This window comes from Cupriavidus sp. U2, from assembly GCF_009663685.2.
GTDB lineage: Bacteria > Pseudomonadota > Gammaproteobacteria > Burkholderiales > Burkholderiaceae > Cupriavidus > Cupriavidus necator_C.
The window spans coordinates 55,405-110,939 of sequence record NZ_RCOG02000031.1; the positions used below are offsets into that span (position 1 = coordinate 55,405).

The 55,535-nt window shown below is 65.0% G+C and carries 57 protein-coding genes, 1 tRNA gene and 1 pseudogene (2 of these 59 only partly in view); 38 read left to right on the plus strand and 21 right to left on the minus strand.

Annotated features, from left to right (window positions below):
* The 6 genes from D9X30_RS23860 to ftsB form a co-directional block, all read left to right on the plus strand.
* On the plus strand, positions 1–462 hold the 3' portion of the coding sequence (locus D9X30_RS23860; protein WP_153948921.1) for an alpha/beta fold hydrolase. 360 nt of this gene lie to the left of the window's left edge; the window shows 462 of its 822 coding nt (coding positions 361–822); its start codon lies beyond the left edge, outside the window; the stop codon is at positions 460–462.
* Between the two features lie 137 nt (positions 463–599).
* Positions 600–2,252 carry a CTP synthase gene (gene pyrG, locus D9X30_RS23865; protein WP_092596280.1) on the plus strand — a complete coding sequence of 551 codons (1,653 nt, stop codon included), beginning with the start codon at positions 600–602 and terminating at the stop codon, positions 2,250–2,252.
* 25 nt (positions 2,253–2,277) lie between these two features.
* Entirely contained in the window at positions 2,278–3,147 is an 870-nt protein-coding gene (gene kdsA / locus D9X30_RS23870; protein ID WP_153948920.1) for a 3-deoxy-8-phosphooctulonate synthase, read from the plus strand.
* Between the two features lie 133 nt (positions 3,148–3,280).
* Complete coding sequence (locus D9X30_RS23875; RefSeq protein WP_153948919.1) at positions 3,281–3,571, plus strand: DUF1330 domain-containing protein; 291 nt, start codon at positions 3,281–3,283, stop codon at positions 3,569–3,571.
* A 63-nt stretch (positions 3,572–3,634) separates the two neighbouring features.
* On the plus strand, positions 3,635–4,924 hold the full coding sequence (gene eno, locus D9X30_RS23880; protein ID WP_153948918.1) for a phosphopyruvate hydratase: 1,290 nt from the start codon (positions 3,635–3,637) through the stop codon (positions 4,922–4,924).
* Positions 4,925–5,164: 240 nt separating this feature from the next.
* Positions 5,165–5,506 (plus strand): cell division protein FtsB, encoded by a 342-nt coding sequence (gene ftsB, locus D9X30_RS23885; RefSeq protein ID WP_153948917.1) that lies wholly within the window; start codon positions 5,165–5,167, stop codon positions 5,504–5,506.
* Between the two features lie 88 nt (positions 5,507–5,594).
* Here the strand turns inward: ftsB and D9X30_RS23890 are convergent, their stop codons facing one another.
* The 3 genes from D9X30_RS23890 to D9X30_RS23900 all read right to left on the minus strand — a co-directional run bounded on the left by D9X30_RS23890 (position 5,595) and on the right by D9X30_RS23900 (position 7,743).
* A complete protein-coding gene (locus D9X30_RS23890) occupies positions 5,595–5,999 on the minus strand; it encodes a hypothetical protein (protein WP_153948916.1) in 405 nt (134 codons plus the stop codon).
* A 167-nt stretch (positions 6,000–6,166) separates the two neighbouring features.
* Positions 6,167–7,171, minus strand: coding sequence for an Hsp33 family molecular chaperone HslO (gene hslO / locus D9X30_RS23895; RefSeq protein WP_249641073.1), 1,005 nt, complete (start codon positions 7,169–7,171; stop codon positions 6,167–6,169).
* Between the two features lie 47 nt (positions 7,172–7,218).
* Entirely contained in the window at positions 7,219–7,743 is a 525-nt protein-coding gene (locus tag D9X30_RS23900) for a gamma carbonic anhydrase family protein (protein ID WP_066738778.1), read from the minus strand.
* A gap of 132 nt (positions 7,744–7,875) precedes the next feature.
* Between D9X30_RS23900 and D9X30_RS23905 the strand changes: the two genes are divergently transcribed.
* On the plus strand, positions 7,876–8,760 hold the full coding sequence (locus D9X30_RS23905) for a ferritin-like domain-containing protein (RefSeq protein ID WP_153948915.1): 885 nt from the start codon (positions 7,876–7,878) through the stop codon (positions 8,758–8,760).
* Here the strand turns inward: D9X30_RS23905 and D9X30_RS23910 are convergent.
* Complete coding sequence (locus D9X30_RS23910) at positions 8,757–10,496, minus strand: acetate--CoA ligase (protein WP_153948914.1); 1,740 nt, start codon at positions 10,494–10,496, stop codon at positions 8,757–8,759. The genes D9X30_RS23905 and D9X30_RS23910 overlap by 4 nt on opposite strands.
* Positions 10,497–10,641: 145 nt before the next feature.
* Between D9X30_RS23910 and D9X30_RS23915 the strand changes: the two genes are divergently transcribed.
* A complete protein-coding gene (locus D9X30_RS23915; RefSeq protein ID WP_153948913.1) occupies positions 10,642–11,535 on the plus strand; it encodes an alpha/beta fold hydrolase in 894 nt (297 codons plus the stop codon).
* 178 nt (positions 11,536–11,713) lie between these two features.
* Here D9X30_RS23915 and D9X30_RS23920 read toward each other — a convergent pair whose 3' ends face one another.
* A complete protein-coding gene (locus D9X30_RS23920) occupies positions 11,714–12,781 on the minus strand; it encodes an NAD(P)/FAD-dependent oxidoreductase (protein WP_153948912.1) in 1,068 nt (355 codons plus the stop codon).
* Between the two features lie 120 nt (positions 12,782–12,901).
* Between D9X30_RS23920 and D9X30_RS23925 the strand changes: the two genes are divergently transcribed.
* The 7 genes from D9X30_RS23925 to D9X30_RS23955 all read left to right on the plus strand — a co-directional run bounded on the left by D9X30_RS23925 (position 12,902) and on the right by D9X30_RS23955 (position 19,031).
* Positions 12,902–13,747 carry a 3',5'-nucleoside bisphosphate phosphatase gene (locus D9X30_RS23925; protein ID WP_502799680.1) on the plus strand — a complete coding sequence of 282 codons (846 nt, stop codon included), beginning with the start codon at positions 12,902–12,904 and terminating at the stop codon, positions 13,745–13,747.
* Positions 13,748–13,779: 32 nt separating this feature from the next.
* Complete coding sequence (locus D9X30_RS23930) at positions 13,780–14,415, plus strand: L-threonylcarbamoyladenylate synthase (RefSeq protein ID WP_153948910.1); 636 nt, start codon at positions 13,780–13,782, stop codon at positions 14,413–14,415.
* Between the two features lie 103 nt (positions 14,416–14,518).
* Positions 14,519–15,184, plus strand: coding sequence for a site-2 protease family protein (locus tag D9X30_RS23935; RefSeq protein WP_092596242.1), 666 nt, complete (start codon positions 14,519–14,521; stop codon positions 15,182–15,184).
* A 58-nt stretch (positions 15,185–15,242) separates the two neighbouring features.
* Complete coding sequence (locus D9X30_RS23940) at positions 15,243–15,812, plus strand: class I SAM-dependent methyltransferase (protein ID WP_153948909.1); 570 nt, start codon at positions 15,243–15,245, stop codon at positions 15,810–15,812.
* 169 nt (positions 15,813–15,981) lie between these two features.
* Complete coding sequence (dapA, locus tag D9X30_RS23945) at positions 15,982–16,866, plus strand: 4-hydroxy-tetrahydrodipicolinate synthase (protein WP_092596240.1); 885 nt, start codon at positions 15,982–15,984, stop codon at positions 16,864–16,866.
* A 58-nt stretch (positions 16,867–16,924) separates the two neighbouring features.
* A complete protein-coding gene (bamC, locus tag D9X30_RS23950; protein WP_153948908.1) occupies positions 16,925–18,175 on the plus strand; it encodes an NlpB/DapX family lipoprotein in 1,251 nt (416 codons plus the stop codon).
* A gap of 67 nt (positions 18,176–18,242) precedes the next feature.
* Positions 18,243–19,031: an MBL fold metallo-hydrolase gene (locus D9X30_RS23955; protein WP_153948907.1), complete on the plus strand. Its 789-nt coding sequence runs from the start codon at positions 18,243–18,245 to the stop codon at positions 19,029–19,031.
* A gap of 98 nt (positions 19,032–19,129) precedes the next feature.
* Here D9X30_RS23955 and D9X30_RS23960 read toward each other — a convergent pair whose 3' ends face one another.
* Positions 19,130–19,369: a hypothetical protein gene (locus D9X30_RS23960; RefSeq protein ID WP_082926518.1), complete on the minus strand. Its 240-nt coding sequence runs from the start codon at positions 19,367–19,369 to the stop codon at positions 19,130–19,132.
* Between the two features lie 199 nt (positions 19,370–19,568).
* Positions 19,569–20,777 (minus strand): ribosomal protein uL16 3-hydroxylase, encoded by a 1,209-nt coding sequence (locus D9X30_RS23965; protein WP_194946557.1) that lies wholly within the window; start codon positions 20,775–20,777, stop codon positions 19,569–19,571.
* A gap of 11 nt (positions 20,778–20,788) precedes the next feature.
* On the opposite strand from D9X30_RS23965, the gene D9X30_RS23970 reads away from it, so the two are divergent.
* Complete coding sequence (locus D9X30_RS23970) at positions 20,789–21,328, plus strand: FKBP-type peptidyl-prolyl cis-trans isomerase (RefSeq protein ID WP_153948906.1); 540 nt, start codon at positions 20,789–20,791, stop codon at positions 21,326–21,328.
* Positions 21,329–21,475: 147 nt separating this feature from the next.
* Here D9X30_RS23970 and D9X30_RS23975 read toward each other — a convergent pair whose 3' ends face one another.
* From D9X30_RS23975 to D9X30_RS23990, 4 genes are all read right to left on the minus strand, one after another.
* A complete protein-coding gene (locus tag D9X30_RS23975; RefSeq protein WP_194946556.1) occupies positions 21,476–22,528 on the minus strand; it encodes a hypothetical protein in 1,053 nt (350 codons plus the stop codon).
* Entirely contained in the window at positions 22,525–25,146 is a 2,622-nt protein-coding gene (gene mutS / locus D9X30_RS23980; protein ID WP_228771000.1) for a DNA mismatch repair protein MutS, read from the minus strand. Before mutS ends, D9X30_RS23975 begins: the two co-directional genes overlap by 4 nt.
* Positions 25,147–25,537: 391 nt before the next feature.
* A complete protein-coding gene (locus D9X30_RS23985; protein ID WP_153948905.1) occupies positions 25,538–25,942 on the minus strand; it encodes a type II toxin-antitoxin system HicB family antitoxin in 405 nt (134 codons plus the stop codon).
* A gap of 29 nt (positions 25,943–25,971) precedes the next feature.
* On the minus strand, positions 25,972–26,154 hold the full coding sequence (locus tag D9X30_RS23990; protein ID WP_153948904.1) for a type II toxin-antitoxin system HicA family toxin: 183 nt from the start codon (positions 26,152–26,154) through the stop codon (positions 25,972–25,974).
* 422 nt (positions 26,155–26,576) lie between these two features.
* On the opposite strand from D9X30_RS23990, the pseudogene D9X30_RS29740 reads away from it, so the two are divergent.
* Positions 26,577–26,954: pseudogene (locus D9X30_RS29740) on the plus strand (pilin); the annotation flags it as partial.
* A gap of 63 nt (positions 26,955–27,017) precedes the next feature.
* Here D9X30_RS29740 and D9X30_RS24005 read toward each other — a convergent pair.
* On the minus strand, positions 27,018–27,851 hold the full coding sequence (locus tag D9X30_RS24005) for an inositol monophosphatase family protein (RefSeq protein ID WP_153948903.1): 834 nt from the start codon (positions 27,849–27,851) through the stop codon (positions 27,018–27,020).
* A gap of 231 nt (positions 27,852–28,082) precedes the next feature.
* Between D9X30_RS24005 and D9X30_RS24010 the strand changes: the two genes are divergently transcribed.
* Positions 28,083–28,979: an RNA methyltransferase gene (locus D9X30_RS24010; protein WP_153948902.1), complete on the plus strand. Its 897-nt coding sequence runs from the start codon at positions 28,083–28,085 to the stop codon at positions 28,977–28,979.
* 301 nt (positions 28,980–29,280) lie between these two features.
* Complete coding sequence (gene cysE / locus D9X30_RS24015; protein ID WP_153948901.1) at positions 29,281–30,024, plus strand: serine O-acetyltransferase; 744 nt, start codon at positions 29,281–29,283, stop codon at positions 30,022–30,024.
* A 63-nt stretch (positions 30,025–30,087) separates the two neighbouring features.
* Here cysE and D9X30_RS24020 read toward each other — a convergent pair whose 3' ends face one another.
* The 4 genes from D9X30_RS24020 to D9X30_RS24035 form a co-directional block, all read right to left on the minus strand.
* Positions 30,088–30,879: a UDP-2,3-diacylglucosamine diphosphatase gene (locus D9X30_RS24020; RefSeq protein ID WP_153948900.1), complete on the minus strand. Its 792-nt coding sequence runs from the start codon at positions 30,877–30,879 to the stop codon at positions 30,088–30,090.
* Positions 30,880–30,944: 65 nt separating this feature from the next.
* Positions 30,945–31,445, minus strand: a complete 501-nt coding sequence (locus tag D9X30_RS24025; RefSeq protein ID WP_153948899.1) for a peptidylprolyl isomerase — start codon at positions 31,443–31,445, stop codon at positions 30,945–30,947.
* A gap of 50 nt (positions 31,446–31,495) precedes the next feature.
* The gene (locus D9X30_RS24030) at positions 31,496–32,101 is read right to left on the minus strand and encodes a peptidylprolyl isomerase (RefSeq protein ID WP_153948898.1); all 606 of its coding nucleotides are present in this window, start codon (positions 32,099–32,101) and stop codon (positions 31,496–31,498) included.
* A 79-nt stretch (positions 32,102–32,180) separates the two neighbouring features.
* Positions 32,181–32,882, minus strand: a complete 702-nt coding sequence (locus D9X30_RS24035) for a tetratricopeptide repeat protein (protein WP_153948897.1) — start codon at positions 32,880–32,882, stop codon at positions 32,181–32,183.
* A gap of 166 nt (positions 32,883–33,048) precedes the next feature.
* Here D9X30_RS24035 and cysS point away from each other — a divergent pair, with 166 nt between their 5' ends.
* From cysS to D9X30_RS24105, 14 genes are all read left to right on the plus strand, one after another.
* Positions 33,049–34,440, plus strand: coding sequence for a cysteine--tRNA ligase (gene cysS / locus D9X30_RS24040; protein WP_153948896.1), 1,392 nt, complete (start codon positions 33,049–33,051; stop codon positions 34,438–34,440).
* Complete coding sequence (locus D9X30_RS24045) at positions 34,437–35,246, plus strand: DNA-3-methyladenine glycosylase family protein (protein WP_153948895.1); 810 nt, start codon at positions 34,437–34,439, stop codon at positions 35,244–35,246. The genes cysS and D9X30_RS24045 overlap by 4 nt, the downstream gene beginning before the upstream one ends.
* Before the next feature lie 135 nt (positions 35,247–35,381).
* Positions 35,382–36,353: an acetyl-CoA carboxylase carboxyltransferase subunit alpha gene (locus tag D9X30_RS24050; protein WP_153948894.1), complete on the plus strand. Its 972-nt coding sequence runs from the start codon at positions 35,382–35,384 to the stop codon at positions 36,351–36,353.
* On the plus strand, positions 36,319–37,803 hold the full coding sequence (gene tilS / locus D9X30_RS24055; protein WP_153948893.1) for a tRNA lysidine(34) synthetase TilS: 1,485 nt from the start codon (positions 36,319–36,321) through the stop codon (positions 37,801–37,803). Before D9X30_RS24050 ends, tilS begins: the two co-directional genes overlap by 35 nt.
* Positions 37,804–37,980: 177 nt before the next feature.
* Positions 37,981–39,231, plus strand: a complete 1,251-nt coding sequence (locus tag D9X30_RS24060; RefSeq protein WP_092596136.1) for an aspartate kinase — start codon at positions 37,981–37,983, stop codon at positions 39,229–39,231.
* Positions 39,232–39,368: 137 nt separating this feature from the next.
* Positions 39,369–39,462: transfer RNA gene (locus D9X30_RS24065), tRNA-Ser, on the plus strand.
* 123 nt (positions 39,463–39,585) lie between these two features.
* On the plus strand, positions 39,586–41,040 hold the full coding sequence (locus D9X30_RS24070; RefSeq protein ID WP_153948892.1) for a site-specific integrase: 1,455 nt from the start codon (positions 39,586–39,588) through the stop codon (positions 41,038–41,040).
* Between the two features lie 853 nt (positions 41,041–41,893).
* Positions 41,894–42,472, plus strand: a complete 579-nt coding sequence (locus D9X30_RS24075; protein WP_153948891.1) for a recombinase family protein — start codon at positions 41,894–41,896, stop codon at positions 42,470–42,472.
* A 407-nt stretch (positions 42,473–42,879) separates the two neighbouring features.
* Positions 42,880–43,482 (plus strand): hypothetical protein, encoded by a 603-nt coding sequence (locus tag D9X30_RS24080; RefSeq protein ID WP_153948890.1) that lies wholly within the window; start codon positions 42,880–42,882, stop codon positions 43,480–43,482.
* A gap of 608 nt (positions 43,483–44,090) precedes the next feature.
* Positions 44,091–44,309 carry a hypothetical protein gene (locus tag D9X30_RS24085; RefSeq protein ID WP_153948889.1) on the plus strand — a complete coding sequence of 73 codons (219 nt, stop codon included), beginning with the start codon at positions 44,091–44,093 and terminating at the stop codon, positions 44,307–44,309.
* 242 nt (positions 44,310–44,551) lie between these two features.
* Entirely contained in the window at positions 44,552–44,830 is a 279-nt protein-coding gene (locus D9X30_RS24090) for a hypothetical protein (protein ID WP_153948888.1), read from the plus strand.
* Between the two features lie 232 nt (positions 44,831–45,062).
* Positions 45,063–45,347, plus strand: a complete 285-nt coding sequence (locus D9X30_RS24095) for a hypothetical protein (protein WP_153948887.1) — start codon at positions 45,063–45,065, stop codon at positions 45,345–45,347.
* 395 nt (positions 45,348–45,742) lie between these two features.
* On the plus strand, positions 45,743–46,039 hold the full coding sequence (locus tag D9X30_RS24100) for a hypothetical protein (protein WP_153948886.1): 297 nt from the start codon (positions 45,743–45,745) through the stop codon (positions 46,037–46,039).
* A complete protein-coding gene (locus D9X30_RS24105; RefSeq protein ID WP_153948885.1) occupies positions 46,039–46,332 on the plus strand; it encodes a DUF6804 family protein in 294 nt (97 codons plus the stop codon). Before D9X30_RS24100 ends, D9X30_RS24105 begins: the two co-directional genes overlap by 1 nt.
* Positions 46,333–46,778: 446 nt before the next feature.
* Here D9X30_RS24105 and D9X30_RS24110 read toward each other — a convergent pair whose 3' ends face one another.
* The 5 genes from D9X30_RS24110 to D9X30_RS24130 all read right to left on the minus strand — a co-directional run bounded on the left by D9X30_RS24110 (position 46,779) and on the right by D9X30_RS24130 (position 51,319).
* Entirely contained in the window at positions 46,779–47,441 is a 663-nt protein-coding gene (locus tag D9X30_RS24110) for a TetR/AcrR family transcriptional regulator (protein ID WP_153948884.1), read from the minus strand.
* A gap of 123 nt (positions 47,442–47,564) precedes the next feature.
* Entirely contained in the window at positions 47,565–49,211 is a 1,647-nt protein-coding gene (actP, locus tag D9X30_RS24115; RefSeq protein ID WP_153948883.1) for a cation/acetate symporter ActP, read from the minus strand.
* Entirely contained in the window at positions 49,208–49,591 is a 384-nt protein-coding gene (locus D9X30_RS24120; protein ID WP_153948882.1) for a DUF485 domain-containing protein, read from the minus strand. The genes actP and D9X30_RS24120 overlap by 4 nt, the downstream gene beginning before the upstream one ends.
* A gap of 31 nt (positions 49,592–49,622) precedes the next feature.
* Positions 49,623–50,843, minus strand: a complete 1,221-nt coding sequence (locus tag D9X30_RS24125) for an FAD binding domain-containing protein (RefSeq protein ID WP_153948881.1) — start codon at positions 50,841–50,843, stop codon at positions 49,623–49,625.
* Positions 50,840–51,319, minus strand: a complete 480-nt coding sequence (locus D9X30_RS24130; RefSeq protein ID WP_153948880.1) for a VOC family protein — start codon at positions 51,317–51,319, stop codon at positions 50,840–50,842. The genes D9X30_RS24125 and D9X30_RS24130 overlap by 4 nt, the downstream gene beginning before the upstream one ends.
* Before the next feature lie 593 nt (positions 51,320–51,912).
* On the opposite strand from D9X30_RS24130, the gene D9X30_RS24135 reads away from it, so the two are divergent.
* From D9X30_RS24135 to D9X30_RS24155, 5 genes are all read left to right on the plus strand, one after another.
* On the plus strand, positions 51,913–52,356 hold the full coding sequence (locus D9X30_RS24135; protein ID WP_153948879.1) for a LysR substrate-binding domain-containing protein: 444 nt from the start codon (positions 51,913–51,915) through the stop codon (positions 52,354–52,356).
* Between the two features lie 342 nt (positions 52,357–52,698).
* Positions 52,699–53,637: an intradiol ring-cleavage dioxygenase gene (locus tag D9X30_RS24140; RefSeq protein ID WP_153948878.1), complete on the plus strand. Its 939-nt coding sequence runs from the start codon at positions 52,699–52,701 to the stop codon at positions 53,635–53,637.
* Between the two features lie 55 nt (positions 53,638–53,692).
* The gene (locus tag D9X30_RS24145) at positions 53,693–54,442 is read left to right on the plus strand and encodes an SDR family NAD(P)-dependent oxidoreductase (RefSeq protein WP_153948877.1); all 750 of its coding nucleotides are present in this window, start codon (positions 53,693–53,695) and stop codon (positions 54,440–54,442) included.
* Positions 54,443–54,479: 37 nt separating this feature from the next.
* A complete protein-coding gene (locus D9X30_RS24150; RefSeq protein WP_153948876.1) occupies positions 54,480–55,364 on the plus strand; it encodes a beta-keto acid cleavage family enzyme in 885 nt (294 codons plus the stop codon).
* 46 nt (positions 55,365–55,410) lie between these two features.
* Positions 55,411–55,535, plus strand: the 5' end (the start) of a protein-coding gene (locus D9X30_RS24155; RefSeq protein ID WP_153948875.1) for a quinone oxidoreductase family protein. It continues 853 nt past the right edge of the window; the window shows 125 of its 978 coding nt (coding positions 1–125); its start codon is at positions 55,411–55,413; its stop codon lies off the right edge, out of view.

Here is a 55,535-nt window from a genome sequence, read left to right on the forward strand (position 1 = left end):
CTGGGTCTGGACGAAAAACCTGGCCCGGCGGCCGTGACCAAGAACCGCCGCACGCACTGGCCCGATACCGAATCGGTCCGGACCCACTTCCAGGCCAAGCGCAATTTCCAGGTCTGGGACCCGGACGTGCTGCGCGACTACGCCGAGCATGGCACCGAGCCGACCGGCCGGGCCGCGGAACGCCGCCTGCGTTTCGACCGCGACGTGGAATACCGCATCTATCGCACGCTGCCCACCAGCCTGGGCCGGCGCGTGGCCCATGGCGCGCCGGTGCCGGTGGGCTTCATTGCCGGCACGAAATCGCGCGAGGTCAGGCAGGTGGGACTGGGCGCCACGCGCAAGCTGGTGGGCGACCGCCTGCGCTTCATGGAAGGCGGGCATCTCTATCCGATGGAGCGGCCGCTGGAAACCGCCGCCACCGTTCAAGAGCTGATCGGGCAGATGCGCGACAGCGGCCACTGAAGACGGGCACGGCGCCGAGCGGCGCATGCGCCGCAGCGGCGGGGCAGCGCATCGCGGACACCGCCCTGTCACAAAATCCGGGTCGGCGGCGGACGGGGTCTCATGTATAATCCCGATTTCCCCGGCAAGCTCGGTTTATGACCAAATTCGTCTTCGTCACCGGTGGCGTCGTCTCTTCTCTCGGCAAGGGCATCGCTGCTGCTTCGCTCGCGGCCATTCTCGAGTCGCGCGGCCTCAAAGTCACCCTCCTCAAGCTCGATCCCTACATCAATGTCGACCCCGGCACGATGAGCCCTTTCCAGCATGGCGAGGTGTTCGTGACCGAGGATGGCGCCGAAACTGACCTCGATCTGGGTCACTACGAGCGCTTCGTGTCGGCCAAGATGCGCAAGTCGAACAACTTCACGACTGGCCAGATCTATGAGTCGGTGATCCGCAAGGAACGCCGCGGCGAGTATCTGGGCAAGACCGTGCAGGTGATTCCGCATATCACCAACGAAATCCAGGCATTCGTGGAGCGCGGCGCGGCCGCCTCGCATGACGGCAAGGCCGATGTGGCCCTGGTGGAAATCGGTGGTACGGTGGGCGATATCGAATCGCTGCCGTTCCTGGAAGCCGCCCGCCAGATGAGCCTGCGCATGGGCCGCAACCACTGCGCCTTCGTTCACCTGACGCTGGTGCCGTTCATCGCCAGCGCCGGCGAACTGAAGACCAAGCCGACCCAGCACTCGGTGCAGAAGCTGCGCGAAATCGGCATTTCGCCGACGGCGCTGCTGTGCCGTGCCGACCGTCCGATCCCGGACGACGAGCGCGCCAAGATCTCGCTGTTCGCCAATATTCCGCAGGACGCCGTGATTTCGGTGTGGGATGCCGACAGCATCTACAAGATCCCGCAGATGCTCAACGAACAGGGCCTGGACCGCCTGATCTGCGAGGAACTGCGCCTGGACCCGAAGCCGGCCGACCTGTCGATGTGGCAGAAGCTGGTGAACGCTCAGGAAAATCCGCAGCACGAAATCAAGATCGGCATGGTCGGCAAGTATGTCGACCTGACCGAATCGTACAAGTCGCTGATCGAGGCCCTGCGCCACGCCGGCATGCATACCGCCACGCGCGTCAATATCGAGTACATCGATTCCGAGGAACTGGAATCGGGCCACCTCGAAGTGCTGCAGCCGCTGGACGCCATCCTGGTGCCGGGCGGCTTCGGCAAGCGCGGCACCGAAGGCAAGATCCGCGCGATCCAGTACGCCCGCGAGAACAAGGTGCCTTACCTGGGCATCTGCCTGGGCATGCAGCTGGCCGTGATCGAATTCGCGCGTGACGTGGCAGGCATGAAGGACGCCAATTCGACCGAATTCAACCTCGAGACCGAGCACCCGGTGGTGGCACTCATCACCGAATGGGTGGACCGCGAGGGCAAGGTAGAGCAGCGTTCGGCCGAATCCGACCTGGGCGGCACGATGCGCCTGGGCGCGCAGCGCGTGCCCATCCAGGCTGGTACCAAGGCCGCGCAGATCTACGGCGCCGAAGTCAACGAGCGTCACCGCCATCGCTACGAGGTCAACAATCACTACGTGCCCCAGCTCGAAAAGGCCGGCATGGTGATTTCGGCCCGTACCCCGACTGAAAACCTGCCGGAAATGATGGAGCTGCCCGAGTCGATGCACCCGTGGTTCGTGGGCGTGCAGTTCCACCCGGAATTCACGTCGACCCCGCGTGACGGCCATCCGCTGTTCAAGGCCTACGTGGAAGCCGCGCTGGCCTCGCAGCAGCGCAAGGGCGCCTGACGCGCCGCGACGAAGGAGACAAGCCATGAAACTGTGTGGATTCGACGTCGGCCTCGACAAGCCGTTCTTCCTGATCGCCGGCCCGTGTGTCATCGAGTCCGAACAGATGGCGCTGGACACCGCCGGCGAGCTCAAGCAGATCACCGGCGAGCTGGGCATCCCGTTCATCTACAAGTCGTCGTTCGACAAGGCCAACCGGTCGTCGGGCAAGTCGTTCCGTGGTCTGGGCATGGAGAAGGGCCTGGACATCCTGGCCACGGTGAAGCGCGAAATCGGCGTGCCCGTGCTGACGGACATCCACGAGATCGACGAGATCAAGCCCGTCGCCGCCGTGGTGGACGTGCTGCAGACGCCGGCCTTCCTGTGCCGCCAGACCGATTTCATCCGTGCGTGCGCCCAGAGCGGACGCCCGGTGAACATCAAGAAGGGCCAGTTCCTGGCGCCGCACGACATGAAGAACGTGATCGACAAGGCGCGTGACGCGGCCCGCGAGGCCGGTCTGCCCGATGACGTGTTCATGGCCTGCGAGCGTGGCGTTTCCTTCGGCTACAACAACCTGGTGTCGGACATGCGCTCGCTGGCGATCCTGCGCGAGACCGGTGCCCCGGTGGTGTTCGACGCCACCCACTCGGTGCAGTTGCCGGGCGGCCAGGGCACCAGCTCGGGCGGCCAGCGCGAGTTCGTGCCGGTGCTGTCGCGTGCCGCGGTGGCCACCGGCGTGGCGGGCCTGTTCATGGAAACCCATCCGGACCCGAGCAAGGCCATGTCCGACGGCCCCAACGCGGTGCCGCTGTCGCGCATGAAGGAACTGCTGTCCGTGCTGAAGGACCTGGACATCCTGGTCAAGCGCGCCGGCTTCCTGGAAGACAACTTCGGCTGGCCGGCCTGCGCCTGATCCAGCCAGCAGTACCCGCCGCCCGCGCCTGTCGCGGGCGGCGTCGCTTCCGATGCGTCAGATCGGGTGCGCGCGTGAATCGCCCCGGACGCACTGGTATCGAAAGACAATACAAAAGATTCGGAGATAGCGTATGGCCGCCGGCCTTATCATCGCGTACGTCGACGTGACGGATCCCCAGCAGTACGAGCAGTACAAGGTGCTTTCCACGCGGGCCATGCAGGCGCACGGCGCGCAAGTGCTGGTGCGGGGCGGCAAGACCGAGCCGCTCGAGGGGCAATGGGCGCCGACGCGCGTGGTGGTGCTGAAATTCCCGAGCTACGAGGCCGCCAAGGCCTTCTACGCCAGCGAGGAATACCTGGCAGCCCGCCAATCCCGCGAGCATGCGGCAAAGATGAACATGATCGTCGTGGAAGGCGTCTGAGACTTCCACCCGTCATCTGGCACGTAGAAGATTCACGAAGATTCAACAGTCCTGAGAGGAAATATGAGTGCAATCGTAGATATCATCGGTCGCGAGGTGCTGGACTCGCGCGGCAATCCCACTGTCGAGTGCGACGTGCTGCTGGAATCCGGCGTGATGGGCCGTGCCGCCGTGCCGTCGGGTGCATCGACCGGCTCGCGCGAAGCCATCGAACTGCGTGACGGCGACAAGTCGCGCTACCTGGGCAAGGGCGTGCTGAAGGCCGTCGAGCACATCAACACCGAGATCTCCGAAGCCATCATGGGCCTGGACGCTTCCGAGCAGGCGTTCCTGGACCGCACGCTGATCGAACTGGACGGCACCGAGAACAAGGGCCGCCTGGGCGCCAACGCCATGCTGGCCGTGTCGATGGCCGTGGCCAAGGCCGCCGCCGAAGAGGCTGGCCTGCCGCTGTACCGCTACTTCGGCGGTTCGGGCGCTATGCAGATGCCGGTGCCGATGATGAACATCGTCAACGGTGGCGCGCACGCCAACAACAGCCTGGACATCCAGGAATTCATGATCATGCCCGTGTCGCAGACCAGCTTCCGTGAAGCGCTGCGTTGCGGCGCCGAAGTGTTCCACGCGCTGAAGAAGATCCTGGCCGACAAGGGCATGTCGACGGCCGTGGGCGACGAAGGCGGCTTCGCACCGAACTTCTCGTCGAACGAAGAGTGCCTGAACACCATCGTGCAGGCGGTGGAAAAGGCCGGCTACAAGATGGGTGAAGACGTGCTGCTGGCGCTGGACTGCGCCGCCAGCGAGTTCTACCACGAGGCCGAAGACGTCTACGCGCTGGAAGGCGAGGGCCTGAAGCTGTCGTCGACGCAGTTCGCCGACTACCTGGCCAACCTGTGCGACAAGTTCCCGATCGTGTCGATCGAGGACGGCATGGCCGAAGGCGACTGGGAAGGCTGGAAGACGCTGACCGAAAAGCTCGGCAAGCGCGTGCAGCTGGTGGGTGACGACCTGTTCGTGACCAACACCAAGATCCTGAAGGAAGGCATCGAGAAGGGCATCGGCAACTCGATCCTGATCAAGATCAACCAGATCGGTACGCTGACCGAGACGTTCGCCGCCATCGAAATGGCCAAGCGCGCCGGCTACACCGCCGTGATCTCGCACCGTTCGGGCGAGACCGAGGACAGCACGATTGCCGACATCGCCGTGGGCACCAACGCTGGCCAGATCAAGACCGGCTCGCTGTCGCGTTCGGACCGTATCGCCAAGTACAACCAGCTGATCCGCATCGAGGAAGATCTGGGCGATATCGCCACGTACCCGGGCAAGAGCGCGTTCTACAACCTGCGCTGACCCCCAGGCCTGCCGTCGGCGCGTGCCACCGGCGAGCCAACGAAAAACGCCGCTTCCGGGTTCGCCGGGGCGGCGTTTTTTGCGATATGGTGTGGCGATTGTGCCGATATCCGGTGCCGGACGCACTGTTGTTGCGCTTTGTAGCGTCTTTTGTTTTGCAATCTGCGGCCGCATGATGGATCATTGGTGCCCATCGGAAACCTCCGACCACGCCATTATTCCATTGCGCCTTTTGCCCCGATGCGCCTGATTTCCCTGCTGTTGTTCGTGCTGTTGCTGGCCATTCAGTACCCGCTCTGGCTGGGCAAGGGCGGCTGGCTGCGCGTGTGGGATCTGAATCGCCAGGTGGGCGAGCAGGTCACGCATAACCAGGCGCTGAAACTGCGCAACGCCAAGCTGGAAGGCGAAGTGAAGGACCTGCAGGATGGCACGGGCGCCATCGAAGAACGCGCCCGGTATGAACTCGGCATGGTCAAGGACGACGAGGTGTTCGTCCAGTTCGTGGCCCCGGCCCCGAAGGTCAGCGCCACACCGCCACTGCCGCCGCCTGCCAATTCCGTCGCCGGACGCGGCGGTCACTAGGCATCAGCCAACGGGCGTCATCCAGCAGGCGTCAACCAGTATCAGAGCCGGCCGCGCAATGCGGCCGGTAAGGTTTTCGGACGCCGCATCACCACCAGCCGCCGTACGGGTAACCGCCGTAGCCGTACCCCGGGAAGCCGAAGCCGACGCCGGCGCCCCAGCCACCGCCACCCCAACCGTTGTAGAACATGTTGACGCTCGTATTCGGGTAGTACGACGCGCGGCTCCATGCGGCCGCCGACTGCTGATTGGCCATTACCGTGGCCTGCTCCTGAAGGATCTGCTGGTTCAGCACCCCCAGCCTCTGGCGCTCGGCGTCGCTAAGCGGGGCGGGGGGAATGGCATGGTCCGGCAATCGTGCCGTGGCCGGCACGCCGTCGGGGCTGCGCGGCACCGGCGCCGCGCAGCCGGCGATCAAACCGGCAAGCGCCAGTACGCTGGCCAGGTGACAGGCCAGGGCAGGGGTCGATGTGGAACGAATGGTCGCTGTCATATCGGACTCCGTTCGAACGGCTGAACAACAAGCATGCCATTGGACCCGACCACCCGTGTGTGAGGTTCCGCACGGTAGGCGGACTCGATGGTTTTCCCCGGTTTCCCGGTTTCCCGGGCGCTTCCGGGGTTCCCGCCCCGATCTACCTGAAAGGGGCGGGCGGCAACTCAATGCTGTTGCTTGGCACCCTCGCCGGCGCCCGTGGCCACCGGCGCGGTGAACAGCTGGGCGGCATCCACGGGGTCGAACGCATAGCGCTGGCCGCAGAAATCGCAGTGGATCTCCACCTCGCCGCGCTCGGCGATGATCCCTTCGATTTCCTCCCGGCCCAGCGTCTGCAGCATGCCCGCCACTTTTTCGCGCGAACACGAGCACTGGAAGTGCGGTGTCATTGGCTCGAACACGCGCAGGCCCGCATTCTGCAGTTCTTCCCAGAACAGGCGGCGCAGCAGGGTATCCGGCGTTTCGGCCAGCAGTTCATCTTCCTTCAGCGTGGCGCCCAACTGGCAGGCGCGATCCCAGGTGTCCAGATCATGGCCCTGTCCTTCGTCGGTCAGCGCGCTGCCGGTCTCGCCGATCTGCGCGCCGGCCGTGCCGCCATACGACGGCAGCTTCTGCAGCAGCATGCCGGCCGCCACCTGGTCGTTCGATGCCAGCCACAGGCGTGTATCGAGCTGTTCGGACGCCTGCATGTAGTGTTCGAGCACCTCTGTCATGGTCGCCAGCGGGCCATGTTCGTCGGCCAGCGGCACGATGCCCTGGTAGGCCTGCTGGCCCGGCAGCTTGTCCTGCGGGTCCAGCGTGATGGCGAAGCGGCCCTTGCCATGCACGTTCACGAGCTGCTTGAGCGTGGCGTCGTCCGCAATCTCGGCACCCTCGGCAATCTTGGCCGTGGCGCGCAGCGACAGGTCGGACAGACATTCCACCACCAGCATGCGCACCGGCCCGTCGCCGTGTACCTGCATGACCAGCGCGCCATTGAACTTCAGATTGGCAGACAGCAGCGCCGCGGCCGCGATCATCTCGCCCAGCACGCGCCGCACCGGCTCCGGATAGGCATGGCGGTTCAGCACCTCTTGCCAGGTGGATTCGATGCGGACCAGTTCGCCACGCACGGGCGCGGCATCGAACAGGAATTTCTGAAGCGTATCGGGATTCGAGGAGGCGGTCACGGTTCTGTCTAGCGGTTAAGTCGGCGTATCGGCTGAGTCCGGGGCGGTCAGCCGATGCGCTTGAGTTCGGTCTTGTATACGGCCTGCCGCTTCGCATACGTCTCGGCGTTGCGATAGAGGTTGGCCACGTCGGCGTCGGTCAGTTCGCGCACCACCTTGGCGGGCGCGCCCAGGATCAGCGAGCGGTCCGGAAACACCTTGTTCTCGGTGATCACGGCGCCAGCGCCGACCAGGCATTCCTTGCCGATCACGGCGCCATTGAGCACCACGGCCTGGATGCCGATCAGCGAGCCTTCGCCCACGGTGCAGCCGTGCAGCATGGCCTGATGGCCCACCGACACCTTGTCGCCCAGCGTCAGCGGACGGCCCGGATCGGTGTGCAGCACCGAGCCTTCCTGGATGTTGGTGTCTTCGCCCACCACGATCGGCTCGTTGTCGCCGCGAATCACCACCCCCGGCCAGGCGCTGGCACGCGCCTTGAGCGTCACGTTGCCGATGATGGTGGCTTCCGCCGCCACATAGGCGTCCTCGTGGATTTTCGGGGCGGTATCGCCGAGCTGGTAAAGCGCCATGGGGTCTCCTGCTGAATGTGCGTAATTGGGGATGGCCGCCCCGATTAAAAGAGCCCGCCGACAGGGCCGGCCCGGGGACAAGCTTCGGGCGGGCAGGGGCTCTACAATGGCGGCTTCCCGAATTTTACGCCTATGCCAGTGATCGCACCCGCCGACATCGCGTCCACGCCACTTGTCGAGCCCTTGCCCGCGGCCGCCGCCGTGCCGGCCTCGGCGCGCCGGGGCGCCCTGGACGTGCTATGCATGACCGATGCCCGGGCCAAGGCCGCAGCGGCCCGCGCCCTGTATGCCGCGCTGCTGGCCGGTGGGGATACCGTGGTCGACCCGGATGAAAGCCTCGTGGCGCCGCCGGGCGCGGTGCCTGGCCGCCCGGCGCGCCCCGAACTGGTGCCGCCCATGCGGGTGGAGCGACGCCGGTCGATCCACACCACGGCCGGCCGCGCCAACATGATCCACGCGCTGTGCCATATCGAATTCAACGCGATCAACCTGGCACTCGACGCCGTCTGGCGTTTTTCCGGCATGCCGGCCGACTATTACCGCGACTGGCTGCGCGTGGCCGACGAAGAGGCCTATCACTTCACATTGCTGGCCGATCACCTGCAGACGCTGGGTGCCACCTATGGCGATTTCCCGGCGCACAACAGCCTTTGGGAGATGACCGACAAGACGGCGGGCGACGTGCTGGCCCGCATGGCGCTGGTGCCGCGCACGCTGGAGGCGCGCGGGCTCGATGCCTCGCCGCCGGTGCGTGCCAAGCTGGCCGATGCCGGCGACGAAGCCGCCGCGGCGATCATCGACATCATCCTGCGCGACGAGGTGGGCCACGTGGCCATCGGCAATCGCTGGTACCGCTGGCTTTGCAACCAGCGCGGACTGGAGCCAGTGGCCACCTATGCGCAGCTGGCCGAGCAGTACAAGGCGCCGAAGCTGCGAGGGCCGTTCAACCTCGACGCGCGCCGCGCGGCGGGGTTCGACGAGGATGAACTGGCGTGGCTGGAGGCCTCGGCCGGCTAGTTCGCCGGATTCCCGGCCCGTTGCTGTGCGCGTTCCTGCTCCATCAGCCGCAGCACACGGCGCTGGATCTTGCCCGTGGTCGTCATCGGCAGCTGGTCGATGAATTCGATGGCCTTCGGGTATTCATAAGGCGCCAGCTGGCCGCGCACATGCTGCTGCAGTTCGGCCACCAGCGCCGCATCGTTGTCGAACGAGCGCGCCACGGCGGGCGTCAGCACGATGAACGCCTTGACGATGGCCCCGCGCTCGGGGTCTGGCGACGGCACCACGGCGCAGTTCGACACCGCCGGATGCTTGAGCAGGCAGTTCTCGATCTCGCTCGGCCCGATCCGATAGCCCGATGACTTGAACACGTCGTCGGCGCGGCCCTGATACCAGAGATAGCCCTCGGCATCCATGCGCGCCAGGTCGCCGGTGCGGCACCACCGCAGCCCGTCCGATTCCGAGTACTTGCCAGCCGTGGCGGCCTCGTTCTTCCAGTAGCCCAGGAAGAATACGGGGTCGGGATGGCCGTGGACATCGGTGGCGCAGACGGCCACCTCGCCATCCTCGCCCGGCGCGCACGGGCGGCCTTCATCGTCGATCACGGCCACGCGGTGGCCCGGATAGGGACGGCCCATCGACCCCGGCCGCGCCGGCCAGCCCAGGCGGTTGTTGTCGTATTGCGCCGTGCAGTTGCCAACGATGTAGTTGATCTCGGTCTGGCCGAACATCTCGTTGACGATCACCCCCAGCGCGTCGCGGCACCACGTGAATACCGTCTCGCCCACGGCCTCGCCGGCGCTCATGATGGCGCGCAGCTTCAGATCGTATTTTTCCGATGGCGTTGGGCAGGCCTTCATCATCTGCTTGAGCGCGGTCGGGAACAGGAAGGTGTTGGTCACGCCGTAGCGTTCCAGCAGTTCGAAGGCGCGGTCGGCGGTAAAACGTCCCTGGTAGCCGACGATCGGACGGCCGAAATACAGCGCCGGCATCAGCGCATCCCACAGTCCGCCGGTCCAGGCCCAGTCGGCGGGGCTCCAGAACACGTCGTCATCCTGCGGATACCAGTTCTGCGAGCACACAAAGCCGGTCAGGTTGCCGATCAGCGCGCGGTGCGGAATCAGCGCGCCCTTGGGCGGCCCCGTGGTGCCGCTGGTGTAGATCAGCACCGCGGCTTCGTCGGCCTTGGTCTGTTCGGCCGTGAAATCGGGCAGTTGGGCGGCCAGCAGGACGTCCCAGTCCAGGTCGCCGCGGCCGGTGGCCTGGCCGGCGCCGATGATGGTCTTCAGCGTGGGGCAGTCGGGCCGGGCGGCCAGCAGGTTGTCGATCGAGGTTTCGTCGGCGATGGCCACGCGCGTTTCGCTATGGTCGATCCGGTAGGAAAGGGCTTCGGGACCGAACAGCATCGACAGCGGCATGGCAATCGCGCCAAGCTGATATACGGCCATGCCGGCGATGACCGTCTCGATGCGCTGGGGCATCACGATGGCCACGCGGTCGCCGCGCTGCACGCCAAGCTCGCGCAGCGCCCGCGACAGCCGGTTGGCCTCCGCCTGGATATGCGCATACGTGTATGACGCGCGCCGGCCGTCCTCGTGTTCGGTATGCACGGCGACGCGGCTGGCCGTGGCCGGGTCGCGCGCCCAGCGGCCGCAGCAGACTTCGGCCAGATTGAAGAACGCGGGGACGTCCCAGTGGAACGATTCGTGCAGCGCGTGATAGTCGTCACGGCGCGTGGCCGGCAAGGCGGTCATGCAATTGTCTCCAATGTTCCCGCTCGCTTCAGATAGCCGTTTGGCTATAATCCGACAAGCGAACGATCGTTCTATTTTTATCCGGGCCGCCGCGTGGCCATGGGCTGCGCGCGCATCGGAAGACCCGGGCAACAGGGCAGACACCATGACCATCACGGAAACTTCGCGTTCCGAATTTATCACGCTGCGCGGCCTGCGCACGCACGTCCGCCACTGGGGCCCACCCGGCGCGCGCAAGCTGTTCATGCTGCATGGCTGGATGGATGTGGCGGCGTCGTTCCAGTTCCTGGTCGATGCGTTCCAGCGCGACTGGCATGTGATTGCCATGGACTGGCGCGGCTTTGGCGAATCCGATTATCCGACGCAGTACCCGGGCACGCGCTCGTACTGGTTCCCTGATTACGTGGCCGACCTGGAGGCGCTGCTCGACCATTACCAGCCCGAGGGGCAGGTAGACCTGGTGGGTCACAGCATGGGTGCCAACGTGGTGTGCATCTACGCCGGCGTCAGGCCCGAACGCGTGCGCCGCGTGGTGGACCTGGAAGGTTTCGGCCTGACGCGCACGCGGCCAGACCAGGCGCCAGCCCGCCTGGCGCGCTGGCTCGACGAACTGCGCACGCCGCCCGAGCTGAAGACCTACGACAGCGAGGCCGCCGTGGCTGCACGGCTGCAGAAGACCAATCCGCGCCTGCCCGACGACCGCGCCGCCTTCCTGGCTGCGCACTGGTCGCGCCGCAATGCAGCGGGCCGTTGGGAGATCCTGGGCGACGGCGCGCACAAGATGACCAACCCGACGCTGTATCGCATCGACGAGATCATGGCGATCTGGGAAAAGGTGTCCGCGCCGGTGCTGCACGTGGAAGCGCGCGATTCGGCGACGCTCAAGCACATCGCGCACAAGCAGAGTATCGACGAGTTCAAGGAGCGGTTCCGCGCCTTTCCGGACTTCCGCGAGGTATTCGTCGACGACGCGGGGCATATGCTGCACCACGACCAGCCGAAGGTGGTGGCGGGGTTGATCGAGGAGTTCTTGGGGTAAGTGTTGGGAATTTACCCCTGGTTTGCTCCCCTCTCCCGCCTGCGGGAGAGGGGCCGGGGGTGAGGGTCATGCCGTTCAAATGGCGACACGTCGGCAAGCAGAACCGCTTTACCCTCTCCCCCCAACCCCTCTCCCACGAGTGGGAGCGGGGAGCAAACACCCAGCCACTTGCGGCGGCTCAAGCGTGCGTGAGTTTTTCCTTCAGCGCCGGGTTGTTGCTGGTGTGCATATGGACCAGCGCCTTGTCGGGAAACGCGTAGTGATACGCCTTGCGCAGCGCCAGCGCGGCTTCGTGGAAGCCCGACAGGATCAGCTTCTGCTTGTTTGGATAAACGGCGATGTCTCCGGCCGCAAAGATGCCGCGGCGCGAGGTTTCGTAGGTGGTGGTGTTCTCGATGTGGATGCGGCCGGCGTGCATGTCCAGATCCCACTGGGCGATCGGACCCGGTTCGGACACCAGCCCGTACAGCGCGACGAGCTCGTCGGCCTCGATGGTGCGGTCGCCATCGCGGGTCTTGATGCCGGCGTGGGTGAGGGCGCCGGCGTCGTCGGTTTGCAGGCTGCCGAGCATGCCGACCACGAAATCCATCTCGCCCGCGTCAACGGCGGCGCGCATCGCGCCCACTGTGTGATCGGCGGCACGAAAGCCTTCGCGCCGGTGCAGCAGCGTGACGCGTGCCGCCACCTTGCGCAGCGCCAGCGCCCAGTCCAGCGCGGAATCGCCGCCGCCGGCCACGATCACGCGCTTGCCGGCGAAGCGCGACACGTCGCGCACGGCGTAGTGCACATGCCGGTCTTCCAGCGCGGCGGCTTCGGGCAGCGACACGCGCTGCGGGGCGAACGCCCCGGCACCCGCGCAGATCAGCACCGCCGCCACGTCGAATCGCTTGCCGCCATCGGTCGTGATCAGCAGGCGCGGATGGCCATCGGCGCCGTGGGTGTCGCTGACCGACTGCGCACGCTGGCTGAAGTGCATCGGAAACGCGAACGGCGCGCACTGTTCGAGCAGGCGATCCACCAGTTCCTGCGCCAGGCAGCCCGGCACGGCCGGAATGTCATAGATTGGCTTTTCTGGATAGAGCTCGGTGCATTGGCCGCCGGCGCGGTCCAGCACGTCGATCAGCTCGCACTTGAGGCCCAGCACGCCGGCCTGGAACGCCGCGAACAGGCCGACAGGGCCGGCGCCGACGATCAGCACGTCGGTCTGGATGGTTTCCGGGGGCGTGGCGGCGGGCGTGGAGGACATGGCGGGAAGCGGAAAAATGCGGTGTGGACAGGCCCCATCATACCTTGCGTGCCACGGCAATCCGGGCACACCACCTTTGACGGCAGGGCTAAAAAAGCCCGCCGGGAGTAGAATATGCCCATGCAAAACGCCCATGCCATCAACGCCGACCTGCACTGCCATTCCACCGTGTCCGACGGGATGTTGTCACCGTCCCAGGTGGCCGCACGTGCGCACGCCGGCGGCGTGGCGTTCTGGGCGCTGACCGACCACGACGAGGTGGGCGGCCAGGCCGAAGCCCGTGCCGCCGCCGAATCGCTGGGCATGCGCTATGTGCCTGGCGTGGAGATTTCGGTCACCTGGGCCGGGCAGACCGTGCACATCGTCGGCCTGCAGATCGATCCGTTCAACGCGGACCTGATCGATGGCCTGGCCCGCACCCGCGACGGCCGTGCGCGCCGTGCGCAGGACATCGGCGAGGCACTGGCAAAAATCGGCATCCCCGGCGCCTACGAAGGCGCGCTGCGCCACGTCGGCAATCCCGACCTCATTTCGCGCACGCACTTTGCGCGCTGGCTGGTGGATGAGGGCCGCTGCAAGACCATCGGCGATGTGTTCAGCGAATACCTGTCGGAAGGCCGCCCGGGCTTCGTGCCGCACCGCTGGTCGGCGTTGAAAGACGCCGTGGGCTGGATTCGCGGCGCCGGCGGCATTGCGGTGATGGCGCACCCGGGCCGCTACAACTACACCGATTTGCAACACGACGCGCTGTTCGACGAATTCACGCAACTGGGCGGCCGCGCGGTGGAGGTCGTGACCGGCAGCCATACGCCCGACCAGTTCCGCCGTTACGCCGATGTGGCGCGCCACTATGGCCTGCTGGCGTCGCGCGGATCGGATTTCCACGGCCCCGGCGAGGGCCGGGTGGAGATCGGCACGCTGCCGCCGCTGCCGTCGGACGTCACGCCGGTCTGGTACGACTGGTAACCCGCCCCTTCCCCCGAAAAGCCGCGCCCCTCATGTCCCAGTACTTCGAGATCCATCCCGACAACCCGCAGGCGCGGCTGGTGAAGCAGGCCGCGCAGATCGTGCAGAAGGGCGGGCTGATCGCGCTGCCCACCGATTCCAGCTACGCGCTGGCCTGCCAGCTGGACGACAAGTCCGCCGTGGAACGCCTGCGCCGGCTGCGCGGCATCGACGAAAAGCACCATCTGACGCTGATGTGCAGCGACCTGTCGGAACTCGGCAACTTCGCCCGGGTCGATAACCGCCAGTACCGCTGGATCAAGGGCGCCACGCCCGGTCCGTACGTGTTCATCCTGGAGGCGACCAAGGAAGTGCCCAGGCGGCTGTCGCACCCGGCGCGCAAGACCATTGGCGTGCGCGTGCCCGACCACCTGATTCCGCTGGCGCTGGTGGCGGAGCTCGGGCAGCCGCTGATTTCGGCCACGCTCCAGCTGCCGGGCGACGAGGCGCCGATGAACGAACCAGCCGAAATCCGTGCGCGGCTGGAAAAACAGATCGACCTGGTGATCTGTGGCGGCCCGGCGCCGGCCCAGCCGACCACGGTGATCGACCTGACCAGCGGCGAACCGGAACTGGTTCGTGCCGGGCGGGGCGATGTGGAGCGATTCGGACTGACGGCCGCCGCCTGATCCTGCCCGCCTTGTCTTTTGACCTGTCGTTTCTGATACATACCGCACATCCACGGACATGCCGGACAGCCTTGGGCGCCGGCGGCCCAATAGAATAGTTCGCATGGATTCCTCGATCGTCCAGACCTTTGCCGTATATGCGCTGCCCGTGCTGTTCGCCATCACGCTGCATGAGGCCGCGCATGGCTTCGTGGCCAGGTATTTCGGCGACGACACCGCCTGGCTGCTCGGGCGCGTCAGCCTGAACCCGATCCGCCATATCGATCCGATCGGCACCGTGGCCGTGCCGCTGCTGCTGTATTTCCTGACCGCCGGACAGTTCGTGTTCGGGTTCGCCAAGCCCGTGCCGGTGGTGTTCAGCCACCTGCGCAACCCGCGCTGGCATGGGATGTGGGTGGCGCTGGCCGGGCCCGGCAGCAATATCGTCCAGGCGTTCCTGTGGGCGCTGATCGCCGTGGGCCTGGCGCTGGCGCAGATCCAGGAGCCGTTCTGGAGCCAGATGGCCCGCGCCGGCGTGCTGGTCAACACCGTGGTGGCCGCGTTCAACCTGTTCCCCATCCCGCCGCTCGATGGGGGCCGCGTGCTGACCGCCTTTCTGCCGCGCCGCATGGCCGAGGCGGTGGGCCGTGTCGAGCCGTACGGCATCTTCATCGTGCTGGCGCTGGTGGCCGCCGGCGTCATCACGCGCATCTGGATGCAGCCGGTGATGACGGTGCTGCTGTCGATCGTCGAACTGATGCTGCGCCCGGTGCTGATGGTGCTGCAGTAACGCGCGCCGGGTGCCTTCTCGTGCCGGCTCGCCGGTTCCTTCCTATTTCCGTTCCTCCATGCACTCCCAGCTTGCCCCGCCTTCCACCTGGCTGACCCGATGGGCCCATCTGATCCGGCCCGGCGGCCGTGTCCTTGACCTGGCCTGCGGCAGTGGGCGGCACGCCGCGTGGCTGGCAAAGCAGGGGTTTGCGGTGCTGGCCGTGGACCGCGATGCCGAGGCCGTCGCCGGGCTGCCGGCCGGCATCGATGGGCGGGTGGCCGATCTGGAGCAGGGCGCCTGGCCCCTGGCGGACGCCGGGCGGTTCGATGCCGTGGTGGTCACCAACTATCTGCACCGGCCGCTCTGGCCGCATCTGCTGGACGCGCTGGCGCCGGGCGGCGTGCTGATCTACGAGACCTTCGCGGCCGGCAACGAGACCGTCGGCAAGCCGTCGCGGCCCGATTTCCTGCTGCGGCCCGGCGAACTGCTGGAAGTGACACGAGGCGTGTTGCGCGTGACGGGTTACGAGGACGGCACGCTGGAGGCGCCGCGCGAGGCCTTCGTGCAGCGGATTTGTGCCGTCCGCGAGGCGTCCGGCCGGACGCCGGAGGCGCCGCCGCCGCGTTATCCGTTACCTGTGGCGTAACTCAGGCGGCCGCCGCCGTGCGGCGCCGGGGGCCCAGCGCAGGCGTTCGGCGAGACCGGCGCGCCACACGTTACGCCCGCTAACGTTTTCCCTCACTGATAGGGGGTCCGGAGGCCCTGACGGTTCCGGTACAATCCCGTTTGTTCGAATTTCCCGAATTCCCTGAGATATGACACAGATTACCGGCAGCATCGTGGCCATCGTCACCCCGATGCATGAGGATGGCAGCCTGGATTACCCGGCCCTGCGCGCCCTCATCGACTGGCATGCGGCGGAAGGCACCGACGGCATCGTGATCGTGGGCACCACGGGCGAGTCGCCGACGGTCAACGTCGAGGAGCATTGCGAGCTGATCCGCGTGGCAGTCCAGCAGTCGGCTGGCCGCGTGCCCATCATCGCCGGGACCGGCGGCAATTCCACGAACGAAGCCATCGAACTGACCGCCTTCGCGAAGAAGGTGGGTGCCGATGCGTCGCTGCAGGTCGTGCCGTACTACAACAAGCCGACGCAGGAAGGCATGTACCGCCATTTCCGCACCATCGCGGAAGCCGTGGACCTGCCGGTGCTGCTCTACAATGTGCCCGGCCGTACCGTGGCGGACATGAACAACGAGACGATCCTGCGCCTGGCGCAGGTGCCGGGCATCGTTGGCGTGAAGGAAGCCACCGGCAATATCGACCGTGCCGCGCAGCTGATCAAGGACGCCCCCGATACCTTCGCCATCTACAGCGGCGACGATCCCACCGCAGTGGCGCTGATCCTGCTCGGTGGCAAGGGCAATATCTCGGTCACCGCCAACGTGGCGCCGCGCAAGATGCACGAGATGTGCGTCGCGGCCCTGAAGGGCGATGTGGTGACGGCCCGCCGTCTGCACATGGAACTGATCGACCTCAACCGTGCGATGTTCGTCGAGGCCAATCCGATTCCCGTCAAGTGGGCGCTCCAGCAGATGGGCAAGATGGAAGGCGGCATCCGCCTGCCGTTGACCCCGCTGGCGGAAGGCCAGCACGAAACCGTGCGCCGCGCGCTGGCAGCGGCCGGCCTGCTGGGCTGAGATTCGCCGGCTGAACGTTCGGCTATTCGCCGATTCTTGAAACCAGGATTACGTGTCAATGAAACAGAAGCTTAACCGTCGCGGCGCGACGCACATCCGCCGTGTCGCCGTGGTTGCGCCCGTGCTGGCGCTGACGCTGATTGCCGGCTGCAGCAGCATCAATGAAGCCATGCAGCCCGACAAGATCGACTACAAGTCCCAGGGCAAGAAGACCGCGTCGCTGGACATTCCGCCGGACCTGACCAAGCTCGAAGGCGACCGCCGCTATACCGTGCCCGACGCCGCCGGTACGTCGACGCTGTCGAACTACCAGCAGGCCACCAAGACGCGCGAGGCCGAACCGGCGACCAACGTGCTGCCGTCCTCGCAGGGCATCCGCATGGAGCGTGATGGCAACCAGCGTTGGCTCGTCATCAGCAATGGCATGCGTGCCGACCAGCTGTGGGAGTCGCTGCGCGGCTTCTGGCAGGAAAACGGCTTCCTGCTGACGCAGGACTCGCCGCAGACCGGCATCATGGAGACGGACTGGGCTGAGAACCGCGCCAAGATTCCGCAGGACATCATCCGCAACACGATCGGCAAGGTGTTCGATGGCCTGTACTCGACCTCCGAGCGCGACAAGTTCCGTACGCGTGTGGAGCGCGCCCAGAACGGCCAGCTCGAAGTGTTCATCAGCCACCGTGGCGCGCAGGAACAGCTGACCGGCGTCGACAAGTCGACCACGGTGTGGACGCCGCGTCCGGCCGATCCGGAACTGGAAGCCGAATTCCTGTCGCGTCTGGCGCAGCGCCTGGGCGTGCAGAAGGAGCAGGCCAACCAGATGGCCAAGAACCCGACGCCGGTGGGCAATGCTGCGGCCGCCGCAGCCCCCGCACCGTCGGGCGACGCCACGGGTATCGGTGCCGCCGCGGCAACCGGTGCGGCGACGGCCAGCGCCGCCGAAACCAAGTCGTTCCTGGCGCAGGTCAATGGCGCGCCGGCACTGCAACTGCCGGAGCCGTTCGATCGCGCATGGCGCTCGGTCGGCCTGTCGCTGGATCGCGTGAACTTCACGGTGGAAGATCGCGACCGCGCGCAAGGCCTGTACTACGTGCGCTACGTGGATCCGAAGCAGGCGGTGGACGATCGCGGCTTCTTCTCCAAGCTGTTCACCAAGCCGAACGACGGCAAGACCGCGAAGAAGTATCGCGTGTCGCTGAAGGGTAATGGCACGGGCACGACGGTCACGGTACAGAACGACGCCGGTCAGCCGGAAAACACCGAGATCAGCAAGCGTATCCTGTCGCTGCTGGACGAACAGCTGCACTGATGGTCGTCTGTCGTCCATCGATCCCGACGGCGCCCGCCGTCGGGCATCTCCCCAGGCGAGCGCATCCATGATGCGCTTTGCTTTTTTGGGAAGTGGCAGCGAAGGCAATTCGCTGCTGATCGAGGCCGGCGAGGGTGCGTCCGTGACGCGTGTGTTGCTCGACTGTGGCTTCGGCATCAAGGAAACGGCGCGTCGTCTTGAGCGGCTGGGTGTATCGCCCACGCAACTCGATGCGGTGCTGGTCACCCACGAGCATGGGGACCATGTGGGCTCTGCCTACGCGTTTGCCGCGCGCCACAAACTGCCTGTCCATACGAGTCACGGCACCTGGCTGGCCACTTCGCATATGCGTGGCGCGGACCAGGCCGACGTGCGGGTATGTTGCGCCGATCACGTGTTTTCGGTGGGTGCCCTTCAGATCCATCCCTATACCGTCCCGCACGATGCGCGCGAGCCGCTGCAGTTCGTGCTGACCGATGGCGATGCCCGGCTTGGTGTGCTGACCGATGCCGGCATGGAAACGCCCTACGTCACGGCACGGCTGGCAGGCGTCCATGCGCTGGTCCTGGAATGCAACCATGACCGCGACATGCTGGCCAACTCGGTGTATCCGTGGTCGCTGAAGCGGCGAATCGGGGGCGACTTCGGCCACCTGGCCAACGATATCGCGGCCGGCATCCTGTCGCAGGTGACCCACGCAGGCTTGTCGCGCGTGGTGGCGGCGCACCTGAGCAAGCAGAACAATACCCGCGAACTGGCTGCGGGCGCGCTGGCCACGGTGCTGGGCGTACTGCCTGATGAAATTCTGATCGCGGATCAGGAAGAGGGGTTGGGCTGGCAGCCCGTGCGGGCATAATCGGCGAGCGCCGATCCCGCTAATAGAGCGGCGTCAGATAATCGCCAAAACAAAAAGCCGACCCGAAGGTCGGCTTTTTGTTTTTCGGAAAGATCCGATTACTGCTTGGCAGCCGGAGCCGAAGCGTCAGCAGCCGGAGCCGAAGCGTCGGCAGCCGGGGCCGAAGCGTCAGCAGCCGGAGCAGCAGCTGCAGGAGCCGAAGCGTCAGCAGCCGGAGCAGCAGCGGCGGGAGCCGAAGCGGCGGTATCAGCAGCGGGGGCAGCGGCTTCTTCCTTCTTGCCGCAAGCGGCCAGAGCAACAGCAGCCAGCAGGGATGCGATCAGGAGAGACTTCTTCATTGTTCGTCCTTTAACTTTTAATAAAACGAAAACAGGCGATGAATAATTACCGGTAATTATCGCTCTTGTACTGCAAATATGAGGCCCTCCCGGGTGCCGACAGTGCAGTGGTCCACAGTACTAGCCAGCGGGCGATTATATCCGCGTTTTCCCGCCTTGTGTATAGGCGAAATATGCCGGTTCATTCTGTTACGCAAAATTACACACGTGCCGGCGCGATCTGCAACCAGCCTTCCATGGCCCAATCGTGAAATGTGTCCATGAGATCGGGAAGTGCCGCGCACGCAGCCATTTCCTCGGCCGTCAGCTGGCGCATGTCTGCCAGGCGCCGCAGCCATTTCGCCAGGGCTGGCGGCGGTTCGTACGCTTCGCCGTTCAGGAAGAAGTTCGTACGGTCGTAGAGCGCAATGGAGCCCGGAGCAAGGACCACGCCATGCGCCTTGGCCAGCTTCGCGTATTGCTTCAGGCTGATCTCAGCGATCTCCTCGAACTGCACCGACTGCTTGGGCTCCGACAGGTACGACCCGAGGAATTCGGACACCATGCCCTTGTCCCATTTCAGCGCCTGCAGCCGGTCGGCGACAGCGCGGGCCAGGCCGGGGGGCAACTGGGCCGGGGTGGCCGTGGCGGCCTCGCCAGCGTCGGCGTAGCGGCCGTCCAGCGCTTCGTTGCCCTCGACCGTTTCAGACAGCCATGCCAGGAAGTGGCCAGCCAGCTCGCGGTAGGCGGGGGCGCGGAACCCGATCGACGCCGTCATGCATTCCCCTTCGGCAATGCCGTCGTGGGCGTACTGCGGCGGCAGGTAGAGCATGTCGCCGGGTTCCAGCACCCATTCCTCTTCGGCGCTGAAGTCCGAGAGGATTTTCAGCGGCATGTCAGGAATCAGATCGAGCTTCGTCTGTGACGAAATGCGCCAGCGGCGTCGGCCCGATACTTGCAGCAGGAAGACGTCGTAAGAATCGAAGTGGGGCCCCACGCCGCCGCCATCGGTGGCGTAGCTGATCATGACGTCGTCGAGCCGGGCGTCGGGCACGAAGCGGAACTGGCTCATCAGTTCGGCGGCCGCCCGGGCGTGGAGGTTCACGCCCTGCACCAGCAGCGTCCACTTGCCGGTCTTGCGTGACGGCAGGTTGTCTTCGGCGAACGGGCCGTGTTCGAGCTTCCAGCGGTTGCGAAAGTACGACACCAGGCGCGATTCCACATCGTCCCGATCGGCCAGTTCAAAAAGCGATTCGCGCGACACAGGGGGCACAATTCCGGGCACGGCCTGTCGAATCAGCAACGGTTTGCGGTGCCAGATGTCACGCATGAATGCCGCGGGCGTCATGCCCCCGAGCAGCGTGAGCGGTGCGTCGGGATCAATGGGGCCCGCAGGCAGGGCCTGCGCGTATAATGCGGAATCGCTCATGGAGTCAAGAATTGAAAATCGCTAAGAACACGGTGGTGTCCGTTGTGTACAAGCTGTCGGACGCGCAGGGCAATCTCATCGAGGAATCCGATGAGCCCATGGTCTATTTGCACGGCGGGTATGATGGCACGTTCCCCAAGATCGAGGAAGCTCTCGACGGCCACGATGCCGGTTTCGAGACCCAGCTCCAGCTGGAACCCGATGACGCGTTCGGCGACTACGATGCCGAACTGGTGAAGGTCGAACCGCGCGACCGCTTTCCCGAGCCGCTGGAAGTCGGCATGCAGTTCGAGGGCGTGCCCGAGGACGGTGACGACGAGGATTCGATCATCTACACGGTGACCGATGTTGCCGAAGACAAGGTTGTGCTGGACGGCAACCACCCGCTGGCCGGCATGGCGCTGCGCTTCTGGCTGAAAGTGTCCGAGGTGCGTGAAGCCACCACCGAGGAAGTGGAACACGGCCATGCGCATGGCGCCTCGGGCATCGAAGTCGTCGACGAAGACGAGGACGATGGCGGCGAGGCAGACAGCCCGCGCACGCTGCACTGACTCGATACGGATCCCTGCCAGTCGAGCGATACGCGACAGGTCATCGCGAATTGGGAAAAGCCGGCATCTGCCGGCTTTTTTCATTTGGATTCCCGGACGCTGGCCGATGTATGACGCAGGTCAATTCCGCAGGTCGTCTGGTTGGCGCTAGTTGGGCTTCGGCCCATCCTGCAGCTCCACCTGGAACACGGATCGCGTGCCGGGTGTGACGGTCAATTCGACCCAGCGCGAAGGATTGCCGATGGGCAACGCCACGCGCGTGAAGTTTCCGACGACCTTGCCGGCTGTGTCGCGCAACGGCTTGTCGACGCTGAAGCCACTGTCGCTGGCATGTACGAGCAGTACCTGGCCCGGAAACTTCACGGTCAAATCGCGTAGTTGTTTCTTGAATTCAAGGTAGCCATCGCGCGTGCCACGTCGCAGGAATCCGTCGAACAGCGATGGCTTGCCGCGCTTCTCCCAGCCGTTGCCGAACATCGGGTCGGCGTGGACCACCACCAGAACGCCTGGCAGATCGCGCTGGGTAGCCACCGAGAATGCCCGGTGCAGCCATTGCCGGTTGGCCTCTCGGCGGTCTTCGAACTCGCCGTTGCGGCCACCTTCGCTGCGATAGTGATTGTTGTCCCCGGGCAGGTTCAGTCCGACCACCATCACGTTGCCTTCCACCAGTCGCACGTTTTCGCGAAAGCTGCGAAACATGGCCTGGTCCGACTGCCGCACCACGGGGATCGTGCGTCGACCGAGCGTGGTATCCATCGGAAAAAACAGCTCGCGTAGCCGGTTCAGGCGCTCGACGGCATCGAATTTGCCGTTGACCGGCTTCTGGCATTCTGCCCAGTCAGTTTCCCCGGGGACATACAGCAATGGCGCGGGAGAGTCGTCAAGCGCGCGGTGTCGCGCGCCCAGCACCGCGTCTCCGCAGGATTCCGTGTCCCCCTTGATGCCGCCGGCATGCACGATCAGCGCGACCTGTCGCGCGTTCATCTGGGCGAACAGTGCCGCCAGATCCGCTTCCGCCGCTGGCCATTGCGGCACGTCGGCGATCAACGCCATGCGCGTGGGCTGCACGGCAGGTGCCGGTGGCGGCGAAACCTTGCCGGGGCGCGCCGCCAGGGCAGCGCCCGGTGTCGTCAGGCAGACGTAGCCCACCAGGACGGCCGCTGCCAGGGCCAGGCGTCCGGAGCCGTGCGCTGCGCTCATGCCTGCGCGGCAGATTCCGCAATGGCCTTGAGCCGGTACAGCGCCTCCAGCGCGTCGCGCGGCGACAGGTTGTCCGGATCGATGGCGGTCAGCGCCGCCAGCGCTTCCCTCGCGGCCGCCTGTTCGACTGCCTGCTCGACCGATGCGGAGGCTGGACCCGACACGGTGTCGTCGTCGTCGGGAGGCGTGGCCGGTGCCGCGAACAGGTCCATCTGCGGCGTCGGCGTGGCATCGGCCGATTGCTGCTCCAGCCATGCCAGGTGCTTGCGCGCGGCGCGAATCACGGGTTGCGGCACGCCCGCCAGTTGCGCGACCTGCAAGCCGTAGCTCTGGCTGGCCGGGCCGTCCTGCACGGCATGCAGGAAGACGATGCCGTCGCCGTGCTCCACGGCGGACAGATGGACGTTCGCCGCCTGCGGAAACTCCTGCGGCAGTTGCGTCAGCTCGAAATAGTGCGTGGCGAACAGCGTGTGGCTGCGGTTGTGCGACAGCAGGTGGCGCGCAATCGCCCACGCCAATGCCAGGCCGTCGAAGGTCGACGTGCCCCGGCCGATTTCGTCCATCAGCACCAGGCTGGACGGCGTGGCGTGATGAAGGATGCCCGCCGCCTCGGTCATTTCCACCATGAAGGTGGAACGTCCGCCGGCGAGGTCGTCGGCCGCCCCGATCCGCGTGAAGATGCGGTCGATCGGGCCGATCCTGGCTTGCCGCGCCGGCACCCACGCGCCCACGCACGCCAGCAGCACGATCAGGGCCGTCTGGCGCATGAATGTCGACTTGCCGCCCATGTTCGGGCCGGTGATCAGCAGCAGCTTGCGCGCCTCGTTGAGCTGGCAGTCATTGGCGATGAACGCGATCGACTCCGCAGCCAGTTGCCCCTCCACCACCGGGTGCCGGCCCTGTGCGATATCGACCACGTTTTCGCTGACCCGCTCCGGCTGGGTCCAGTCCAGCGTGCGGGCGCGTTCGGCCAGCGTGGTCAGCACGTCGAGCCGCGCCAGGGCACCCGCCACGCGTTGGAGGCTGCCGATGTGCGGCAACAGCGCCTGCAGCAGTGCTTCGTAAAGCTGCTTTTCGCGTGCCAGGGCGCGGTCCTGCGCGGACAGGGCCTTGTCTTCGAAGGCCTTGAGTTCCGGCGTGATGTAGCGTTCGGCGTTCTTCAGCGTCTGGCGGCGGCGATAGTCGTCCGGCACCTTGTCGGCCTGGCCGTTCGTCACTTCGATATAGAAGCCATGCACCCGGTTGTACTCGACGCGCAGGTTCGAGATGCCGGTGCGTGTGCGCTCACGCGTTTCCAGTTCGATCAGGAACTGGCCGCAGTTTTCGGAGATGTCGCGCAGTTCATCGAGCTCGGCATCGTAGCCGCGCGCGATCACGCCGCCATCGCGGATCACTGTCGATGGCTCCTCGGCCACCGCGCGCGTCAGCAGCGACAGGCAGTCAGCCGGCACTTCGAGTTCGTCGATCGTTTGCGCCAGCAACGGCGATTCGTGCGCGGCGCTGACGCTGGCCTGGACGGCGGGCAGCGCGCCGAGCGTGTCGCGCAGCGACGACAGGTCTCGCGGCCGCGCCGACAGCAGCGCCAGCCGGGCCGTGACCCGTTCGACATCGCACAGGCGGCGCAGCGTGGCGCGCACGGTTTCCGGGTCTTGCGCGATCAATACGCCAATGGCCTGCTGACGGGCACGCGGCAGCGCCGGGTCGCGCAGCGGGTGATGCAGCCAGTGGCGCAGCGCGCGGCTGCCCATCGTCGTCGAGCAGGTGTCGAGCAGCGAGAACAGCGTCGGCGATTCACCGCCACGCAGCGTTTCGGTCAGTTCGAGATTGCGCCGAGTCGCGGTATCCAGGCCGACGAACTCGGATTCCCGCTCGACGGTGACGCCCTGCACGTGGCGCAGCGATTGCCCCTGCGTGGTGGCGGCATAGTTGAGCAGCGCGCCCGCCGCGCCCAGGGCAGCGCCCAGTCCGGTGCAGCCGAATGGCTCCAGGCTGGCCACGCCAATCTGCTCGCGCAGCCGGCGCGTGCCGGCGTCCTGGTCGAAGTGCCATTCGGGCAGGCGGGTGCGGGCACACTCGAGCACGGGCAGATCCATGCCGTCGGCATACAGCAGTTCAGCCGGGCGGATGCGTTCGAGCTCGCGCGGCAACTGGGCGGCATCGCATTCCATCAGGCGCAGTTCGCCGCTGGCAAGGTTCAGCCACGCCAGGCCTGTCTTGCTGACGCCGCGGCGCGTGGTCTGCTGGTGTACGGCCATCAGATAGCTGTCGGTCTTGTCGGGCAGCAGCGCCGCGTCGGTCAGCGTGCCCGGCGTGACGATACGTACCACCTTGCGCTCGACCGGCCCCTTGCTCGTAGCCGGATCGCCAATCTGCTCGCAGATCGCCACCGATTCGCCAAGTTTGACCAGGCGCGCCAGATATTGATCGACCGAGTGGAACGGGATGCCCGCCATGCGGATCGGCACGCCGCCGGACTGCCCGCGCGACGTCAGCGTGATGTCGAGCAGGCGGGCAGCCTTCTCGGCGTCGTCGTGGAACAGTTCATAGAAATCGCCCATCCGGTAGAAGAGCAGCGTGTCCGGATGGTCCGCCTTGATGCGCAGGTACTGGAGCATCATTGGCGTGTGCTTTTCAGCCTTGTCCGACTTGCCGGATTTGCCGCCGCGCGGCGTGGCGCCTTCGGCGGCGGCCAGTGCTTCGGCCGACAGGACGGCGTCGCCGGCGGCGCGGATGTCGTCATCGCGCGGCGTGTCGTCGGGCGAAGTCGTGGACAGGTTGGAAAGGGCTTCAGCGGACATGCATTCCTCTCGGGCGGCGCCACGGTGGGGCCGCCGGTATATCGGTTGCCGCGGGTGGGCAGGCAGGCTGTCGGGCGGACGCGCGGGGCGTTCCCGGCATCACCAGCCTGTTCGGGCTCGCGGCGCAAAGCGGCATTTTACCGCCAGCCCCTCTCGGAACCTCGTTCCCGATTCTCATTTTTGCTTGGGAATTCGGGGCCTATGCGCAGGCTCATGCGTCACCGGCCATGGCTTCCAGCGCGGCGCGCGCCAGAAATCCGCTGCGTGTTTCGTGGCGGGCACCGACGAAGGTGTCGATCTTGTGCAGCACGAAGCGGGGCAGGCTGATGTTGATGCGCTCTGGCCGGTTGTCGAGCATGGCCAGGTCGACGTCGGCCAGGGCCCAGATGGCGCCGGCGAATTCGGGCCGCTCCGCCAGTTCGGCGATCGGCGTGGCCGTCAGTGTGACCGCCTCGCCCAGAGACAGCAGCACCTCGAAGTGGCTGATGATGGCCTCGCGCGCATTGCGGATGGCGTCCTCGACCGTGTCACCGGACGAATAGCAGCCCGCCACGTCGGGCACCGTCACCCCGTAGATGCTTTCGGGGTCCTTGTGAATGGCAATCGGAAATTCCATGTCGTTGCTCTCCATGCTTTGTGCGCCAGTCATACCAGCCGGGCCGTCCTCATGATGCTGCGTACGGTGCCGGTGGGCAGGTCCTTTTTCGGATGCGGCACGGTGACGATCTGCGCGCGCGACGGGTGCTTGTAGGTGAGATGACTGCCCTTGCAGCGCACCAGGCGCCATCCCTCACGTTCCAGCAGGCGGATCAAGGCCATTGAATGCAAAAGTGCCTCCTTCAGGCGATCCGTGTGTAAATATACACACGATGATGAAGGGGGCGCAAGCGATTTGTTATGGAAGGAGACTCTATGCGGCGCCGGTCAGGAAGTCTCGGGCCGGATTCTCAAAATGCGTCGGCTACGACGAGATTTGTCACCCGCCTCGTCAACGCGCTGCAAACTTGTCAGTCGCGACTGCGGCTATCCGGACATTTCCGACGAAAACTGTCACTTCGCAAGCGAAACCGGCCTGGCATGGTTCGTGGATGGATCAGGCGTACCGGCACGCAGAGGCCGGCAACAAGACGGGTCGCAACATGAAAAAAGCAACGACGGGAAAATGGCCGGGGAGGGCCGCGGCAGGGGTCCCGGTGGGGTGCATGGCCTGGCGGCCATCGCTGCGCCGTGGATTCGCGCTGATCGAACTGATGATCGTGGTGGCGATCGTGGGCATTCTTGCCGCGATCGCCATTCCGACGTATCAGGATTTTGTGGTGAAGTCGGAAATCGGCCGCGCCTTCTGGGAGGCCTCGGCGTACAAGGTTCCGGTGGAAGAACGCCTGCAAGACGGCCAGAACACCTTTCCGGACCCGGTCGCGTCGCTCGGCTACGTGCAATCGCAGCTGACCGCCACGCCCAACCGGTTCGCGTTCAATGCGGACGGATCGGGCAGCATTGTCGTCACGCTCGATGGTGACGTGCATCCGGCGCTCAGGGGCACCCGCCTGACGGTGGGCCGGCTGGCTGGCGGCACGTGGAACTGCGCTGTCCGGGTCGGCAGCGACGCCGTGACGGCGCAGCACCTGCCAACCGCGTGTTCGCTCGATTCCGCCGGCCAGGGGCCGGCTTTATCGAGCTGCGCCGTTTTCTTATTCGCCGATCGGCTTCAGCGACGGCTTGACGTTATCCAGCGAGAACGGCGACAGCAGGCGCACCATCTGGGCGAAGGCCTTCGGGTTGCCGGCCAGCACCTCGCCTTGCTCCATCTGGCGCGATTCGCCGTTGTAGTTGCCCACCAGGCCGCCGGCCTCTGTGATCAGCAGCATGCCCGCGGCCATGTCCCACGGCTTCAGGCCGCGTTCGAAGAAACCGTCCAGGCGGCCGCATGCCACATAGGCCAGGTCCAGCGCGGCGGCGCCCGGGCGACGCAGGCCCGCGCAGCTGCGCGTCATCAGCGCGAAGATTTCAAGGTATTCGTCCATGCCTTCGAGGTCACGGAACGGGAAGCCCGTGCCGATCAGGCAGTCGGCCAGCTTGTCGCGGCGCGTGACGCGGATGCGGCGGTTGTTCAGGAATGCGCCGGCGCCCTTGCTGGCCGTGAACAGTTCGTCGCGCGTGGGGTCGTAGACCACCGCCTGCGACGGCACGCCCTTGTGCAGCAGGCCGATGGACACTGCGTATTGCGGAAAGCCGTGGATGAAGTTGGTGGTGCCGTCCAGCGGATCGATCACCCAGGTGAATTCGTGCTGGTCGTCGCCCTCGGCCCAGGATTGGCCGGACTCTTCCGCTAGAATGGCGTGCTCGGGGTAGGCGGTGCGGATGATCTCGATGACGGCGGCCTCGGCCGCGCGATCGACTTCGGTCACGAAATCGTTGTGCTGTTTGCGCGAAACGCGGACCAGATCGACGTCGATCGACGCGCGGTTGATGATGGATCCCGCCTTGCGGGCCGCCTTGACGGCGATATTGAGCATCGGATGCATGAATCTCTCCAGGGGCCGCGCAGGACGATGATTCGCAGCAGCGGCATCCGCCGGCAATGGACGGTTGGCGCGCGAACCGCCCGGCAGTGGCCGAACAGCACAACGGATTGTAGAAGAACAAGGGGCGTCGCCTGGCTGGGCGCCGCACCGCAATTGGAAGGCGCCATTGTATAGGAACCCGGCCCGCTGTACGAGCCGACGGCGGCAAACGCCGCGGCAGGGGCATCCCAGATGACTGAAGCATTGAATTCCCAGGCTGAACGCATTCCCGTAGCGACCACTGAAAGTGTCGCATCAGGCATTTTCTCGCGCGTGCGCGTGGTGCTGGTGGAAACCAGCCACCCCGGCAACGTGGGTTCGGTGGCGCGGGCGATGAAAACCATGGGCTTTGGCGGGCAGCCCGGCAGCCTGGTGCTGGTGTCGCCGCGCGAGCCCGGCGTGCTGACGCATCCGGATGCCGTGGCGATGGCCAGCGGCGCAGATGACGTGCTGGCCGGCGCCCGTATCGTCGACGATGTGGAAAGCGCGCTGGCTGGCACGGCGTTCACGGTGGCGATGACCGCGCGACAGCGCGAATTCGGCCCGCCGCGGCTGTTGCCGCGCGCCGCCGCCGCACGGGGCCAGGCGATGCTAGCGGCCGATGGCGGGGGCATCATTGCCTTCGTATTCGGCAACGAGCGTTACGGATTGCCTAACGAGGCGGTACTGCGCTGTTCGGCCGTGACCCATATCCCCGCCAACCCCGCGTACGCGTCGCTGAACCTGGCGCAAGCGGTGCAGCTGATCGCCTACGAAATGCGGCTGGCGCTGCTGGAAGCCGAGCCGGCGCAGGCAGAGGCGTCGGACGGCATGCCGAATATCGGCTATGCTGGTGAGCCCGCCACGGCGGAACAGGTCGAATCGATGTTCGGCCATCTCCAGGCGGGGCTGGTTGCCATCGGATTTCTCGATCCGGACAACCCGCGCAAGCTGATGCCGCGTCTGCGGCGAATGTTTGCCCGCGCCGGGCTTGAGCGCGAAGAGGTCAACATCCTGCGCGGCATCGCCAAGCGCATGCTGCTGGCGCGCGACGGTGACGAAGGTGCCGCCCGGCACGGCACGCAGAAAGACGGCAACAAGGAAGGCTGAACCGTGATTTCCATCCCGGCATACGACATGCGCAGCAACGCCATCGGCCCCGCCCCCGGCCGGAGCGGCGTTCGCGCGCGTGTCGGTCAGCCGGCGCGATGTTGAAGCCGTCGCGACCCGAAAAGCCCTGATGGCCTCAGGGCCCGGCGGCAGGCGTACAAATCTCTTACACTCCCTGCTCGCACGCGCCCCGGCCGTCCCCCAAGCAATCAAGAAGCACAAGACCGGCTCCTGACCGCGCCGGCGACCGTTTGCACGTTGTGCGAACGGCGCATCGGCGCGGCAACACGACACGACGAAGATGTTCACTCGCCTGAAGGAAGATATCGATGCCATCATGCGGCGCGACCCCGCCGCACGCAGCCGCCTGGAGGTGCTGACCTGCTATCCGGGGCTGCACGCCGTGATTTTTCACCGCGTGGCCCACGCGTGCTGGGGCAGCGGATTCCACTGGCTCGGGCGCTGGATCTCGCACTGGTCGCGCTGGCTAACCGGGATAGAGATCCATCCGGCGGTCAGGCTTGGCCGCCGCGTATTCATCGATCACGGGATGGGCGTGGTGATCGGGGAAACCGCCGAAGTTGGCGACGACTGCACGATCTACCAGGGGGTGACGCTGGGCGGTACGTCGCTTTACAAGGGCCAGAAGCGCCATCCGACGCTGGGTGCCGGCGTGGTGGTCAGTGCCGGGGCCAAGGTGCTGGGCGGATTCGTGGTGGGTGATGGCGCCCGGGTGGGCTCGAATGCCGTGGTGCTCAAGCCGGTGCCGCCGGGCGCCACCGCCGTGGGCATTCCGGCCCGCATCATCATGCCCGACGCGCCACCGCAGCAGCAGGGCGCGAAGCAGGAATTCTCGGCCTACGGCATCACGCCGAACGCCGACGATCCGGTATCGCTGGCGCTCAAGAGCCTGATCGACAACGCGGCCAAGCAACATGACCGCATCGAGGCCGTGCTGGCCGCGCTAGACCGGCTCGGTGAGCATCTCGAGAACACCCCGAACGACCGCTTCGACGCGAGCGAACTGCGCAAGCTGATGAAATAGGCGTCCGGGCGACGGACTGGCACGCCGTGCGGCGCGGCACGGATCGCGGGGCGGACGGCATCGTCAGTCCACCTGCGGCAGCAACGTAAAGCCGCCGGTATCCAGCTGCAGCACGGCCGCGCGCGGGTGGCGGCCATCGAGATCCCAGTCGGTCAGCACCCAGCGGTCGCCCCGTGCGTGCGCGTGGCGGGCCGGCCGGTGCGTGTGGCCGTGGATCAGGGTAGGGGCGCCGCTGGAAGCCAGCAGCGCATCTACGGCAGCGGGGGCGGCATCGCCATAGTCGGGCCGCGCGGCGCCTTCCGGCTGGCCAGACCGGCCCGCCTCGCTGTCGGCGCGCAGCCGGCGCGCGATCTTCAGCCGGGTGGACATCGGCAGGGCCAGAAACAGCCGCTGCACCCAGCCCTTGCGGGTCCAGTTGCGGAAGCGAATGTAGCGCGGGTCGTCGGTGCAGAGCATGTCGCCGTGGCTCAGCACCACGCGTTGCCCGGCGCAATGGATAACCGAAGGGTCCGGCAGCAGCGTGCCGCCTGCCGCGTCGGCAAAGCGCCGGCCAATCAGGAAATCGCGATTGCCGTGCATCAGGTAGACCGGCACGCCGGCGTCGGCCAGCCGGCGCAGGGCCGCCGCCACGTCGGCCGCGAACGGTGTCTCGGTCTCCTCGTCGCCCACCCAGAACTCGAAGAAATCACCCAGGATGAACAGCGAGCCCGCCTGACGGGAAGCCTGGTCCAGCACGCGCTGGAAGGCGGCCAGCGTGCGCGGCATGCCGGGGGTCAGATGCAGGTCGGAAATGAACCACGCCGGCGCCTGCACCTCGATCGGTGCGGCCGCCGGCGTGCGGTGGGATGCGGTCATGCGTGTCGGAGGGGTGTGTTCACCGCGAGCGGCATGCCGCCATCGAAAGGAACGTTGCCGTCGGGTTATTCGACGATGGTGGCCTTCTGGATCACCACGTCCTCCATCGGCACGTCCTGGTGGAAGCCCGAGGTGCCCGTGCGCACGCCCTTGATGGCGTCCACGACGTCGGTGCCTTCCACGACCTTGCCGAACACGGCATAGCCGAATCCTTGCGGCGTGGGCGAGCTGAAGTTCAGGAAGTCGTTGTCCACCACGTTGATGAAGAACTGGGCCGTGGCCGAATGCGGCGCGTTCGTGCGGGCCATGGCAACCGTGTAGCGGTCGTTCTTCAGGCCATTGCCGGCCTCGTTCTCGATCGGGGCATCGGTGTCCTTCTGCTTCATGCCGGGCTCGAAGCCGCCGCCCTGGATCATGAAGTTCTTGATCACGCGATGGAAGACCGTGTTGTCATAGTGGCCCTTGCGCACGTACGACAGGAAGTTCTCCACCGTCTTGGGGGCCTTTTCGGCGTCCAGTTCGATCGTGATGACGCCTTGCGTCGTTTGGAGTTGTACCTTGCTCATGGGTTACCTCTGTTCGGTGACGGTTATGGCCGCGCGCGATGCGCGCGGTATTACTTGGTGACGACGGTGGCGGACTCGATCGTGATCGGCGCGGCCGGCACGTTGCGCATGGCGCCGTAAGCCGTGGTCGGGGTGGTCTTGATCTTGTCGATCGTGTCCATGCCTTCCACCACCTTGCCGAATACGGCATATCCGTTGCCATCGGGCTGCGGGTAGTCGAGGTTCGGATTATCCACCACATTGACGAAGAACTGCGCGGTTGCGGAATTCGGATTCGACGTGCGCGCCATGGCCACCGTGCCGGCCTTGTTCTTCAGGCCATTCTGCGCTTCCAGCGGAATCGGTGCGCGGGTGGGCTTTTCCTTCATGTCGCGGTCGAAGCCACCGCCCTGCACCATGAAGCCGTTGATCACGCGGTGGAAGATGGTGCCGTTGTAGAAGCCGCTCTTCACATATTCCATGAAGTTCGCGACCGTCTTCGGGGCCGCGTCGGGATACACCTCGATGGTGAACTTGCCGGCGCTGGTGACGAATTGCACACGCTCGGTCTTCTGGGCGGCGGCCGGGCTGGCACCCTGGGCCAGGGCGGCGAGCGGGGACAGTGCGGCGGTGGCGGCCACCAGGCCAGCCAGGACGATGCGGCGGGAAAGGGTCATCTCTGGAACTCCGTCTTGCGATGCAGGTGAGCGGTTCGGGCAGGAGCCGGCGAAGATGACGCCGGCATTGCACGGGTGTCTAGCGGGCCGCCGGCGCGCTGGCCGGTGCCTTGCGCGAACGTGGGGCTGCGGCCGGCGAAGAAGCCGGCGCCGGGGCTGCCGCAGGGGTCGCGCCCAGTTGGCGCAGGCCCGCAGCGGCGCGCGCGTCGGCCGGGTTGCGCCGTACGGCGTCGCCATAGGCCTTTTCGGCCAGGCGGCGGTAGACGTCGCCCAGGTTGCTGTAGGCGATGGCGTAGTCGGGCTTGGCGTCGATGGCCAGCAGCAGTTCGGCCTCGGCACGCTTCAGGTCGCCGCGTTTGGCGTAGAGCAGGGCCAGGTTGTTGTGCGGTTCGGGCAGTTCGGGGAAGTCCTGTGCCATTTCGGCAAAGGCCTGGATGGCCTGGTCGTCATGGCCCGCCTGCGCCATGGCCCATGCGCGCTGGAAGCGGGCCTGGGCGTTGCGCGGGTTGGTGGCCAGCACCTTGTCGAAGCCCTTGATGGCCTCGTCGTAGCGTTTGTCGTTGACGGCCTTCTGCGCAGGGACCATGCCGGGGTCCGTGGACACCACGCCGCTGGGCGGGGCCGGCGGGGCGGGCAGGGATACGGGCCCGTTCTGCGCCAGGGCCGGGGCCGCCGCCAGGGCTGCCGCCATCGCCAGCGTGCCGACGGCGGCACGGAGGGCGGACAGGCCGGCGCCGCGGCGGGCCGTTGCAAGGATGGTGGAAGGCAGAAGCAGGCTCATGTAAGGGCGGTCCGTTATACTCCGCGGCATTCTAGCAAAGCGGCACGGCGTGCAGGACCCGGCGCAATGCCGAGACCCGCCCGAGGCCGGCCCGACAACCTTCCGGTAAGATATGGGGCCCGTGCGCCATGGCGCGCACCGCATCGTCACCCAATCACATCGCTCCATGCAGCAACTGAACATCTACAACACGCTCGCGCGTGAGAAGCAGCCTTTCGTGCCTATCGAACCGGGCAAGGTCCGCATGTACGTGTGCGGCATGACCGTGTACGACTACTGCCACGTGGGCCACGCACGCGTGATGGTGGTGTTCGACATGGTGCATCGCTGGCTGCGTGCCGCGGGCTACGATGTGACGTACGTGCAGAACATCACCGATATCGACGACAAGATCATCCGTCGCGCCGCCGAGAATGGCGAGACCATCGGCCAACTGACCACGCGCTTCATCCAGTACATGCATGAGGACGCCGCCGCGCTGGGCGTGATCCGGCCCGATTATGAGCCGCGCGCCACGGAATTCGTGCCGCAGATGCTCAATATCATCGAAAAGCTCGAAGCCAGGGGCCTGGCGTACCAGGCCGCCGACGGCGACGTGAACTATTCGGTGCGCAAGTTCCCGGGCTACGGCAAGCTGTCCGGCAAGTCGCTGGAAGACCTGCGCGCGGGTGAGCGCGTCAGCGCCAACGACGCCAAGCAGGACCCGCTGGACTTCGTGCTGTGGAAATCGGCCAAGGAAAGCGAGCCGCCCGAGAGCAAGTGGGATTCGAAGTGGGGCAGCGGCCGCCCGGGCTGGCACATTGAGTGCTCCGCCATGAGCTGCACGCTGCTGGGCGAGCACTTCGACATCCATGGTGGGGGCGCCGACCTGCAGTTCCCGCACCATGAGAACGAGATCGCGCAGTCGGAAGGCGCCAGCGGCAAGCCGTTTGTGAACATGTGGATGCACAACGGCTTCGTGCGTATCAATGACGAGAAGATGTCGAAATCGCTAGGCAATTTCTTCACGATCCGCGAAGTCCTGAAGCAGTACGACCCCGAGGTCGTGCGCTTCTTCATCCTGCGCGCGCACTACCGCAGCCCGCTGAACTACAGCGACGCCCACCTGGACGACGCCCGCCATGCGCTGACGCGCCTGTACACGGCGCTCAAGGAAACGCAGCCCGGCGGTTGCGCCGTGGATTGGGCCGAGCCGCACGCGGGGCGTTTTGCCGACGCCATGAACGACGACTTCAACACGCCGATCGCCATGTCGGTGCTGTTCGACCTGGCCAGCGAGGTCAATCGCACGGGCTCGACCCAGGCCGCCCACCAGCTCAAGGCGCTGGCCGGCACCCTGGGCCTGCTGGAGCGCGACCCGCATACCTTCCTGCAGGGTGGGGCGGTAGCCGCCGATGGCCTGAGTGCCGAGCAGATCGACGCGCAGATCGCCGCGCGCCGTACGGCCAAGGCCGCGCGCAATTTCGCCGAGGCGGATCGCATCCGCGCGGAACTGCTGGCTGCCGGCGTGGTGCTCGAAGACAAGCCAGGCGGCGCCACCGAGTGGAGGCGTGCTTGAACGCTGCCGCGCGCAAGCCGAAGGCCGCTGCCGTGGCGCCCAGGCCCGCCGGCAAGACTGCGGCCAGGCAGGCGCCCAAGGTACCGGCGAAGGCACCCGCCGCGGCCAAGGCCGCCGGCAAGTCGCGCAAGCCAGACCTGCCCGAGGCGCAGGCCGTTCCGCTGCCGGTGGAAACAGTGGTCGACGCCGTGCGGCCGGCCTATTGGGACGAAGCCTGCGCGGACCTGATGAAGCGCGACCGTATCCTGCGCAAGATGATTCCCACGTACGGGCCCGCGCACCTGGTGTCGCGCGACGATCCGTTCATTACGCTGGCCCGCTCGATCGTCGGCCAGCAGATTTCGGTCAAGGCTGCCCAGTCTGTCTGGGAGCGCCTGGTGACGCTGTGCCCGCGCTTGACGCCGGCCCAGTTCCTGAAGGCCGGTACGGAGCAACTGGCCGGCTGTGGCCTGTCGAAGCGCAAGGCCGAGTACATTACCGACCTGGCCGAGCATTTCAAGGCCGGCACGGTCCATGTCAAGGAATGGGCCGGCATGGACGACGAGGCGGTGATCGCCGAACTGACCCAGATCCGCGGCATCGGCCGCTGGACGGCCGAGATGTTCCTGATGTTCAATCTGATGCGTCCCAATGTGCTGCCGCTCGATGACGTCGGGCTGATCAATGCGATCTCGACCAATTACTTCAGTGGCGAACCCGTCACGCGAAGTGAAGCGCGCGAGGTGGCAGCCAACTGGGAGCCGTGGCGCACGGTGGCCACCTGGTATATGTGGCGCAGTCTGGACCCGCTGCCAGTGACGTATTAGTTACTGGATCGGGCAGCTTGCAGTAGTGACGGCGTTGATTCTTGCCAAAAATGTATAAGAATCAACATATTGGGCGGCGGATTTCTGGATTTTTTCCGGTAGAATGCGCCCCTTCACAGACAGGTCCGCGTTTTTATGAAAACCACCTTCCTGGATTTTGAGCAGCCGATTGCCGAGCTCGAGGCAAAGATCGAAGAACTGCGTTTTGTGCAGGACGATTCGGCTGTCGATATTTCCGAAGAGATTTCGCGGCTGGCCGGCAAGAGCCAGCAGCTGACCAAGGATATCTATGCCAACCTGACCCCGTGGCAGGTTGCGCAGATCGCGCGTCACCCCCAGCGACCGTACACGCTGGACTACGTGCGCGAGATCTTCACCGACTTCCATGAACTGCACGGCGACCGGTCTTTTGCCGACGATCTGTCGGTCGTGGGCGGCCTGGCGCGCTTCAATGGCCAGGCCTGCATGGTCATCGGCCACCAGAAGGGTCGCGACACGAAGGAACGCGCGCTGCGCAACTTCGGCATGTCGAAGCCCGAGGGCTACCGCAAGGCCAAGCGCCTGATGGAACTGGCCGACAAGTTCGGCCTGCCGATCTTCACGTTTGTCGACACGCCGGGCGCGTTCCCGGGCATCGACGCCGAGGAGCGCGGCCAGTCGGAAGCCATCGGCCATAACCTCTATGTGATGGCCGGCCTCAAGGTGCCGCTGATCGCCACGATCATCGGCGAAGGCGGTTCGGGCGGTGCGCTGGCGATTGCCGTGGGCGACGTCGTGCAGATGCTGCAGTTCGCCACGTACGCCGTGATCTCGCCGGAAGGCTGCGCGTCGATCCTGTGGAAGACCGCCGAGAAGGCGCCTGAAGCCGCCGAGGCGCTGGGCCTGACCGCGCATCGCCTGAAGGCGCTGGGCCTGATCGACAAGATCATCAACGAGCCGCTGGGCGGTGCGCATCGCGATCCGAAGGGCATGGCGACGATGCTCAAGCGCACGCTGGCCGAATCGCTGCGCCAGTTCCAGGGCATGAGCGTCAAGGAACTGCAGGCTCGCCGCCACGAGCGCCTGATGGCCTATGGCAAATTCAAGGAAACCGGCGCCCAGGAGTGATGTGAGCGCCGAAGACGCGACGCGCCTCGTCGCGCGTCTGACCGACAAGGTCGCACAGGCTGTCCAGGCCAGTGCGGCCTTTGTTGTTTCTGAGGCCGAGTGGCCCTTCACCGTTGCCGTGGCGTTGTCCGGTGGCCGCGATTCGGTGGCGCTGCTGCACGCGGCACGCGCTGCGCTGGCTGAGGCATGGCCGCTGGCGCGCGTGGTGGCGCTGCACGTGCATCACGGCCTGCAGGCCCAGGCCGACGACTGGGACCGTTTCTGTGCCGCGCTTTGCACCGACCTGCGGGTGACGCTGGCCAGTACGCGCGTGACCGTTCAGCCTGCGGCCGGCGAGGGCATCGAGGCTGCCGCACGGCGTGCGCGGCACGCGGCACTGGGCCGGATGTGTCGCGAGCAGGGCGCCCGGCTGCTGCTGTTCGCCCATCATCGCGACGACCAGGTGGAAACGGTGCTGCTGCGGCTGTTTCGGGGCGCCGGCGTCGCCGGCATGGCTGGCATGCCCGCCAGCCGGCCGCTCGACGCGCTAGGTGAATCCGATGGCGAGGTCTGGCTGCTGCGGCCCTGGCTGGATGTGCCCCGCGCCGACATCGATGCCTACTGCGCGGCGCACGGCCTGCGCTGGATCGATGATCCGTCGAACACCGACACGCGCTTTGCGCGCAATGCCCTGCGCGCCCAGTTGCCGGCGCTGCTGCAGGCGTTTCCTGGCCTGTACGACAACGTCACCCAGGCGGCTGCGCATTTTGCGCAGGCGGCCGGCATGCTCGACGCTCTGGCCGCACAGTCCCTGGCCAGGCTCGTCTGCAGCGGCCGTGACGCCGATACCCTTTCCGAACTGGACCTCGCGGGCCTGCGGGCCTTGCCGCCCGAGCATGCCGATGCGGTGCTGCGGCTCTGGCTGCGCGACCTCGGCGCCCAGCCGCCATCGACGGCGCGCCTGGCCGCCATGCGCACCCAGCTGATCGAACATGAAGGCGGCGAGCCGGCTATCGCGCACGATGGCCTGGTGCTGCGCCGTTTTCGAAGCCGCGTACTGGCCTGCCATGCCGTGCCGGCCGGCGTGCCGGCGCCGTTCGCGTTCGAATGGCGCGGCGAGGCACGGATCGTGGTGCCGGCCTGGCGCGGCGAACTGCGCTTTGACCGGGATGACACCTTCGGCGTGCCGGAGGCCGTGCTGCGGGCGCCGCTGCGGCTGGCGGCCAGGGCAGGGGGCGAACGCATCGTGTTGCGCCCGGGCGGACCGGCACGGGCGCTGAAGCAGGCGTATCAGGAGGCAGATGTCCCCGCCTGGCGACGCGCCCATCTGCCGCTGCTTTGGAGCCGCGACACGCTGGTGCTGGCGGCAGGGCTGGGCATGCATCGCCGCTGGCCAGCGGATGCACCCCACGCGCCGCGCTGGCGTGTCGCGTGGATATCCCTGCCGGATCTGGCGGATCTGGCTGATTAGACGGGCGCCTGGCCGATAAATGGGGACAGATATAATTCCGCATGTGAATTTTCCTCACATAAAAATCACGTCAAATGAATGACGTTTTTGCGGGATTTTCGCCCGTTCGGCCTTTACGCTTAGCCACTCTTCGTGTAATTTCATCGGCTTTGCACAATCGCTGGCGTCGACAAGAAGATGGCTCTCATCGTTCACAAATACGGCGGCACTTCTATGGGTTCCACGGAACGCATCAAGAATGTCGCCAAGCGCGTGGCCAAGTGGCACCGCGCAGGTCACCGCGTTGTCGTGGTGCCTTCGGCCATGTCGGGCGAGACCAATCGCCTGCTTGGCCTTGCCAAGGAAATCTCCGCGCAGCCGGACCCGCGTGAACTGGACATGCTGGCCTCCACGGGCGAGCAGGCCAGCGTGGCGCTGCTGGCCATCGCGCTGCACGGCGAAGGCATCGACGCGGTCAGCTATACCGGCTGGCAAGTGCCGGTGAAGACCGATTCGGCCTTCACCAAGGCACGTATCGAGTCGATCGATGACGAGCGCATCCTCGGCGACCTGGATTCCGGCAAGGTGGTGGTCGTTACCGGCTTCCAGGGCATCGATACCGAAGGCAACATCACGACGCTGGGTCGCGGTGGCTCGGATACCTCGGCCGTGGCCATCGCCGCCGCCATCGAGGCGGACGAGTGCCTGATCTATACCGACGTGGACGGCGTGTACACGACCGATCCGCGCGTGGTCGAGGACGCCCGCCGGCTGGATCAGATCACGTTCGAGGAAATGCTGGAAATGGCCAGCCTGGGCTCGAAGGTGCTGCAGATCCGCTCGGTGGAATTCGCCGGCAAATACCGCGTGAAGACCCGCGTGCTGTCGTCGCTGACCGACCCCCTGATGCCGCTCGAACAGGAAATGCATTCGGGCACGCTGATTACTTTTGAGGAAGAGTCTGAAATGGAAGCAGCCGTCATCTCCGGCATTGCCTTTGCCCGTGACGAGGCCAAGATCACCGTGCTGGGCGTGCCGGACAAGCCGGGCATCGCCTACCAGATCCTGGGCCCGATCGCCGACGCCAACATCGACGTCGACATGATCATCCAGAACCAGTCCGTGGACGGCAAGACCGACTTCACGTTCACCGTGCCGCGCGGCGACTACCAGCGCGCGCTGACCATCCTGAACGACAGCGTGAAGGCCCATATCGGCGCCGCCAGCGTGTCGGGCGACCCGAAGGTGTCGAAGGTGTCGGTGGTGGGCGTGGGCATGCGCTCGCACGTGGGCATCGCCAGCAAGATGTTCCGCACGCTGTCCGAAGAGGGCATCAACATCCAGATGATCTCCACGTCGGAAATCAAGATCTCGGTGCTGATCGACGAGAAGTACATGGAGCTCGCCGTGCGCGCGCTGCACAAGGTGTTCGAGCTGGATCAGGCGTGATCCGCTTGTGAATATTCTGGCGCGGCAGGATTGCTGCGATATTTGTCACGGGTCGCGAGAAATTCGTTGACCAGTTGAGACTGCCTAGCTAGAATACGCGCTCTGTTGTGCAGCCTCCCTTGCACAACAAAAGTTTGGGAGACGTGGCCGAGAGGTCGAAGGCACTCCCCTGCTAAGGGAGCATCCGGGCCAAAACCTGGATCGAGGGTTCGAATCCCTCCGTCTCCGCCACTACATCTGTATTGGCGGCGAACCCCGGAAGATCGCGGTCTTCCGGGGTTTTGTTTTTTGGAGCGGGGTTCAGGCGGTACACTATGCCGCGCAGGTGTTACACCGGTACCTGTGAGAACCCGAATGGCGACCAACATCCAGCGACGCGGCACTGTCTTCTACTTCCGCCGCAAAATCCCCCTAGACCTTATCGAGCAGCACTCCGGCAAGCGCGAGATTATCCGCAGCTTGGGCACCCGCGACCGGGCCGAAGCCGAGCGCCTAGCGCGCAAGGTGTCTGTTGAGCTTGATGACGCATGGCAAGTCATGAGGGCAGAGTCCGGTCCGGCCCCGTGGCCCGACGATACCGACTTCCTTGAAGTGGGAGGGAAGTTGATCCCGTTCCGTACAGGCCCGGCTCCTGCACCCCGGCGAGCCACGCGAGCAGAGATTGAGGCGGCTGAACTGGCTGATCAAGAAGCCTCCGGGCTGCACATCGCGGACGAGTACGCTGAGGAAGCTGCCGAGGAAGAAGCGGACAAGCTGATGCGCGTTATCGGCATCGTGGAGCGTCGCAGGGCACAGGCAGGGCAAGGCCCCATCCCTCCCGCCGTGAAGGCCGCCATAGCCCCGCAGAGAGCGTCTACAGGCCAGCCGGCCAAGCCCAAGCCCGCCGCCTCCGAACAGACACTCGAATCCATCATCCCACTGTGGCAGCGCGACAGGCAACCCACGGCCAAGACGGTCGATGCAGTAACCCGCGCAGTACGCGAAGCCAAAGACCCGGACATCCACACCATTACGCGGCAGGCCATCATCGCCATGCGTGACCGCTGGATTGCGGCGGGAAACAGTGTCGCCACCACGAACAAGAAGATCGGCTTCGTCCGTCTGCTGTTGGGCATCGCCAAGAGCCGGGGCCTGATCGAGAACAACTACGCCGAGGGCGCAGAGCTACCGCCGCCGAAGCGGGCTGTCGAACTGCGGAAGCCCTACAGTCCTGAGCAGGCCGAGGCCGTCATGGCTGCCACTGAGGGCGCGAGAGAATCCGACCCCGCAATGTACTGGCTGCCCCGGCTGGCCCGCTGGACGGGTGCCCGGCTCAATGAACTCCACCAGCTACGCAAGGACGACGTACAGGCCCGCGAGGGTGTGCCCGGCCTGATGATTACCGACGACGGTGAGCATGACGAGGGCGTGGCCCTTCGCCTCAAGAACGAGGGCAGCCGTCGATGGGTACCGTTGGCTGAGCCGGTACGCGACTTCGCGGAGTGGGTTGGCACCCGCTCGGACGGACCTCTGTTCCCATCGAAGGCCGACAAGCATGGCATCGTGTCCGCTGCCTTCTCGAAGCGATACGGGCGACTGCTGCGCAAAACCCTGAAGATCGAAGACAAGCGCATCACCTTCCATTCGTGGCGGCATGGGTTTGCCGACATGTGCCGGGCTGCTGGTATAGCCCCGGACGTGCGCATGGCCCTCATGGGGCATACAGAGGGCGGGGTGTCGGGGACGTATGGAGCGGGCGATGGGCTGCCTGCGCGCAGGCTCATCGAAGCCGTCGAGTTGCTATCACTTGCTAATACTCTTTCTCCCTAAAATCTCGTAGGTTTCGCGCTTGAGCCAAACGAGGTCAGAGTACCTTTTGCGCAAATGCGTAAGTACACATAGGGACAGCACCACGTCGCCACCCTCAAGCTGCGCCGCCCGAATGCGGCGTATCTGAGCACGAATGCGAACGCGTGCAGCGATGATTTCATCGTTGAGTCGAGCCACGCGCTCCGAAACTCGTGCCTGCATTTCGCCCACCCGCCACCAATCTGGTAGCTCCAATGTCGCTCCTTCTGAACCCGGTGCGTCTGTTCAGAATAGGCGCATTTCGGTCAGCATGGGCCACATCTACTCCGGCGATGTTTGAGCCAAAACAGTTCAGCAAAAAAATGCCCGCGTTGCCGGGGTGGAAACGCGGGCGGTAGCGGGCTAGCGTCTAGATCACCAGCCTTGAGCTACATCATTACCCATCCCGTTGGTAGGGTCAATCAGGTTATGCCGTCTGTTGGGTGGCTACAAAACTCGACATTGTGTCATCACGGGGTAATTGGAGTGCCGGCCCAATTTTGATTCGCATTTCTGCGGGGCTGCGCACGCCCTCGCCGCCGCTTTTTCCCCCTGCGGCCCGTCCCGCCGAGCAGGCAAAAAAATACCCGCTTGGGCCGGGTGGCACTGCGGGTTCAAGTCGGATCGGGAATGATGCCGACTTGCAAGTATCAGTGATAAGCCCGGCACCTGACATAGAGGATTGTATGTAGGCAAGGCCCGGCAGTGGCGGTAATCAATCGTCCGTTTCCCTTCCACGCAACAGCCGGCCCGGAAGCTGGTAAGAAAGTCCTTGTAAACGAATTGATTACCGCCTAAGATTGTTTCCACGTTTGATTACCAATCGGGAGCAGTCATGGGTCGCACCTTCCTCTATGCCCGCGTATCCACCGCAGAGCAGACCACGGACAACCAGCTACTTGAAGCCAAGCAGGCCGGGTTCACCATCCAGCCCCGGCACATCATTACCGAGACGGTATCGGGCAGCGTGCCCGCCGCAGAGCGTCCCGGCTTTGGCAAGCTGCTGGACAAGCTGGACGAAGGGGACACGCTGGTAGTGACGAAGCTAGACCGTCTCGGGCGCAATACTGGAGACGTGCTGGCTACCGTCGATAGACTGGCTTCCATTGGCGTGCATGTGCATTGCTTGGCCCTCAAGGGCGTAGACCTGACCAGCGCATCCGGCAAGCTGCACATGACGGTGCTGGCTGCCGTGGCGCAGTTCGAGCGGGACTTGCTGATAGAGCGGACACATGCCGGGCTGGCCCGTGCAAAGGCCGAGGGCAAGAAGCTAGGCCGGCGCGATTCCCTGACCGATGAGCAGAAGGCCGAGATACGCGCCAAGCTGGCGGAGGGCGCGACTGCGCGGGGGCTGGCGAAGGACTACGGAGTGTCGCACCCGACCATTCTCAAGCTGGCACAGGTCACGGCCTAGCCCGTCCTTGTCGCAATCGCACAGGCCGCCTCCGGGCGGTCTTTTCATTTCGTCCTCCTAGCTGGACAAACAAGCGACGTTTCATTTCGGTCTACTAGTCGAGCAAACAACGCCCGGCTGGCGAACGGCACATCGCCAATTTCGGTTGCCTAACCGGACGAACACAGCCCTGCTACTTGCTCGCCCCTGAGCCGGACGGGTACCCATGCCCGTAAAGCAGTGCGTCCAGGCGCGCTGTACCCGTAGGGCGCAGTCCGTCGAGGCTGCATAAGCCCATCCCGGCGAAAGTTGAGATCGCCCCTCACTTCGCCTCCCCGCAAACCCGCATGGTTGAGCCATTTCCATCGTTTTCCCCGAATACATACAAGGGGAGGACGGCGCTTGCCCATGCTCTGAAGGAGAACCACATGAGCATCAACGTCGAATCCCTCGCAGCATGGTCTATCAGCGTCACCAAGGCTGGGAAGCTGAGGAAGGTAACGGAGTACATCGACATGATGACCGGTGAGATTATCCCCGCCGATACTGTCCAGATTCCCGTCCTCGACCTGAGAGGGAAGCAGGCGCAGAAGGACATGGTATTGGGGAAGCTGCGCCCGGAAGTGCGGGCCTTTGCGTACTTCGTCCTTGGCTATGCGAACAAGCGACGCGGAATCACTCCCGGTATCAATACGCTGTGCCACTGGTACGCCGACCTGACCGGGAAGCGTGCCGACAACATCCGGCGATGCATCCCGAAGCTGGAAGCCGCAGGCGTCCTCGCCAATGAGAACCTGCTAGGCCCACTGTTCCAGCGCACCGGGGGCAGTGCCCGTGCCCATCTTGGCGAGGAAGCCGCAGCGAATGCACGGTACATGATGCAGAAGGCCGCCCGGAGCTTCCGCATTGAGGACAAGGCCCGGCCCGCATGGCTGGCCGATTCAGAGCCTACCGGCAACCTGATGACGCACGAGATTTACTGCGACCTGATGCAGCGTATCAGCAGCGGCGATCCCGTGACGTTGCACTGACCATGCCCAAGCCCGGACAGAAGTATGGCCCGGCCCATGATCCGCGATTCACCCTCCACGGCAGGCAGCCCCGAGGCGGCAAGCTGGACGGTCGCCAGTACCGCCTATGCCTGTCTGATCCGGCCTACGCTGCCGCACTGCGGCCCCGTGTCACTGATCCGTCTCGATGGGCTGCATTTCTCGCTGGCCGAGTGCAGTACGCGGGCAGGCCGTGCCATCGGTGCGGCAGTACGTCGCGGCGTGTCCGCGATGCCGGCTGCTATGCCTGTTTGCTGTCCACCAATCGCGGCGACTGGCAGAAGCTACGGGCCGGCGTCATGCCTCTCGCAGAACGTACAAGAGCGGGCCTAGAAGCCATCAGAGAGCAGCAGCGGAGGGAGGCGGCAGGTGAGTACGCCGAGGCGGTCTATGGCCCCTTTACGGCCCGCAGCTACCCCACCGGACGCCTTGCTCTAGTAGCCCCGTCCCTGAGCATCAACCAGCACGACCTAGCGAGCCTCCCGGCCTCGCAAATCGTATCCCTGTGCCGACGATACCCCGACCTGCGCGACGTGCTTGCGTGGGCTGGTTGGAGCGTGCCGGCTTAATCAATCCCAAGGAGAAGCACCATGAGCCGTACCCTTGTTCACCCGCTGGAGAACAACGCCACCGAGCGTGCGTACTTCACGGATACGCTGCCCCGTACATCAACGTCGGCGGTAGCGGCATACCGTCGTGCTGTAGAGGCATTGACGGGCAGCCTGCCCACATGGGCGCAACGCCAGCGCACCGGGCGCAAGCCCCGCTCCCTGCCCAAGTACGGAGGCGACCCGAGGGCAGCGCGATGAAGGCGTCGCAAGCAGAGCGCACGCCGCCCGTGACAAAGCCTGTTCCGATGAAGCACGCCGCATTCAAGCACCCGCTTGTAATCGAGGCATGGGCCATCGTTGAGAGGCGAGAAGCCGTAAAGCAGCGCGGACGTGCAGCAGCACGGAAGCGCAACAAGACGCAGAAGGCCGACCGGCGCAAGGCCGAGAGGGCCGTGCGTAACCACCACTGATTCACCAACCATTCCCTAAGGAGTACCAGCATGTCCCAAGACCAATCCGGCCTGTCCTTTACCACTCTGTCCGGCGTATCCGTCCATGACGACCCCCGAGGCTATCTCGCAGCCCACGGCCTGACCCCGGACAAAGACCCGACCCCCGGCCAAGCACTCGGACTCGTTCGAGCGATGGTCAATGCGATGGGTATGGATCGCAACGATCAGTACCGCAGCATCGGATCGACCATCCATTTCAGCGACCCGCAACTGCCGCCCCACCGCAGCACTATCAAGGCGGCCTACGCCCCGATCCGCCGCAAGTAATCAACCCGTTTCAAGGAGGTACAGACCATGACCATCAAGCAAACACCCCGCCGCGCCGATGACATCGAGGCGAGCATCCAGCGCCTCTCCGGCATCATTAACAACCTGCGCCCGCTGGCCGAGCAGTACGAGAAGCTGAAGGCCGCTGCCAAGGGCATCAAGGAAGCCGAACAGGAAGTGCAGGCGCTGCGCCGAACTGGCCGAGTCCCAGGCGTACTACCTCCGTGCAGAGGTGGACAGCCTGCGCGTGCTGCGTGTCGCCAAGACCGACGAGCGGCAAGAGGGCATACTGGCGACCACCTATGTCGAGATTGAGCAGGCCGGGTACTCGCAGAATCATGGCTGCCTCGTCCCGCAGGTGCGCCGTGTCCCGCTGCATACTTTGAGCGGCGCAGAAGCGATTGCCGTTGCCGAATCGGGCAAGCTGCCCGCCTATGTCCTCAAGCTGGCAGCTACCCCGGCTGAAGCCCTGAAGGAGTGGGCGGCTGGCTACCGTCGCGGCTACCTGATCGGCTGATGGACAACCGACAAGAGGCCCGGCACGGTTCCGCCGTGCTGGAGGCCATCGCAAAACACGAGGCAGCCCGTGCAGCGTTCGATGGAAGCGGGGACTGTCCCGCCGTTGTTCGCATTGTCCTACGTGCGAATCTGGAACAGGCCCGTACTGCGGAGGCTGGCGCCCGACGGACAGCCGTTGAGGCGGGATGGACAGCGGGGAAGTTCGGAAAGGCCCCGAACCTGAGCCGGGCGGTAGGGGTGCATGTGTCAGGATTACTTGCTGACGCCCGGCAGAGCTACGTCTGATAACCCTTTCGGGGGGTGTTTGACCGTCCAGCAGAGCCGGGTAGTGGGATAAACTTCTGAGCCGTTTACAAGTATTCAAATCGACCAGCATTAATTCGGGAGAAAGCTGTGGCGGGGGTTCTTGGGGTCTTTGGCTTTATTGCATTCTTGGCGTTTGCCGTTGCTCAGTTGGCAGCCGGATACCAAGGCATTGCGGCTGGGCTAGGCACGGGCTGGGCAGTTGCGGCGATGTTTGCTGCCATTGCATTTAGGTTTACGCTTCCTGTCACCATTGGCGCATTCTTTGGCGCAATGAATGTCTGGGGCTGGCATTGGGCGGTAGCTGCTGTATTCGCTGCCCCCGGCCTGCTTGCAGTAATTCCCGGCGTGCTCGGTTCGATCTTTGCCGTTGTGAAGCGACGCTAATGCCCGTTGCCATCATCTACGGAGCGTCCGCTCTCCTGCTCATTGCGGTTGCACCGCTGCCATATGGCTTCTACGTCTTGTTGCGTCTAGTTGCAACTTGCGTATTCGCTTGGGCCGCATATGTTGCGGTGCAGCGCAGGCAGAGCATCTTGCCTTGGGTCTATGGGCTGCTGGCGCTGGTCTTCAACCCCTTCGTGAAGGTGTTCTTTCCCAAAGACCTTTGGATGGTCGTTGATCTTGCGGCAGCCGCCTTGCTGATCTTTTCGCGCAACGCAATCCGCTCCGAAGTGTAGGACAAGAGCCGCGTGAGTGTAGCGGCTTGCCTGTGCGCTTGTGGGAAGAAGTAGTACACTTGTGGCTGGCGTGCGGTGTATGTACCCGCCCTGAAACCCGCATAAATACTAGGAACGACCGAATCCCTCCGTCTCCGCCACTACATCTGTATTGGCGGCGAACCCCGGAAGATCGCGGTCTTCCGGGGTTTTGTTTTTTGGAGCGGGGTTCAGGCGGTACACTATGCCGCGCAGGTGTTACAGTGCGCGGGCAACAACTTCTCTCAGGCGCATCACCTCTTCCATTGCCGCCGTGACAAGGGGACTCCACGCGGCGTATCCTTCTTCGTCTCAAAGATCCAGATCATCACGTCGAACGTCTCTTCACGGCCGGTCTCTGCCCTGCAATATCGTCAGGACTCGCTGAGCGCCGCATTGCCCGTCATCCAGGTGTCCGGATGCAACGTCTAGCCCTTATCGCCACGCATCTTCGTCATGGCGGCAGGGGCGCCGAGCAGGAACATGTCCACCTTTTGCCTGATGAGGGCGTCCATGTCCGCCGGTACCTTCAGCCCATAGACCCATTTGCGCACGCCGATATAGAAGATGGCAGCGTGCAGGCTCCAGATCATCTCGATCTCGGCATCGGTTTCAGCGGCGGTGCGCGGCGCGGAGATGTCGAAGGCCTCCCGGACTTCGGCCAATACCGGCAGGAATACCTTGGTGCGCAGCTTGCTGAGGTACTTGTTATTGATGCCTTCGTGAGTCAGGCCGGCGAAGATAAAGAGCCGGATCCATTCCTCGCGCAGGATCACCGACGAATAGTCCAGATAGAAGGCGTACAGCCGCTCGGTCAGTGGCAGGGAGCGGTCCGTGATTTGGCGATCCCAGTCCGGACGCCATTGGAAAACCTCGTTGTAGACACGCTCGATCAGCGCGTCCTTGCTGGCGAAATACCGATAGAGAAGGGGCTGTGTGACGCCGATCTGCTTGGCAAGCTCACGTGTGCTGCCGCCGAAGCCATTCCGCGTGAAGTGTTCGATGGCCTTCTCGACAATCTGCTGCTCCCGCTCCTCAGGCAGCAGGCGCCGCGTGGATTTTGCGACGTCTTCGGTGGCGCTTCGTTCCATGGCTGTCTCTCTCGGGCCTGCTGTTCGGGTAATGGCCCGATTCTACCAATCACCCGATCAATAAGAAAAGGCGACGCGCCAGCGCGCTGGCTGCCGCCTCGAAGCGAGGTCGGCAGCCAAGCGTCAGTGGCCGGACTTGGCCGTGATACCGAGTTCGCAGTCCACGCGCTGGTTCTGGTAGGCGTTGCGTTCCCACGCGCCGCGCACTGAGCGATCGGTCACCGAGAACACGTAGATGCCTGCAAACGCCACCAGCATCGAGAACAGTGCCGGATACTCGTACGGATAGATGGCCGACGCGTGCCCAAGCACCTGCACCCATACCGTCGGGCTCAGGATCGTCAGCACCACGGCGGTAATCAGGCCCATCATGCCGCCCATGACCGCCCCGCGCGTAGTCAGGCCGCGCCAATAGATCGACAGCAGCAGCACGGGGAAGTTGGAACTGGCAGCAATCGAGAATGTCAGGCTCACGATGAACGCAATGGTCTGCTTCTCGAACAGGATCCCCAGCAGGATCGCCAGCACGCCCAGTACCAGCGTGGTGATGCGCGACACACGCATCTCGTCCTTGTCCGACGCGCGGCCCTTGCAGATCACCGTGGCATACAGGTCGTGCGAGATGGCGGAGGAGCCCGCCAGGGTCAGGCCCGCCACCACGGCGAGGATTGTCGAGAACGCCACCGCACAGATGAACCCCAGGAAGATGCTGCCGCCGACGGCGTGGGCGAGGTGCACGGCCACCATGTTGATGCCGCCAATCACCGCGCCAGAAGGCGTGTGATAGAGCGGATCCTTGGCGACCAGTGCAATCGTCCCGAAGCCGATGATGATGATCATTGCGTAGCCCATGCCGACGATGCCGGTGGCATACAGCACGCTCTTGCGCGCGGCCTTGACGTTGCTGACCGTGAAGAAGCGCATCAGGATATGAGGCAGCCCCGCCGTGCCGAAGATCAGCGCCAGACCGAGCGACACCGCCGAGACCGGATCGGAGACCAGGCCGCCCGGGCGCATGATAGCTTCCTGCTTGCCGTGGGCGGCGATGGCATGGTCGAACAGGCTGTTCAGGCTGAAGCCAAAGCGGCTCATCACCATGAACGCCATGAACGCGCAGCCGGCCAGCAGCATGACCGCCTTGATGATCTGGATCCAGGTGGTGGCCAGCATGCCGCCGAAGAACACGTAGACGACCATCAGCACGCCAACCAGCACCACAGCCGACGTGTAGTTGAAGCCGAACAGCAGTTCCACGAGCTTGCCAGCGCCTACCATCTGCGAGACCAGGTACAGCAGCACGATCACAATGGAACTCGACGCCGAGAACGCGCGGATCGGCCGTTGCCGCAGCCGATACGACAGCACGTCGGCCAGCGTGTAGCGTCCCAGATTGCGTAAGGGCTCGGCAATCAGGAACAGGATGATGGGCCAGCTGGCCAGAAAGCCGATCGAATAGATCAGGCCGTCATAGCCGCTGGTAAACACCAGCGCCGAGATGCCCAGGAGCGACGCGGCGGACATGTAGTCGCCGGCGATCGCCCAGCCGTTCTGGATGGCGGTGATCTTGCCGCCGGCGGCATAGTGGTCGGCCACGCTGTTGTTGCGGCGGGCCGCCCAGCGCGTGATGGCCAGCGTGGCCACCACGAAGACGACGAACATGCCGATGGCGATGCCGTTCAGGCCCTGGCCCACCGGCGGCGCGGCAGCCAGGGCAGGCGTGGCAACCGTCAGTGCGGCGCAGAAGGCAAAAGAGGCGTGCGTGCGATTCATGACGGCTCTCCGTCGCGGATGTCCGCGATCATCCGGTCGTAGACCGTGTTGGTGCGATACACGTAGATGGCGACGAGCGCGAAGGTGAACACGAACATCCCGAAGCCGACGGGAATGCCGATGCTCATCGGCTGGTCCGGTACCAGCCGCATGGCGAGCAGGTCGGGACGGAAGGCCAGCGTCAGGATGAAGCCGAAGTACACCAGCAGCATCGCGGCGGTCAGTGACCACGAGAAGCGCCGCCGGGTGCGGTGCAGTCGCTCGAAATCGGCGCGGCCCAACATCGGATGCGGTGCCAGCGGGGCGTCGAGGGCCTCCGGGTCTTCATGGGTGTTGTAAGGCGCGACGGGGGGCGCGGTCTGTGGGGCGGCTTGAGGCATGGTTGTCTCCTTGTGTTGTTGTCCTTGGCGGTCAGAACCTGCGAGACACGGCGGTCTCGCGCATGACCGCTTCCGGGGTTCGGTAGCGTTCGGCCATGGCACGGTCTTCGTCGCTCTTCAGTTGGGCCTGCATGTAGGCGCCAAGGTGGCGGGCGTGCTCGACGATGGCCTGGCCCACCTGCACGCGTTCGGCGCTATAGGCTTCGAGCCCGGCCTCGATGGTCGGCGCGTCCGACAGCGCGCGCGCGAGCGCCATCGCATCGCCGGCCGCCTTGGTGACACCCATCCCGCAATGGGGCCGCGCCACGAAGGCGGCGTCACCCAGCAGGGCCACGCGACCAAACGCCATCTGCGGAACCGTGAGGTCATAGATCGGCTGGAACAGCGGATGCGCAGTCCGCGTCACCACCTCGGCAAACTGTGGCGCGAGCAGGTCAGTCGCTGCGCTTTCCATATCGGCGATGACGTCGGGACGGATCAGGCCCGGAGGAATGCCGGTGGACCAGCATTTGCCGTTGGCATCAGTGAGCAGATCGGCCAACTGGTTGTCATTGGTGGCGCGGTACCACACGAAATTGAAGCGCCGCTGCCCGGGCGCCGTGCTGTTGCGCTCGCCAGCCACCGGGTAGCCGAGAATCTGTTCGTGCGGCGGCAGGCAGAAGGCGAACTTGTCAAAAATCGCGGCGTGCGTCGCCGGTGTCAGGTCGGTCTCGTCGACCAGTCCGCGCCAGGCGATATAGCCCGCGTACTCGAGCCGCGCGGTCGGCAGCAGTTGTTCCCGGATGGTGGACCGGAAGCCATCGGCGGCGATCACCATGTCGGCGCGGTGTATCGAACCATCCTGCAGCGTGACTTCCGCGTGGTCGGTGTGCGACGCCACCGCCGTGACATGCGCGCCGGTGCGATAGAGACCCGGAAACGCCTTACCCAGTACCTCGTACATCTTGCCCCAGGCGGTCAGCGTCTGGGGCAGTTCACGATCCGAAACCGCACTACCATCGCGAGCCAGCGTCACGCGGGTATTGACCGAGACGCCGATGCTGTCGTCGACGGTCACGCCGGCAGCGGCCAAAGCCTCGAACAGTTCGGGGTGCGTGACGATGCCGGCGCCACGACCGGTCAGCGCTTCGGGCGTGCGCTCGAAAATCTCGACTTCCCAGCCAGCCCGTGTCAAAAGGTTGGCGGCAAACAGCCCGCCTACGGAGCCGCCGATGATGATGGCCTTGCGTGGGGACGATGGGATGGGGGTCATGCTGTGGCTCCTGCTTCGGCTTGCGATTGCTGCGGCAGTGCCAGGCCTGCCACTTCTTCGGCGGGGTAGTTGAGTTCGATGGTGACGCCGGACGGGTCTTCGATGAATACCTGGTGCAAGCCCAGGCTGGGGACGGTGCGGTCGCGCCAGGCGATGCCCTCGGCGCGTAGCGTCTGCCACATGGCAGTGACGCCAGTCGCCAGGAAGGCAATATGGTCGACGGTGCCCGTGCCGGCTTCCGGCAACGCCTTGTCGCCGAGATAGGCAGTCAGCCCCGCCGGATTGCTCGGGTCGATGCCGATGATGTGCACGGTGCCGAAGTCCCGTTCGTCGTCGCCCATGTAGAGCCAGGCGCCGGGGAAGTCGAACGGCGGCCGGTACCCACGCCGGAACCCGAGAATGCGTTCGTAGAATGCGCACGACCGTTCGAGGTCCGTCGTGCGGATTGAATAGTGTGCGAGCTTGGTGATCGCCATGCTGTCTCCGACAAATTATCGATCGATTAGTGATCGTGTGATAAATGTAGTGCGGAAGAGGGACGCAGCCAAGCACCAATAGGGTAGTGTTTACCCTCGCTCGCGTCTTTCCAGCGGGGCGGCCTCCGAGAACGTGCTCCAACGCTGCCGAGGTGGTCGCGGAAAGGAAGCTGACAACGGTAGGGGTAAATCCGAGGTCATCTGCCCATGTTCCCCACACCTTCGTCTTCTCTGCGTCGAAACGCAGCACCCCTTCTGAGAATCTGACGCTCCTCGGCGGTCAGCGCGCGAGGAGCAAGTGTCGCTATCGCCGGGCGGCTGGGCACAAGCACGGGGGACGGTCCATTCGACGAGGCATAACGCGCCCGACTTCGGCAGAGGCCATCGTATCTGCTGGGTTCGGACGCACGAGCCGAGCCAGGCGCGTCGAAGGCATAGAAGACTCCTGGTGGATAGTAGGGGAGGGCATCAACGGATTGCCCTTCAGCATCTGGCGCCGTTCGGCACCAGCAGCGGTATGCCGCCCAAGGTTCTTCGTTCGATGGCCTGATGTGCCAGGACAGCGTCGGCCCTACTTGCGCGGCGTTGCCGAGATGCCTGATCGTCCGGAAACACTTGGAACCCTGCGGGGCCTTGCGATGCGGAGCATCGCAACCGGCCGCGTTCGTAAATGGACAATGCTGGGCCCGCATGGCGAGCAGGCGGCGGCAGCGGTGAACGAAGACATCGTGATGAACGACCCCGCTTCGATGCGCGAAGCCGCGCGCCTTGGATTGGGTGTGGCGCTGCTGGCTTTGCCAGACGTCCTCATGGACCTGGCCGAAGGCCGGCTGATCCGGCTGCTGCCGGATTGGCATGCTGATGCAGGAATGATCTCGCTCTACTACGCCTCCCGGCGCCTATTGCCGGGGAAGACTCGCGCGTTTGTAGACTTCGTGATCGAAAACTTTCGCAGGCTTGGCTACGCGGACATTTTCGACGCCACAGCGAAGCCTGTAGTCAGAGAGCGGAAAGGGAAGCGCGAGAAACGGGATTAATTTGCAGGCTCGGAGCAGCGCCGCAGTTGGCAACCAGGACTCTCGGAGAACCGACGATCGCGTCGTCCGCATCGCGGAGCCGTGCGGTCCGAATCGACACCGGGTGGGAGCTTCGCACGGCGCACTTTCCTCTTCAGCTTTCGAACATGGTCCGCGTGACCGCCGTATTCCTGCCGAGACGTCGATCAGCACTAGGGATTGTCCGGATGCTCCCGTAAGTATTTGATTTCCATGAACTGTCATCCTGAATCGGATGCCGCGTAGCTTGCTCCTGCGGTTGTCCCCCTTGCCCTCGAACCGAATTCGACCATAATGCAAACGTTTGCATAAACGGGAGACGGTATGGAGACACATCACCTCGCTACGAAGGCAGAGTCCTTGCGTACGGTTGCGCTAATCGAGGGTGAGGATTCCGTGACAAAGGTCGTTCTGGAGGCTATGGCAGGGACAGAAGACCCGCGTCTGCGTAGAGTGATGGCCGCGTTGGTATCGCATTTGCACGCCTTTTTGCGCGAGGTTCGGCCCTCCGACGAAGAGTTCGAACGAGCGCTCGCATTCGTTGCCGCATTGGGCCAAGCCACCCATGCGACAAACAATGAGGTAGTGCTGGCCGCCGATGTGCTCGGCTTGTCGACGCTGGTCACCACCATTAACAACAGCACCCAGGATGGTCGTACCCCCGGTGCATTGCTGGGACCGTTCTATCGTGCCAATGCCCCGCGCTACGACTGCGGCGACTGCGTTGTCCAGGACGATCCTCCCGGCTTACCGCTGTTCGTCAGCGGCAAGGTGCGCGCGACGGATGGCTCGACGCTGGCCGGAGCGATGGTGGAGGTCTGGCAAGCCTCGCCTGTCGGCCTTTATGACAACCAGGATCCCCAGCAGCCCGACCGCAACTTGCGGGGCGTGTTTCATACGGACGCCAGCGGCAACTATCATTTCCGAACTGTCCGCCCGGCAGGCTACCCGGTTCCTACCGATGGGCCCGTCGGCACACTGCTTGCCGCCCAGAAGCGCCATCCATATCGCCCCGCGCATATCCATTTCATCGTCGCTGCACCTGGATACCGCACCCTGGTGACACAGGTCTTCGCCGACGACTCCGACATCCTGGAAACCGACGTTACGTTCGGCGTCCATCGTCAGTTGGTCGGCGCCTTCAGGCTGGTGGAAACAGGCTTGAGTCCATGGGGAGGGCTGCCGGCCCCGTTCTACACGCTGCAGTTCGACTTTACGCTCGAACCGGGCGAGCAGACGTTTCCCACACCTCCCATTGACTGAACCATCCCCACCCACTCACAAATGGGGCCATCTCGGCCACTCACTATCCCAAACCATGACTATTACCAATCTCTCTGGCAAGGTTGCCGTCATCATCGGAGGAACCGGCGGCATTGGCTTTGCTGCTGGCCGCGCGCTGGCCAACGTGGGCGCCAGCGTCGTACTGACCGGGCGTGACGCCGAACGCACGGCAAAGACGGTCGAAGACCTCCCGGCTGGCAATCATATGGCCGCGCGTGCCGAAGTGGCCGATAGCGCCTCGCTGCAGGCGCTGGCCGCCGATGTGCTGCACCACTACGGCCGCGTGGACATCCTCGTCAACACGTCGGGCTTCACGCGTGCCATTCCCCACGCCGATCTCGATGCGCTGGACGACGCCCTGATCGACCAACTGTTCGCGGTCAACTGGCGCGGCCAGTTCGCGGCAATCCGGGCCTTCGCGCCGGCATTGCGGGCCGGCGGCGAAGGGCTGGTTGTCAATGTTGGCTCGATTGCGGGGCGTACGGGGCAGGGCAGCAACGTTGCCTACTGTGCCGCCAAGGCCGGACTTGACGTAATGGCAATGTCGCTGGGGCGGGCGCTGGCCCCCGATATCCGCGTGCTCAATGTGTCGCCGGGCGTGGTCGACACGGGCTTCGTGCCGGGTCGCGACAGCTCGTTTAACGATCGGGCCGCCAAGACCACGCCGCTGCGGCGCATCGGGCATGCGGAGGACGTGGCGGACGCCATCGTCGCGTGCGCCACGTCGCTGCGGTTTGCCACCGGCACCACCATCGTGGTCGATGGCGGACGCCAGCTCGGCTGATTCGTTTCCTTACGTGCTTTCCTTTTTCCAATCATCCATGCACGCCAGAAAGACCATCATCACCTGCGCGGTGACCGGCAATATCGTCACCCCAGAACAGCACCCCGGGTTGCCGGTGACACCGGCGCAGATTGCGGAAGCCGCGCTCGAAGCCGCGGAAGCCGGTGCCGCTGCCGCGCACATTCACGTGCGCGATCCGGCCACCGGGCGGCCGTCGATGGAACTCGACTACTACGCCGACGTTATCGACCGCATCCGCGCCCGCAATCGCAGCCTGATCATCAACCTCACCACCGGGCCGGGTGGGCGCTTCGTGCCCGACGAGAACGAGCCGCGCGTGGCCGCGCTCGGCACCACGCTGCTGCATCCGCTCAAGCGCGTGGCGCATATTGCCGCCTTGCGGCCGGACGTCTGCTCGCTGGACCTCAATACCATGAATTCGGGTGCAGACGTGGTCATCAACACGCCCACGAACGTACGCAAGATGGCCGAGGTGATCCGCAGCGCGGGTGTCATGCCCGAACTGGAGATTTTCGACTCCGGAGACCTGAACATGGCGCTCGACTTCATGCGCGACGGCGTGCTGGACGGCCCCGGCCTCTGGACCTTCGTGCTGGGCGTGAAGTACGGCTTTGCCGCCACGCCGGAGACGATCTTCTATGCCCGCAACATGCTGCCGACCGGCGCGCAATGGTCTGCGTTCGGTATTGGCCGCGCGGAATTCCCGATCGTCGCGCAGGCGTGGCTGGCGGGTGGCCACGTCCGCGTTGGCCTGGAAGACAACATCTATCTGGAAAAGGGCGTGCTGGCACCAAGCAACGCCGCGCTGGTGGCCAAGGCGCGCGACATCGTCAAGTCGCTGGGCGGCGAAATCGCGTCCGCGTCCGACGCCCGTGCGCAGCTTGGCCTGCGTGAAGCCTGAGGCCTGAGCCCTTCCGTATTCAATTTTTATTATCACGACATTCATCATGAATACCATTCAGGTTCACCAGAAAGCCCCGACAATCGACGCGCTGGAACTGTCGCTGATTGGCATGCCACGCCCGGAGGCCGGCGTCGGCCAGTGCATTGTTGAAGTAGCCAGCGCGGGGGT

Excerpts from the sequence above, each read along its gene's own strand:
- D9X30_RS23985 (WP_153948905.1), bottom strand. The coding sequence starts at position 25,942 with ATGGAATTTCCGATTGCCATTCACAAGGACCCCGAAAGCATCTACGGG.
- D9X30_RS24140 (WP_153948878.1), top strand. The coding sequence starts at position 52,699 with ATGGAGACACATCACCTCGCTACGAAGGCAGAGTCCTTGCGTACGGTT.
- pyrG (WP_092596280.1), top strand. The coding sequence starts at position 600 with ATGACCAAATTCGTCTTCGTCACCGGTGGCGTCGTCTCTTCTCTCGGC.
- ftsB (WP_153948917.1), top strand. The coding sequence starts at position 5,165 with ATGCGCCTGATTTCCCTGCTGTTGTTCGTGCTGTTGCTGGCCATTCAG.
- D9X30_RS23890 (WP_153948916.1), bottom strand. The coding sequence starts at position 5,999 with ATGACAGCGACCATTCGTTCCACATCGACCCCTGCCCTGGCCTGTCAC.
- D9X30_RS24060 (WP_092596136.1), top strand. The coding sequence starts at position 37,981 with ATGGCTCTCATCGTTCACAAATACGGCGGCACTTCTATGGGTTCCACG.
- D9X30_RS24150 (WP_153948876.1), top strand. The coding sequence starts at position 54,480 with ATGCACGCCAGAAAGACCATCATCACCTGCGCGGTGACCGGCAATATC.
- dapA (WP_092596240.1), top strand. The coding sequence starts at position 15,982 with ATGACACAGATTACCGGCAGCATCGTGGCCATCGTCACCCCGATGCAT.
- D9X30_RS24110 (WP_153948884.1), bottom strand. The coding sequence starts at position 47,441 with ATGGAACGAAGCGCCACCGAAGACGTCGCAAAATCCACGCGGCGCCTG.
- cysS (WP_153948896.1), top strand. The coding sequence starts at position 33,049 with ATGCAGCAACTGAACATCTACAACACGCTCGCGCGTGAGAAGCAGCCT.
- D9X30_RS24080 (WP_153948890.1), top strand. The coding sequence starts at position 42,880 with ATGAGCATCAACGTCGAATCCCTCGCAGCATGGTCTATCAGCGTCACC.
- D9X30_RS24005 (WP_153948903.1), bottom strand. The coding sequence starts at position 27,851 with ATGCATCCGATGCTCAATATCGCCGTCAAGGCGGCCCGCAAGGCGGGA.
- D9X30_RS24135 (WP_153948879.1), top strand. The coding sequence starts at position 51,913 with ATGCCTGATCGTCCGGAAACACTTGGAACCCTGCGGGGCCTTGCGATG.
- tilS (WP_153948893.1), top strand. The coding sequence starts at position 36,319 with ATGGCAAATTCAAGGAAACCGGCGCCCAGGAGTGATGTGAGCGCCGAA.
- D9X30_RS23965 (WP_194946557.1), bottom strand. The coding sequence starts at position 20,777 with ATGAGCGATTCCGCATTATACGCGCAGGCCCTGCCTGCGGGCCCCATT.
- D9X30_RS23915 (WP_153948913.1), top strand. The coding sequence starts at position 10,642 with ATGACCATCACGGAAACTTCGCGTTCCGAATTTATCACGCTGCGCGGC.
- D9X30_RS24105 (WP_153948885.1), top strand. The coding sequence starts at position 46,039 with ATGCCCGTTGCCATCATCTACGGAGCGTCCGCTCTCCTGCTCATTGCG.
- D9X30_RS23925 (WP_502799680.1), top strand. The coding sequence starts at position 12,902 with ATGCAAAACGCCCATGCCATCAACGCCGACCTGCACTGCCATTCCACC.
- actP (WP_153948883.1), bottom strand. The coding sequence starts at position 49,211 with ATGAATCGCACGCACGCCTCTTTTGCCTTCTGCGCCGCACTGACGGTT.
- D9X30_RS23900 (WP_066738778.1), bottom strand. The coding sequence starts at position 7,743 with ATGGCGCTTTACCAGCTCGGCGATACCGCCCCGAAAATCCACGAGGAC.
- D9X30_RS23935 (WP_092596242.1), top strand. The coding sequence starts at position 14,519 with ATGGATTCCTCGATCGTCCAGACCTTTGCCGTATATGCGCTGCCCGTG.
- D9X30_RS24010 (WP_153948902.1), top strand. The coding sequence starts at position 28,083 with ATGACTGAAGCATTGAATTCCCAGGCTGAACGCATTCCCGTAGCGACC.
- D9X30_RS23960 (WP_082926518.1), bottom strand. The coding sequence starts at position 19,369 with ATGAAGAAGTCTCTCCTGATCGCATCCCTGCTGGCTGCTGTTGCTCTG.
- D9X30_RS24030 (WP_153948898.1), bottom strand. The coding sequence starts at position 32,101 with ATGACCCTTTCCCGCCGCATCGTCCTGGCTGGCCTGGTGGCCGCCACC.
- D9X30_RS24130 (WP_153948880.1), bottom strand. The coding sequence starts at position 51,319 with ATGGCGATCACCAAGCTCGCACACTATTCAATCCGCACGACGGACCTC.
- D9X30_RS23940 (WP_153948909.1), top strand. The coding sequence starts at position 15,243 with ATGCACTCCCAGCTTGCCCCGCCTTCCACCTGGCTGACCCGATGGGCC.
- D9X30_RS24090 (WP_153948888.1), top strand. The coding sequence starts at position 44,552 with ATGTCCCAAGACCAATCCGGCCTGTCCTTTACCACTCTGTCCGGCGTA.
- D9X30_RS24050 (WP_153948894.1), top strand. The coding sequence starts at position 35,382 with ATGAAAACCACCTTCCTGGATTTTGAGCAGCCGATTGCCGAGCTCGAG.
- cysE (WP_153948901.1), top strand. The coding sequence starts at position 29,281 with ATGTTCACTCGCCTGAAGGAAGATATCGATGCCATCATGCGGCGCGAC.
- D9X30_RS24035 (WP_153948897.1), bottom strand. The coding sequence starts at position 32,882 with ATGAGCCTGCTTCTGCCTTCCACCATCCTTGCAACGGCCCGCCGCGGC.
- D9X30_RS23920 (WP_153948912.1), bottom strand. The coding sequence starts at position 12,781 with ATGTCCTCCACGCCCGCCGCCACGCCCCCGGAAACCATCCAGACCGAC.
- D9X30_RS23910 (WP_153948914.1), bottom strand. The coding sequence starts at position 10,496 with ATGACCGCCTTGCCGGCCACGCGCCGTGACGACTATCACGCGCTGCAC.
- D9X30_RS24125 (WP_153948881.1), bottom strand. The coding sequence starts at position 50,843 with ATGACCCCCATCCCATCGTCCCCACGCAAGGCCATCATCATCGGCGGC.
- eno (WP_153948918.1), top strand. The coding sequence starts at position 3,635 with ATGAGTGCAATCGTAGATATCATCGGTCGCGAGGTGCTGGACTCGCGC.
- D9X30_RS23875 (WP_153948919.1), top strand. The coding sequence starts at position 3,281 with ATGGCCGCCGGCCTTATCATCGCGTACGTCGACGTGACGGATCCCCAG.
- D9X30_RS24020 (WP_153948900.1), bottom strand. The coding sequence starts at position 30,879 with ATGACCGCATCCCACCGCACGCCGGCGGCCGCACCGATCGAGGTGCAG.
- bamC (WP_153948908.1), top strand. The coding sequence starts at position 16,925 with ATGAAACAGAAGCTTAACCGTCGCGGCGCGACGCACATCCGCCGTGTC.
- D9X30_RS24075 (WP_153948891.1), top strand. The coding sequence starts at position 41,894 with ATGGGTCGCACCTTCCTCTATGCCCGCGTATCCACCGCAGAGCAGACC.
- D9X30_RS23905 (WP_153948915.1), top strand. The coding sequence starts at position 7,876 with ATGCCAGTGATCGCACCCGCCGACATCGCGTCCACGCCACTTGTCGAG.
- D9X30_RS24085 (WP_153948889.1), top strand. The coding sequence starts at position 44,091 with ATGAGCCGTACCCTTGTTCACCCGCTGGAGAACAACGCCACCGAGCGT.
- D9X30_RS23955 (WP_153948907.1), top strand. The coding sequence starts at position 18,243 with ATGATGCGCTTTGCTTTTTTGGGAAGTGGCAGCGAAGGCAATTCGCTG.
- D9X30_RS23930 (WP_153948910.1), top strand. The coding sequence starts at position 13,780 with ATGTCCCAGTACTTCGAGATCCATCCCGACAACCCGCAGGCGCGGCTG.
- D9X30_RS24120 (WP_153948882.1), bottom strand. The coding sequence starts at position 49,591 with ATGCCTCAAGCCGCCCCACAGACCGCGCCCCCCGTCGCGCCTTACAAC.
- mutS (WP_228771000.1), bottom strand. The coding sequence starts at position 25,146 with ATGATGCTCCAGTACCTGCGCATCAAGGCGGACCATCCGGACACGCTG.
- D9X30_RS24025 (WP_153948899.1), bottom strand. The coding sequence starts at position 31,445 with ATGAGCAAGGTACAACTCCAAACGACGCAAGGCGTCATCACGATCGAA.
- kdsA (WP_153948920.1), top strand. The coding sequence starts at position 2,278 with ATGAAACTGTGTGGATTCGACGTCGGCCTCGACAAGCCGTTCTTCCTG.
- D9X30_RS23975 (WP_194946556.1), bottom strand. The coding sequence starts at position 22,528 with ATGAGCGCAGCGCACGGCTCCGGACGCCTGGCCCTGGCAGCGGCCGTC.
- D9X30_RS24145 (WP_153948877.1), top strand. The coding sequence starts at position 53,693 with ATGACTATTACCAATCTCTCTGGCAAGGTTGCCGTCATCATCGGAGGA.
- D9X30_RS24070 (WP_153948892.1), top strand. The coding sequence starts at position 39,586 with ATGGCGACCAACATCCAGCGACGCGGCACTGTCTTCTACTTCCGCCGC.